We start from the raw sequence: 56,769 nt of genomic DNA on the forward strand, positions 1-56,769 counted from the left end.
GGGCTTCGCGAACCCCGACCACGTGATCGAGGCCGCGCACCGTGCCGCTGCGGTCGACCACCGCACCCGCTACTCGCCGACGCTGCGTGGCCGGCGTCTTCCTCGGCGGACGCCGGCCGGTGCTGCTGACCGAGGCGTCCGGACTGGGCCTGAGCGGGCTGATCCTGGCCCGCGCGATCGTCCGGCGCACGCCGGTGCTGATCCTGGCCGGCCACAACGAGGCGCTCGGCGAGCGGCACGATTACACCGCTGCGGTGCGGCGGGTGAGCGAGCCGGTGCTGCGCGGGCTTGACATCCCGTGCGTCGTGGTCCGCGACAAGTACGAGATCCCGACGGTGCCGCGCGAGGCCCAGCCGCCGTGCGCGGCGACCGTCGTCCGGTGGCGGGGCTTCCCGCCACCGCGGTGACGCACCTGCGCTGACCGGACCGAGCTTCGGCCGTCGGGTGCTCCACGAGCCGGCCCGAGCCGGCCACGATCTGGCACATGGAGCTTCGCCTACCCGACGGCTCTGTGCCTCGCGCTGGCGCTACCGGAGCAGCCGGTGCACGCCGTCGAGGGCGACGGTTCGATGATCGCCGGCATGGCGACGCTGACCACGGTCGCCCGCTGCGCCCCACCCGACCTCGTCGTCCTGGTCATCAACAATCGCTCGTTCGCGAGCACCAGCGCCCAGCCGATGGCCGAGGCCGACGCAGCCGACCTGGTCGCGATCGCCGGTGCGTCCGGCATCGCCGAGGCGGTTCGGGCGAGGGATGTCGCCGAGGTGGAGGCCCAGCTGAGGCGGGCGGCCACGACACCCGGTCCGCACTTCGTCGTCGCCGACACCGAGCCCGAGAAGGTGCGGACGGCCGGCAGCTCGCAGGCCTGCCCGTTCGACATCGTCGAGGCTGCGGTCGTGTTCCGCCGCGCGCTGGAGGACCGGGGTTCGGTGCCACCATTCGGGCGGTTGAAATGCGACGTACACGCTTTACCTGACGACTCCGCATTCCCGAAAAACCCGGAATTCTCGGAAGTAATTGTATCATACTGTGCATGAATCGGAGAGACCGGACTTTCCTGACGAACAGGTGGAATGGAGACCCGCGTGAACAAGCAACTCGCTGGCCGTGTTCGACTGCGCGCGGCCCTGGCCGGCGCCGTCGCCGTCCTGGTGGCCACTTCGCTGACGGGGTGCGCCTCCGGTGATGCGAAGGGCTCGACCGGCAGCCATGCGGCGAAGAACGCCGAGGCTGCCAAGCTGCTTCCCAAGGCCATCGCCGACGCCGGCGTGGTCCGCGTCGCCTCGACCTTCGGCTACCCGCCCGAGCAGTTCTACGAGGAGGACGGCAAGACCCCGACCGGCTTCTCGGTCGAGCTCGGTCACGCGCTCGGCGAGCAGCTGGGCGTCGACTTCAAGTTCGAGAACGTCAGCTTCGACGCGATCCTCCCGGGCATCGAGGCCAAGCGGTTCGACATCGCGATCTCCTCGATGAGCATCACGCCGGAGCGCTCGCAGCAGGTCAACTTCGTCAAGTACATGGACGCGGGCGGCTCGCTGCTCGTCAAGGGCGCCAACAATCAGATCTCGGGCATGCGGGACCTCTGCGGCAAGACGGCGGCCAACACCACCGGGTCCCTGCACGGCGCCTACCTCGAGGAGTACAGCAAGACCAACTGCGTCGCCCAGGGCAAGCCGCCGATCAAGGTCGTCAACTTCTCCGACGCGGCCGCGCCCAACCAGGCCGTGGCCACCGGACGCGCGGACGTCTGCTACCGCGACTTCACCGCCAACGCCTACATCGCGCAGAAATCCAACGGTCAGTTCAAGGTCGTCGGCGGCATCGTGAAGACGAGTCCCTACGGCATCGCCGTCGGCAAGCACGACCTGCAGCTCGCCGAGGCCGTCAATGCCGCGCTGAACGCCATCATCAAGGACGGCTCGTACGACAAGATCCTGTCCAAGTGGAAGGTCGACGAGGCTGCGATCACCCGGTCCGAGGTCGTGAAGGCCACCGCCTGACCGACGACCAGGTCGGCTGCCCGGGTCTCGCCGCCTCCCGACCGGAGCGCGGCGGGGCCGGGCGGACGCGTCTTTCGGGGACGACGGAAGGAGCGCTGCCGTGGCTGGCGGTAACGCATGTTCGTGGAACGACGAGGAACTCGTGTTCGCCGAGCCCTGGCAGGGCCGGGCCGCGGCGCTCGCCCGAGCGTGGGTCGAGCGGGCCGAGGACGGGGCGTTCCGGTCCGGCTTGACGGCGACACTGTCGGAGGACCCGACCGCGCGCTACTTCGAGTCGGTGGTCGGCGCCTTGGAGGCGGCAGCGCTCGGCAGCGGGCGGGTCGCGGCCGACCAGCTGGACCGGGCGCGGCTCACCGCGGCGACGTACGCCGTCACCGATCCGGAGCACGGCGCCATCGACGTCCTCTCGCTCCAGGCCGACGACGGCAACCGGGTCTGGGCGGTGCCGCTGTTCGGGCTGGTCGACTGGCGCCGAGTGCGGCACCTGGAGGCCTACTGGGCCGGCGATCCCGCGTCGCCGGTCGCAGGGATCCGCGCGTTCGGCCGCCAAGAGCGGCTGCTCACCGACGTCCCGGTCGATCGGGAGAAGCTGCAGCGGCTGCTCTCCGACGTGCTCTTCCCGCCGCTGCTCGACGACACCGGCTCAGGAGACTGAGCCCGCCCGGCCGGCGCCGATCATCGCGTCGCGCGAGACCAGGCCGGCGAGTGCCTCCTCGGTCCAGTCCTCGGTGCCGGCCGGGCGCTCCGGCAGCACCAGGTAGCGGGTCTCGGACGTGGAGTCCCACACCTTGACCTCGACCTCGGGGCCGAGCTCGACGCCGAACTCGCGCAGCACGGCTCGCGGCTCGGCGACCGCGCGGGACCGGTAGGCGAAGCTCTTGTACCAGAGCGGGGGCGCCCCCAGGAGCGACCACGGGTAGCAGGAGCACAGCGTGCAGACCACGAGGTGGTGGACGTCGCGTCCGTTCGCGACGACGCGCACCCGGGCGCCCTCGATGCCGCCGATGCCGAGCTCCGCCGCCGCGGCGGTGCCGTCGGCGAGCAGCCGGGACCGGAATTCCGGGTCGACCCAGGCTCGCGCCACGACTCGTGCTCCGTGATGCGGACCGAGGCGCTTTTCGACGTACTCGACATATTTGTCGATCGCGTCGGTCGACGCCAGGCCGCGCTCCACGAGCAGTGCCTCGAGCGCCATGGTGCGCAGCTCGAACTCGGATCGCGCCCGCCGGGAGCGGGGGCTGGCGTAGTGCTCGTGTCCGTGCTCGTCAGCCATGGTCGGCTCCTGTCAGGTAGTGCTCGGTGAGATCGACGTGCACGGTGAAGGCGGGCTCCTCGCCCGTGGCCCACAGCTCCTTGGAGCGGAAGGAGACGGTGTAGACCGTCTCTGCGGACGCACCCTTCGGCCGGTCGAGAGGGAGCTCCGGGCCGCAGATGCGCACCACCAGGCCGAGCGCGCCGCGCACGTAGCGCGGGCACCGGTTGACGCCCTCCGAGCTGTGTTCCCTCCGAACGAAAACCCTGTCCCCGACGGCGAATCGTGCCTCCGCCAGGGGCGGGAGCCGCTGCTCCGCGGACATGAGCTCGCTCATCAGCGCGGTGAGCTCGGCCGACTCCGCACGCGGTACGACGCGCACGCCGCGCGCGATCTCGTCGCGGTAGCGGACCAGCTCGTCGGGGTGGATGGCGCCGCGCCGAAGCAGCAGCTCCTCGATGGCGAGCAGCCAGCGCGCGAAGTACGGCGCGGCCAGGTAGGTCTCCGGTGGCAGGCCCTCGATCCACGGCCGCAGCGACTCGCCCGCGGCCTGCAGCGCAAGGGCGTGGGCGCGCAGCTCCCAGTCCTCCGAGGCGACCTCGTCGGAGCCCGCGGTGCGCACCGGGCCGAAGCCGGCAACGCCTCCGAGATCGTGTACGCCGTCCACAAATGCATCGTACACTGCGCAAGTTGCCGCGACGAGGAGTTCGTATGAACAAGCCCCGCATCGCCGTCTTCACCGGCCCGATGCCGACGATCGCCAACACGACGCCCCTCGTGACGGGCGCGCTGTCGCTCCGCCCGCAGCGGCTGGCCGCACCGGCGAAGGTGCTCGTGGAGGCATTCTCCGCGCATCCGCTCGAGGCGCAGGCGGCGCATCTCTACGGCCCGCCCGATGGCTGGCTGGACGCCGACGGCCGGCTGGTCGCCGAGGAGCCGGCCGCGGGGGGCACGCCGGTCTACGAGGTCGAACTCAACCCCGACGACGGCCTCTTCCTGCTGCCGTATGTCGCCCGCCGGGCCGACGGCCGGCCGTGGGAGTCGTCCGCGGACCTCGCTGCCGCAGCGGACACCCGGCAGACCTTCCTGCCCGACGCGCGCCGCCTCTATGAGGAGATCGAGCGCTTCGAGGTCGGCGGCGACGGCCGACCGGTGGCGCTCTCGGCGCTCGCCGACTTCGACTTCCTCCGGGCCGCGCCCGGCGGCGGATACCCACGGGACGGCGAGCGGCTCGGCGTCGACTACTTCCCCTACGAGCCCCCGCATCTGGTGCGCGAGCCCGACCTCGCGGCGCTCGCCCGGATCACCGACCAGGTGCAGGCGGCCGCCGCCACAGGGCGCTACGCCGGGCTGCAGTGGCTGGAGAGCAGCGCGACCGTCGAGGAGACGCTCTACTGGCTCAACCTGGTCATTGACACCACGTTGCCGATCGTCGGGCACGCCGCGCAGCGCAGCCACCGCGCCATAGGTGACGACGGTGCGAAGAACATCCTCGATGGTGTCCGATTCATCCTCTCCGGCGTCTGGGCGGACGACGGCGGTCGTGACCGGCTGGGCGCCGTCCTGATCGTCGACGAGATGGTCCTGGCCAGCCGCGAGGTCGCGAAGATCGACGCCCGGCCGGGCGGGTACGTCGCTGTCGGCGGGCACGGCGGCGTGGTCGCCGACCTCGGCGCGCACTGGGGTCCGAGGCTGACCTATGTCTCCGAGCGACGGCACACTGCGACGTCCGAGCTGAGACTGCCGCTGCTGCCGAGCGAGGTGGACGCGGTCGAGGGCGACCTCGCGACCGGCGTACGACGCACGCGTCTGGCCACCAAGGACGCCGACGGCCGGCTCGTCGGCCCGGCGATGCCGCGGGTCTCCCTCGTGCCGTTCGGCCACTTCGCCGAGACCGAGCTCGGCCCCGACGAGCAGGCGGCGGCGGACGCGGGAGTGATCGGACAGGTCGAGCGGGCGCTCGCGCGCGGGGGACTGGCCGGCCTCGTCGTGGAGGGGATGGTGCCTTACGGATCGACCGATCCTGCCGTGGACCGCGCACTCCGGATCGCCACGTGCGCGGGCATCCCGGTGATTCGGGTCGGCCGCGGCCACCCCGGCGGCATGGTGTTCCGCCGTGACCCATGGGCGATCGCCGGCGACAACCTGACCGCCAACAAGGCGCGGATGCTGCTGACAGCGGCGCTGCTCCGGCTCGGCGCGCTGCCGCCCGCGCGTGACCCGCTCGCGCCGACCGACGCCGAGTGCACGGCGATCAGGGCGCGGCTGCGGGACTTCCAGGACATCTTCGACACCCATTGACCCCGAGTATCCAGGAGCAGCCATGACCGTCGAGCACCTCAACCCGGCGTCGCTCGCGCCGCCCAAGGGCTACAGCCATGTCACCGTCGCGACCGGACGGTCGCTGGCGTTCATCGCGGGCAAGATCGCGGTCGATGCCGACGGTGCGCTGGTCGGCGCCGGTGACTACCGGACCCAGGGGCGGGTCGCGGCGCGGAACCTCTGGCTCGCACTGCAGGCGGCCGGCGGGCGGCCTGACCAGCTGGCCCGGCTGAGCATCTACATCGTCGACCACACCCCCGAGCGGGAAGACGACGTCCTCGCCGGCATGGCGGAGGCGGCGGTCGAGAGCCGCATCGGCCCCACGGCGGGCATCCTGATCGGCGTCGCCGCGGTCGGCATCCCCGGCGCACTGGTCGAGATCGAGGGCGTCGCCGTTCTCGACTGACGGTATTGCGACGTAGTCAGCGCATTTCGTAGACCCTCTCGAGGTCTTCCTCCTGCAAACAAAGGAAGAACTCTTGACGCTCCCTGGTGACTATGTCGTACTAGTCATAAGATCGGCTGAGTGAAGGGAGCGGCGAGGATGGGTGATCACACACTGGCGGCCGATTCGGTGCCGGCGGCTCCGGGGGACGCGGGCGAAGGGCCCGACGAGCTGCCCAGCCCGGTCCGGCTGCGGCATCCGTGGCGGTGGGTCGCCGTCGTCGTCCTGACCTACGTCGCCGTGCGCGTCGTCCTTGCCTTCGCGGTCAACGACAACATGCACTGGAACGTCGTCGGCCACTACCTCTTCGCGCCCGCCGTCCTGCACGGTCTGCTGCTGACGGTCGAGCTGACCGTCGCGGCGATGGGGCTGGCGATCGCGGTCGGCATCACGATCGCGCTGATGCGGCTCTCGCCCAACCCGGTGCTGTCGACCTTCGGCGCCGGTTACGTCTGGTTCGTGCGGGCCACGCCGGTCGTCGTCCAGCTGCTGTTCTGGTTCTTCCTGGCGGCAGTGTTCCCGACGATCAGCATTGGTGTGCCGTTCGGCCCGACGCTCTTCGAGCTCGACACCAACACGCTCATCGGGCAGTTCGTCGCCGGCATGCTCGGCCTCGGCATCAGCGAGAGCGCGTACGTCGCGGAGATCGTCCGGGCGGGCATCGCGTCGGTCGACCGTGGCCAGACCGAGGCGTCGCAGAGCCTGGGCATGTCCCGGATGCGGATGATGCGCTGGGTGATCCTGCCGCAGGCGATGCGAGTGATCATCCCGCCGGTGGGCAATGCGGTGATCAATATGACGAAGATGACCGCGGTGGTGCTGATCATCGGCCTGCCGGACCTGATGACCTCGGTCCAGCTCATCTACTCGCGGAACTTCTTCCAGATCCCGTTGCTCACGGTGGCGTGCTTCTGGTACGTGCTGCTGGTCTCGGCGTTGACCGTGCTCCAGCTGCGCCTCGAGCGGCTCTTCGGGCGCGGCGTCCTCGGCAACTCGGTGGCGCGACGATCTAGGCGCGGTCGCTGACGGTCCGGACCTCGGTCTCCATCCCGGTCATGAGGGACAGCATCTTCACGAAGAGCGCGTGGTACTCCGGCGGGAGGGTGGAGAACACCGCATCGCGGACGTCGTCCGTCCGCTCGATCACGGCGCGGATCAGCTCGGCGCCCTCGTCGGTGATGGTGAGCGCCTTCGCGCGACCGTCGGCGGCGGCGCGGCTCTCGACGAGGAGGCCGCGGCGGACCATCCGGGGCACCATCTCGGACGTCGTACCGCGGTCCATGCCGCCGAGCTGGACGACGTCGGTGAGGCTGGCGCCGGGGTTGTGGAGCACGACGTAGAGCAGCGTCGCCTGCCGCGGCGTGATGTCGAGCCCCTCCATGGTCTCGGCGAAGATCGCCTCGGCCCGCTGGTGCGCACGGCGCAGCAGGTGGTTGACGTTGGTGAAGAGGTCGTACTCGCGTGCGCTCTGGGCTTCTCGTTTCACACTCATGTCCATGTCAGGGCGGGGCCGGGCGATGGGGGGAAGCGTACGCGAGATTGCGATGTGAGGTGAGCCACCTTCACGACGGGCGCCTTCTGTCAAGTGCGGGTCTGTCAATCCAGCGGTGCAACTGGGGTGTTGGGGTTACTGACGGGCTGCCCGGAGTCGGTCGTCGAAGGTGATGTCGAAGGCATTCAAAGAGGTCCTCCAGCGCATGGTCCAGAGGGCCCGCCCCTTCCCGGTGGGGTCGAGCGACATGATCGCCATGAGGGCGTCGTTGACGCCGCGGTTCTTGATCCCGGTGACGAGCTGGATTCCGCAGAGGACCCAGAGCCTGTCTCCTTGATGAGTCGATCCGCTGATCGGCGCCCTCTGAGTTCTTGCGGCATCGTGCATGGAAGCCTGGCCGCATGGACACATTCGAGGACCGACTCGACGGTGGCTGGAAGTGGTGGGAGGCCGCCATCGAAGAAGCGCAGGAGGGACGCTGGGTCCGTAGCGCCGTGGAACGGCTCGTGATCGAGGACATCGCCGCCGCCACAAACCCTCTCCATGGTGGGCGGATGTCCCCGTTCACCGAGGACTCGTGGCACGTGCGCATCGGGAGGATCGCGAACTGGGCCGGGGTGCTGCGACTCGCGGCCCGGTCAGGCGGCTGGGCACTCCAGCCGGTCGCCGGACCCCACCCTCCGAGACCTGCCGGTATGGCCGAGCTGCTGTCTGGCATCTACGCCGTCGGTGAGCAAGGAGAACTGGATGCAGCAGCTTATGAAGGGTGAACTGCCGCCAGAAGACGAGATTGCGAAGGCTGAGGGCTTCTTCACTGGGCCTGGGTCCATCGAGGACCTTGAGATCTTTTTCTACGACTGAAAGGCCATCTCTTCACCGTCATCGCCTTGCCCAGATGAGGATGGCTGCGAGGTGGAGTGCGGCCTGGTAAACGATGGCGAGCTTGTCCGTTCGCCTGGCCAGGCCGCGCCACTGTTTGAGCCGGTTGATGCACCGCTCGACGGCGTAGCGCTGCTTGTACGCCTCGGCGTTGAAAGCCGGTGGACGACCGCCGGCGCGGCCCCGCCGCAGCCGGTGGCCAACCTGGTCGGACGGCTGGGGGATGACAGCGCGGATTCCGCGTCGGCGGAGGTGATTCCGGATCGCGCGGGATGAATACGCGCGGTCCGCCAGGACGGCCTCCGGCCGAGTCCTCGGTCTTCCGGGACCGTTTCGCGGAACACGGATGGTCGCCATGACGGTCTCGAAGGCCGGGGCGTCGGCCGCCTGGCCTGCGGTGACGCGAAGGGCCAGGGGGGTGCATGACTGTCGCTGGCAAGGTGGACTTTCGTGCTCAGGCCACCTCTGCGGGAGTCGGACCCAGCGCGTCCGACAGTATGGTGCTCCTCCGCCTGTGCCCTTGGGCTCGTTCACCGTTCATAGGCTTACCTCGGCGCAGTCGTACGCCCTGAGGTTCCTGGTGAGGCAAGGGGCAAGCTGACCGGCCGGGTGGGCCGCCTGTTGTGGGCGGCCCACCCGGCCGGACGATGTGGTTAGCGCACGTCGTAGGCGCGCTTGACGGTCTGGGTGACCGCGTTGCCGTTGGTGTCGGTGAAGGTTGCCTTCATCGTGACCTGCTTGCCGGAGGCGCCGGTGTGGTCGAGGACGGCCGTCCACTTGCCGTCCTGCTGTTCGGTCGGTGCCTCGGTCCAGGTGGCGCCGTCGTCGTAGGAGTAGGACAGCGAGGCCGACTTGATCGCGCCGGGGGTGTACCCGGCGTGGCCCTCGACCGACAGGCCGACCTTGATGCCGCTCTGCGCGGGCAGGGTGTTCAGGCCGTCCACCGGCAGGTCGTACGCCGGGAAGAGGATCGGCAGGCCGCGCGAGTAGACGTCCGGCTCCCGGTGGGAGCGGAAGCTCCAGGTGGTGGTGACGGCGGTGGAGCGCAGCCAGTTCCGGTCCGAGGTCGGGATCTTCTCCAGGTTCTGCGTGAGTTCGTACGCGGAGTCCTCGGCCGGCACCTTGAACACGCCGTCCGGCCAGGCGCTGGTGGCGATCTTCTCGCCGTTGCGCTTCAGCACCAGGTTGCCGAGGTCGCCGAACGACCCGCCGGAGGACCAGTGGTCACCGGAACTGTCGAGCCACAGTGCGGTCTGGATGCCGATCAGGTTGTCCTGCCGCTCGGCGGTCAGCATCAGGTTGCCGTCGGCGTCGCGCGGCGCGGCCGGCCGCAGGGGGCCGCCGTACCACTCCTCGGCACTGCGCTGTCCGGCCCGGTAGACGCGCTCGTGGTCGCTCATGAACGCGGCGAAGGGGAAGCTGGTCATCGCGCCGTGGAACCAGGCGTCGTCACCGGTCGTGTAGAAGGCGGTCCGGGTACCGGGCACATGGACCGCGCCGAACGGGCTCACGGGGACGTAGGCGTTGCCGCTCCAGGAGGGGCGGATGAACATCGCGTCGATGTAGTCCGCCTCCTTGCCCATGCCCTTCCACGTCTCGTCGACCCGGGCCAGCTCGGAGTCCTTGGGCTTGTAGACCTGGTCGGACTGCAGCGGACCCTGGGTCGGGAACGACAGGTTGTAGACGTAGGGCGAACCGTTCTCCGAGCCGGTCGCGCGCCAGGTGGGCCGGAACTCGAAGGTGCCGTCCTTGGCGCGTCCGTCGACGTCCGCGTAGAACTTCTGGACGCCACCGGTGGCCGTGAGCGATCCGCTCACCTGCCAGGTGTCGTCCCATGTGCGGGCGTAGCTGAAGGTGGTGTTGTTCACCTTCGAGGGGCGGTCGGTGTGCAGGCTCAGCTGGTGGGCCTTGCGGGCGTCGAGGACGACGGTGGTGTCATGCGTGATCCGCAGCTGCGGGCGCGCCAGGTAACTGACGGATTCGGGCTGGTTGTTCGCGTCGTACGTGCCCACGAAGCTGCTGAGGACGAAGTCGCCGGGGCGCACGTTGTACGTCTGCTCGGTCGCGCCCGAGTTGTTGCGGCGCTCGCCCTTGTTGGTGTCGAGACTGACCAGGTCCAGGGAGGTGGGCCCGGTTGCGGGCTTGCCGTTGCGGTCGATGACCTTGACCCGGAGGGTGACCGTTTCCGGCTGGACGTAGAGCGTGACCGGCACGGAGACGTGGACGTCGTCGCCCGTGGCCAGGATCCGGCCGGTGACCGCACCGTACTGGGCGGCCTTGAGCTGGACGGTGGGGTCGATCCGCAACGGGACCTGGATGGTGGCCCCGGCGGGGACGGTCACCTTGCCCTCGTCCAGCTTGACGATGCCGGAGTGGACATCGCTGCCGTCGTTGCCGTGCACATCGCCGACCCGCAGGCTCAGCTTGAGGTCGGTGCCGCTGGTGTTGGTGAAGGGCACCTGAACGGTGTTGCGGTCCGCGGCGCTCTGCGGCCAGTTGTAGCTGCCGGCCTGGACGGCGGGCGCGGAGAGCACCTTCTGGTGCACTGCGGCGAACACGTCGAGGACGCCGCCGCCGGTCTGGTCGGCACCGGCGACCTGGCCGCCGGTGCGGGCGGAGGAGACCAGGTCGGCCTTGATCTGCTGTGCGGTCCAGTCGGGGTGGGCCTGACGGACGACGGCCGCGGCGCCCGCGACATGCGGGGTGGCCATGGAGGTGCCGGACATCGTCTGGTAGGCGTAGACACCGCGGCCGCCGGCGTTGGCCGCCGATATGCCGACGCCGGGGGCGGAGATCTCGGGCTTGAGGGTGTGGGTGACGGCCACGGGACCGCGGCTGGAGAATCCGGCGGTGGTGTCGTCGCGGTCGACGGCGCCGACGGTCAGCACGCCGGGCACGCAGCCGGGCGAGGAGACGGTCTCGGTGTTCGGGCCGGCGTTGCCGGCGGCGACGACGAACAAGGTGTGTGTGTTCTGCGAGAGCTGCTTCGTGGCCTGGGCCATCGGGTCGCTGCAGTCGCCGATGCTGGGGTTGCCCAGGCTCATGGAGACGACATCGGCCTTCTGGTCGACGGCCCATTGCATGCCCGCGATGATCCAGGAGTCCTGGCCGTAGCCCTGGTCGTTGAGGACCTTGCCGATGAGCAGGGAGGTACCGGGGGCGACGCCCTTCTTGCGGCCGTCACTGGCCGCTCCGGAACCGCCGACCGTGGAGGCGGTGTGGGTGCCGTGCCCCTGCCTGTCGTCGGTGGTGCTGGAGTCCGTGAAGTTCTTGGCCTCGCCGACCCGGCCCACCAGGTCCGGGTGCTCGGCGTCCACGCCGGTGTCCAGCACGGCGACCTTGGTGCCCTTGCCGTCGTAGCCCTCCGCCCACGCCTCCGGGGCGTGCACCTGCGCGGTGGACCGGTCCAGCGTGGTCTTGACCTTGCCGTCCAGCCACAGCTTCTTCACCGTGGAGCCGGAACGTGAGCGGGGGTTGGTGACGTCCTGCCAGAAGGTGGCGGCGGTGTCCTTGCCCGCCTGGAGCGCGACGCCGTCCACGGCCGGGAGGCTCAAGCCACGCTCGGCCCCGCGAGGAGCCGCCGGCGCACTGTCGGCGACGCTCACACTCTTCTGGTAGGTGGCGATCAGCGGCAGCATGTCGGTGTGCGCGTCGTCGTAACCCTGGCGGATGAGCCCGGTGACGTTGAACAGCTGCTCGTCGACCTTGCCCTCGGCGATCGCCTGGGCGGCGTCCCCCGGGTAGACGTAGAGGTCCTTGCCCATCTGATAGGTCTGGGCCATCGGCTGCGTGCCGTCCTCGCGTGGCAGCAGGGCCGCCGAGCTGCGGCCGGAGGCGTCCGTGGTCACCACTACCTTGTCGCCGGTGACGAGCGTGACCGTCGTCTGCTTACCGCCCGCTGCCGCGGTCCGGCTCCCGACGATGGGTCTCTTCCCCGAGGCCCCGTCAGGTGGCGCGTCCGCCGCCCCTGAAGGCGTGACCGCGGTGACAGCCAGGACGGTGGCGGTCGCCGCGCCCAAGGCTATGCGGGTTATGGGGCGCATGAATCTCCTAGTTGCCGCAGTGAACATGCCGTGTTGGGGCTGCAGCCTGTCAGACATGCGGACGACGTGGGGATGTCAGGCGTGGCGGATTTCCTGCATGACGGATCTCCGTCATGCAGTCACATCACTTGACAGACGGGCTCGTTGAGGACTGGAAGACCATCGGCAGCGTCTCTCGCGGGACGGCCACCGACGGACGCGGATTCCTCGTCCCTCGGACCGAGGAGGTCAGAGCCAGCCCGCACGTGAGGCGTGCCATCCGAGTTGCAGACGCGAGTCCGCTCCGGCGAGGTCCATCAGACGACGTGTCCTGCGCTCCACCGTGCGTATGGAGACGCCGAGTTGAGACGCCGCCCGCCGGTCGGAGAAGCCCGCCAGCAGCAGGGCCAGGACTTCCAGTTCCCCCGTGGTCGGCTGCTCGTCGGCTGTCGGCTCCGCAGACACACCCGTAGCGGTGGTGTGCAGCGGCCGGGCCTGGGCCCATTCCTTCTCGAAGAGATGGACCAGGGCCGTCAGCAGACCACTGCGGTGCACCACGATCGCGCTCGGCTCGCCATCCGAGTCCGCCATGTCCAGTGGCACCATGGCGCGTTCCCGGTCCGAGATGACCATCTTCAGCGGCAGAGAGTCGACCAGGCGGAGCTCGAGTCCTGCCGTGATGGCCGCGCGTACATCCCTCGCCACATCGGGACCGTCGAGGTAGTCCTTGGCCGCCACCACCCGGAAGTCGACTCCGCGATCCAGTGCGACACTCTCCGACATGTCCGCGTCCTCGCGCGCCACCGCGACGGGCTCGCCGACGAGGAAGAGGAGCAGCTCCCGCTGGGCTCCGCGCTCCAACTGATGGAATCGGTGAGCGACTTGCTCCACGCCGACCACCACCTCCACGACACCGCCTGCGGACTGTACGGCGCTGCTGCGGTACTGCTCGATGAGAATCGAGAACGCGCTCTCGGCCTGGTGCAGCGCATTGCGCTGCTCGACCAGGAACGGGGCCAGGGCCACTGAGGGTGGTGTGAGCCGGTAGCGGACGGACTGAAGGGCAGCCCTGCCGTCGGCTGAGTCAGGTGCCCCCCTGTCGGCTTCGGTGGCGACCGACACCAACCCTCGTGTCTCCAGGCCCGCCAGGACATGGACGGTCTCGGCCGCCACGAGTCCGGCCTCCCGGGCGAGTTCCTGCGCGGAGGCCGTCGGCCGGGCCATCAGTGCCGTGTAGACGGCCTCCTCGGTCGGCCCCAGTCCCAGCGCCTGCAGCATCCGGATCCTCCTCGCGGCAACTGCGCTGTTCGGTCCTTACCGCAGGTCGCACGGACCGAGCGGACTTCCCTCGGTCGAACTCTAACTCGATGTCCTGCTGCCACCACCGACTGTTCACGACCGCAGCCGTCCCTCGCCCCGGCTGTTCTTCCGTCCGTACGGAGAATGCAGACCAGACCTGGAGAACAGGCGAATCAGCCGCCTTAATGCAGACAGTTGAGCATACTGGGGCATGACAGGCTCGTTTCCTGCACCGGTAGCGACCGAGGGGGAGGTCGACATGCCCATGTCCGGGCAGCAACGCGCACAGGTGTGGCGCGCAGCTTCGGGCCTGGGCGCTGCCGCGCCCCGGCCTGTGTGTGCCCGTGTGGCCCGGTGGCTCGACCTGACAGCGGAGGGCAGCGGACACGTGATCGCAGCAGGCGCTCGGTCCGCTTGGCCTGCCGGGCCAGCGCGCGCACCTTTGCGCTCTGGCCGCCGAACTGGCGTCGGCTCGCGATGAGTTGCTCGTGTTCCTCCAAGGTCAGGGCGACCGCCTCGCGGCCACCGAGGATGATGTGACGCGGCCACGGGTGGCTTCCTGCAGGTCCGCGAGATGAGGAGGCGTCTGCAGGAGATGGTCTGACCCGCGCGTCTTCGTTCGATCCGGCAAGTCTCAGGTTAGCTCCGCAGCTACCGGGACTTGAGCCGTGTTCGGTGGGCGCGTGTGCGGACCTGGGGCGGGTGGCGGCTGGCCTGGCTCCGGGCAACCCGACTCCGGGCCCTGGAAGAACTCGATCTTCGGCGCCGAGTAGGTCACCGCAGCGCCCCACCTGGTCCGTGGCTGGTCCGGGACGGGCGCAGCTTCATAGTGAACGGGTCCGGAAAGTTGCTGAGCGGTCACGGATAGTGGCTGCGCCCTGTGGGTGCCTGGACGGGTAAAGGTCCCTCCAGGCACCCAACTTGAGGCTCTAGAAGAACCCAAGCTTCTTCGGGCTGTAGGAAACCAGAAGGTTCTTCGTCTGCTGGTAGTGCTCCAGCATCATCTTGTGGTTCTCGCGGCCGATGCCCGACTGCTTGTAGCCGCCGAAGGCCGCGTGGGCGGGGTAGGCGTGGTAGCAGTTGGTCCAGACTCGGCCGGCCTGGATCGAGCGGCCCGCTCGGTAGGCCGTGTTGATGTCGCGGGTCCAGACGCCCGCGCCGAGGCCGTACAGGGTGTCGTTGGCGATCTTGATGGCGTCGTCGTAGTCGTCGAAGGACGCGACCGAGACGACCGGGCCGAAGATCTCCTCCTGGAAGATGCGCATCCGGTTGTTGCCCTCGAAGATCGTGGGCTGGACGTAGTAGCCGCCCGCGAGTTCACCGTCGTACTCGATGCGCTGGCCGCCGGTCAGGACCTTCGCGCCCTCCTGCTGGCCGATGTCCAGGTAGGAGAGGATCTTCTGGAGCTGGTCGTTGGACGCCTGCGCGCCGATCATCGTGTCCGTGTCGAGCGGGTTGCCCGCCTTGATGGCCTCCGTGCGGGCGACGGCCGCTTCGAGGAACTCGCTGTAGTGGCCCTGCTGGATGAGCGCGCGGGACGGGCAGGTACACACCTCGCCCTGGTTCAGCGCGAACATCGTGAAGCCTTCGAGCGCCTTGTCGCGGAAGTCGTCGTCCTTCGCCCACACGTCGTCGAAGAAGATGTTGGGCGACTTGCCGCCCAGTTCGAGCGTGACCGGCTTGATGTTCTCGGACGCGTACTGCATGATCAGCCGGCCCGTCGTCGTCTCGCCGGTGAACGCCACCTTCGCGACGCGCGCGCTGGACGCGAGCGGCTTGCCTGCCTCGACGCCGAAGCCGTTGACGATGTTGACGACGCCCGCCGGGATCAGGTCGGCGACCAGGCTCAGCCAGTAGTGGATCGACGCCGGGGTCTGCTCGGCCGGCTTGAGGACGACCGCGTTGCCCGCCGCGAGCGCCGGCGCGAGCTTCCAAGTCGCCATCAGGATCGGGAAGTTCCACGGGATGATCTGCGCCACCACACCGAGCGGCTCGTGGAAGTGGTACGCGATCGTGTCGTCGTCGATCTCGCTGAGCGAGCCTTCTTGGGCGCGCAGCGCGCCCGCGAAGTAGCGGAAGTGGTCGATGGCGAGCGGGATGTCGGCGGCGAGCGTCTCGCGGACCGGCTTGCCGTTCTCCCAGGTCTCGGCGACGGCCAGCTTCTCGAGGTTGGCCTCCATCCGGTCGGCGATCTTCAGGAGGATGTCGGCGCGCGCGGTGGGCGACGTACGGCCCCAGGCCGGTGCCGCGGCGTGGGCCGCGTCGAGGGCGCGCTCCACGTCCGCTTCGGTGCCCCGGGCGATCTCCGTGAACGGCCGCCCGTTCACCGGGCTCGGGTTCTCGAAGTACTGGCCGAGCGCCGGCGGCACGTACTCACCACCGATGAAGTGGTCGTAGCGGGCCTGGTAGGAGACGACGGAGCCGTTGGTGCCGGGCGCTGCGTAAAGGGTCATCTTGGCTGGCCTCCCGATGTGGGCCGCCCGTCCTCGGGCGGCTTTCGCTCGGAGGCTATGGGCGGGGACGTTGCAGGTACGTTGCGTACGCCGACGGGGTGCCCGGCGCGGCCTGCTCCGCGTCGAGCTCGCGCAGGCGCGCCAGCACGGGCGGCGTCGGACGCAGCGTGGCCAGGGTCCGCCACACGTCCAGATCCTCCTCGCCCCACGGCGCGTGCGCCCAGTCCGCGAGCAGGTCCGGGTCGCCCCGCGCGATGAGCGCGGCCCGCATCTCGTCGCTGAGCCTGCGCCGCACCCGTACGACGGCCGGGGCCTGCGAGCCCGGCAGCAGCGGCCCGCCGAACGCCGACGCCGCCGCCGTCACCGCGCCCGACCCCAGGCGCCGCTCGACCGTGCCGAAGTCCGTCTCGACGGGCGCGGTCAGGCGGTACGGGCGTGAGCTGAGGACGTCCGGGCCCAACACCCGGCGCAGGCGCGCCAGTTCGGCCCGCAGCGTCACCGGGGTCACCGACTCGTCCTCGTACAGCGCGCACAGCAACTCGTCGCCGGTCAGGCCCTCGGGGTGGCGGGCCAGGAGGACGAGGATCTCGCTGTGGCGGCGGCTGAGGCGGATCTTGCGTCCGGCGCAGGTGACGAGGAGTGCCTCGTCGCGGCCGAGGGCCGTGAGCCGGAGGCTGTCCGTCTCGGACGGGGGCGGTGCGAGGAGCGCGAGCTGTGACTCCGCCGCGCGGGCCACCGCCTGCACGAACGCCAGGCTGTGCGGGTGGGCGAGTCCGTCGCCGCCCGTGATGTCGACGGCGCCGAGGAGCCGTCCCGAACGCGGGTCGTGCACGGGGGCCGCCGCGCACGTCCATGGCTGGACCTCGCGGATGAAGTGCTCGGCGGCGAACACCTGGACGGGACGGTCGACGGCCACGGCTGTGCCCGGCGCGTTCGTCCCCATCGCCGTTTCCGACCAGCGGGCGCCCGGTACGAAGTTCATCCGGTCGGCCAGCCGCCGCGTCGTCGCGTCGCCCTCGACCCACAGCAGCCTGCCGTGCGCGTCGCACACCGCGAGAAGATGCTGGCCGTCCTGCGCGAACGTGCCCATGAGCTCACGGAACAGCGGCATCACCCGGGCGAGCGGATGCTCCGAGCGGTACGTTCCCAGGTCGCCGTCACTGAGCTCGACCGACGCCGACGCGTCCGGGCTGACGCGCGCTCCGGCGGAGCGCCGCCAGGAGTCGGCCACCACGGAACGCACCGGCCGGGACACGGTCCCCCCGGCGGTGAACGTCTCGTGGGCGCGGCGCAGGATCCGTACCCGCTCGGACGGATCGGTGCCCGGCTCCAGGGCCACCCATGGATCGGTCAATTCGGCCTCCCCGGCGGGCGATGCGGCGGCGCATCGCTGTGGGGACATCGTGACCCCCGCGCCGCGACCGGACAAGCGTGCCGACACCTATCGGCACGGAAGCATCACAGAGGGTGGTGTACGCGTCAGGCTTCCCCCGGCCGACGGGGTCACCGAACCCCCTACCCACCCACCCCCACCGGATCATCCAGAACCGCCCGCACCGCAGAATGCGCCGCCCCCAACAGCGGCCCGTCCGGGCCCAGTCGGGACACCATCACCCCGTCCGCCGGCGTAGCCGTCCGGCGTTTCAACTCCCGTTCCAGCGTGGGCAGAAGCCACGGCGCGAGGCGTGAAAGGGCGCCGCCGAGCACGACCGCCCGCGGATCGAGGAGATTCACCGCCCCCGTCAGTGCGACGCCCAATGCCGATCCGGCGCCCCGCAGCGCGCGTCGTACGTCCTTGTCGCCCTCGGCCGCGCGCTCCGCGAGCAGCCCCACCCGGTCCTCCCCAGGGCCGATGCCCGCCGCGCGCAGCACCGCCTCCTCGCCCGCGTACTGCTCCACGCAACCACGGCCACCGCACGGGCACACGGGCCCCTCCGGACGTACCGGTACGTGGCCCAGCTCGCCCGCGAAACCGCGTGTGCCCCGCAGCAGCCTCCCGTCGACGACGAGCGCCGCTCCGATGCCGATCTCGGCGGAGACGTGCAGGAAGTCCGCGGGGGTGTCGTTGCCGAGCCAGAGTTCGGCGAGGGCACCGAAGTTCGCCTCGTTGTCGACGGTCAGCGGGAGATCGGTCGGCAGGAGGGCCGAGATGTCGGTGTCGTGCCAGTCGAGGTTGGACGCTCGGACCACCGTGTGCGTGTCGCGTGCCACGAGGCCGGGCACCGCGACGGCGAGGCCCGAGGGGCGCAGGCCTTCTTGCTCGGCCTGGTCGGTCACCTGCCGGATCAGGACCGCGAGTTCACCGAGTACGGGGCCGGGCTCGCGGCCGCGATTGGCGACACGGACCTCGGCACGCGCGCGTATCTCCCCGCTCAGGTCGACCACGCACGCCGCGAGATGGTCGACGCCCACCTCGGCCCCGACCCCCGCGGGGCCGCGTCGGCTGGCGACGAGCGCCGAGCCGGGGCGCCCCACCCGGCCGGGCCGCTGCGGGCCGAGTTCCTCGATCAGGCCCAACCGGATCAGCTCGTCGACGAGCGTCGAGACCGCTGCTCGGGTGAGGCCGATGTGCCGCGCGACGGCAGCTCGTGACAGGGGGCCCTCGGCGGCTACGGAGTGCATGACCCGGGAGAGGTTGCGCCTCCGCATACATTGCTGGGTGTCGGGTGTGCCGGGCCGGGCCTCGTACAGCGGTGCGGTCATGCCTCCGGACGCTCCCATGAGGTTAGGGCCCACGTACGGGGCCTTCGGCCGTCCAGGAGTGCTCGGCCGGCCGGGTCGTCAGCGCGGGCCCCTGTTCAGGAGCGGGGCCGCGTCGGAGAGTACCCCGGAGATCCGCGCCAGCGCCGCCGAGTCCCGCTCAACGGGAGCGAGGACCGCTCCCCGAGCCGTGCCCCAGCGGCGCGCGACCGCCGCCGGATCCTCCCCGGTCAGCAGCCCCGCCGCCTGAGCCGCCGCACCCAGCGCGACCAGCTCACGCGCCTCGGGCACCTGCACGGCCCGCCCCGAGAGCCGCCGCACCGTCTCCTGCCAGGCCCCGCCCCGCGCCCCGCCCCCGATGAGCAACAGCGGCACCGACGGATCGGCGTCGGCATCGAGTACGAGGTCCAGCGCGCCCAGCAGCGCGTGCACGGCCCCGTCGTACGCGGCCTGCAACAACTGCCCTCCCGAGGTGTCGTGCCGCAGCCCGTGCAACACCCCTGAGGCGTGCGGCAGGTCGGGCGTGCGCTCGCCGTCCAGGTAGGGCAGCAGCGTGACGTCGCCGCCGGGTTCCACGGCCTCGCGGTCGAGGTGGAGCAGCGCGGCCAGCCGGTCTACGGCCTGGGTGCAGTTCAGGGTGCACGCGAGCGGGAGCCAGTCGCCGCGCGCGTCGGCGAAACCGGCGACGGTGCCGGTCGGGTCGGCGGGGCGGCGCCGCGACACGGCGTACACCGTGCCGGACGTGCCGAGGCTGAGGACCGGGGTGCCGGGCCGGAGCCCGAGCCCGAGGGCGGCGGCCGCGTTGTCACCGGTACCAGAAGCTACCAATGTGCCATCAATGAAAGGGAGTTGACCCGAAACCTGAACCGTGCCCGCCACCTCTCCCGGGCGAACGACCCGGGGGAGCAGCGCCGGATCGAGCCCCACGCGCGCGAGGACGTCCTCGTCGTACGCCTCTGTGGCAGATGCCCACCACCCCGTGCCGGACGCGTCGCCCCGGTCCGTCGTGCCGTCGCCGGTCAGGCGTTGCGTGAGGTAGTCGTGCGGCAGGCGTACGGCGGCGGTGGCGCGGGCGGCGTCCGGTTCGTGCTCGGTCAGCCACGCCCACTTGGCCACGGTGAACGAGGCTCCCGGCACGCTGCCCATCCGGTCGGCCCACACTTTCCCACCGCCCAACTCGTCCACGAGGCGCCGCGCCTGGGGCGCCGAACGCACGTCGTTCCAGAGCAGCGCGGGCCGCACCGGGCGCCCCCGCGCGTCCAGGGTGACCAGGCCGTGCTGCTGACCGCCGACCGACACGGCCGAGGCACGCCCGGCCGCGTCACCGCACTGCCGCAGCGCCTCGCACAGGGCCGTCCACCACTGCTCGGGGTCGCTCTCACGGCCTTGGCCCGTGCTGACCGTATGAGGCGCCTGCCCGCTCGCCACCACCGCGCCCGTCGCGACGTCGACGACCAGGACCTTGGTCGACTGCGTCGAGCTGTCCACCCCGACGACGAGTGGCCCCTCGGCTGATGACATCCGGCTCTCCCGTTCCCGAAGCACGTTCCCGAAACACGCCTTCCTGCGATGTTCCTTCCCAGTGGCACGCCCGCCCACTAATTTGTCAATCGACATGACGAAATAGCCGACGTGCTCGACGTGAACGGCGAGGGAGACGCGACATGACGTACCGGCCCACCCCTGACGACAAGTTCAGCTTCGGCCTGTGGACCGTCGGCTGGCAGGGGCGCGACCCGTTCGGTGACGCCACCCGGGCCGCGCTCGACCCCGTCGAGTCCGTGCGACGCCTCGCCGACCTCGGCGCCTACGGAGTGACGTTCCACGACGACGACCTGATCCCGTTCGGATCCTCCGACGCCGAGCGCGCATCCCACGTCAAACGCTTCCGGCGGGCCCTCGACGACACCGGCCTCATCGTCCCGATGGCCACGACGAACCTCTTCACACATCCCGTCTTCAAGGACGGCGCGTTCACCGCGAACGACCGTGACGTACGCCGGTACGCGCTGCGCAAGACCATCCGCAACATCGACCTCGCCGCCGAACTCGGCGCGCGGACCTACGTCGCCTGGGGCGGCCGCGAAGGCGCCGAGTCGGGCGCCGCAAAGGACGTACGCGCCGCGCTCGACCGCATGAAGGAAGCCTTCGACCTGCTCGGGGAGTACGTGGTCGGGCAGGGCTACGACCTGCGGTTCGCGATCGAGCCGAAGCCGAACGAGCCGCGCGGCGACATCCTCCTGCCCACCGTGGGCCACGCCCTCGCGTTCATCGAGCGTCTGGAGCGGCCCGAGCTCTACGGGGTGAACCCCGAGGTGGGGCACGAACAGATGGCCGGCCTGAACTTCCCGCACGGCATCGCGCAGGCGCTGTGGGCCGGCAAGCTGTTCCACATCGACCTCAACGGCCAGACCGGCGTCAAGTACGACCAGGATCTGCGCTTCGGCGCGGGCGATCTGCGCTCCGCGTTCTGGCTCGTGGATCTGCTGGAGAGCGCCGGTTACGAGGGGCCGCGTCACTTCGACTTCAAGCCGCCGCGTACCGAGGATTATGCGGGGGTGTGGGCGTCGGCGGAGGGCTGTATGCGTAACTATCTGATCCTGCGCGAGCGGGCCGCCGCGTTCCGGGCCGACCCGGAGGTGCGGGAGGCGCTGCGGGCGTCCCGCCTTGACGAGCTGGCCCAGCCGACCGCCGCCGGCGGCCTGGCCGAGCTGCTGGCCGACGAGGGGGCTTTCGAGACGTTCGACGTGGAAGGGGCCGCGGCGCGGGGGATGGGGTTCGAGCGGCTTGACCAGCTGGCGATGAATCACCTGCTGGCTGCGCGCGGCTGACAGGAACACGTGCTCCACGCGCGCGTAGCGACCGATTACGGCCCTCGTCAACTCTCGTGCGGGGGCCCGCCCAATACACGCGCCCGCCGCCAGGCGTTACGCCCCCACCCACACCGTCGTGATGTTGCAGAACTCGCGGATTCCGTGGGCCGCCAGCTCACGCCCGTACCCGGAGCGCTTCGCTCCGCCGAACGGGAACGCCGGGTGCGAGGCCGTCATGCCGTTCACATACACGCCGCCCGCCTCGATGTCGCGGGCGAACCGGTCGATCTCCGCCGTGTCGTGCGTCCATACGTTGGAACTCAGCCCGAACGGTGTGTCGTTGGCGAGCGCCACGGCCTCGTCCAGATCACTCACCCGGTACAGCGTGGCGACCGGGCCGAAGGTCTCCTCCAGGTGGATGCGCATGTCCTGAGTGATGTCGGTGATGACGGTCGGCTCGTAGAACCAGCCGGCCTTCGCGTACGCCTCGGGTCGCCGGCCGCCGCACAGGACCGTGGCCCCGGACTCCACCGCGTCGTCGACGAGTTCCTCCAGGTCCGTGCGGCCCTGCTCGCTCGCCAGCGGTCCCACCTGGGTGTTCTCGTCCATCGGGTCGCCGACCTTCAGGTCCCGCATCCCGGAGACGAACAGCCGGGTGAACTCGTCGTAGACGTCCGTGTGCACGATGAAGCGTTTCGCCGCGATACACGACTGCCCGTTGTTCTGCGTACGCGCCGTCACCGCGACCTGCGCGGCCTTCGCCACGTCGGCCGACGGCATCACGACGTACGGGTCGCTGCCGCCCAGTTCGAGGACGGTCTTCTTGACCTCGTCGCTCGCGATCGCCCCGACGGAACGCCCCGCCGGCTCGCTGCCCGTCAGCGTCGCCGCCGCCACCCGCCGGTCCCGCAGGATGCCCTCGACCGCCCGCGAACCGACGAGCAGTGTCTGGAAGCAGCCCTCCGGGAACCCGGCCCGGCGGAACAGGTCCTCCAGGTAGAGAGCGGTCTGCGGCACGTTCGACGCGTGCTTGAGCAGGCCCACGTTGCCCGCCATCAGGGCCGGCGCGGCGAACCGTACGACCTGCCAGAGCGGGAAGTTCCACGGCATCACGGCGAGGACGACGCCCAGCGGCCGGTAGCGGACGTGGACGCTCGCGGCGCCGGAGTCCTCGACGTCCGGCGCGGCGGGGTGCTCGTCGGAGAGCAGTTCCGCCGCGTGCTCCGCGTACCAGCGCATCGCCTTCGCGCACTTCGCGGCCTCGGCGCGGGCCGCCATGAGGGGCTTGCCCATCTCGGTCGTCATGACGCGAGCGATGTCGTCACGGTCCGCGTCGAGCAGGTCGGCGGCGGCCTGGAGCAGCCGGGCCCGTTCGAAGAACGTCGTGGTGCGGTACGTGCGGAACGTCTCGGCGGCGAGGGCGAGCCTGCGCTCGATCTCGTCGTCGGGCAGGGCATCGTAGACCCTGATCGTCTCGCCGTTCGCCGGGTTGACCGTCGCGATGGGCATGGGGGGTGACCTTTCCTCTGCGCGGTGCTTCGACCTTCCCGCGCCCCGTGCCGCCCCGCAACGCGGCGTGGACCGGGTGACCGACGCCGCGTACGTCAGACGTGCTCGGCGAGCCGGTCGAGGAAGACGGTCTGGGCCTTGACCATGACGGAGCGCGCCGCGTCGAGCCCGAGCCACGCCACCCGGTCGAGTTCGGGGAACTCCGCCGTACGCCCCGAGCCGCGTGGCCACTCCATGGTGAACGTGCCGGGCACGACGTCCGCCGGATCGAGGTCGCTCTCCACGGCCCACACGGTGACGTGCTTGCCACCGGACTGCACGACGCTGCCGAGCGGCACCGGGACTCCGTCGGGCGGCGCGAGCCCCAGCTCCTCCCGGAACTCCCGGCGCGCCGCCTCCCACGGCCCCTCGCCGTCCTCGTACTCACCCTTCGGCACGGTCCACGCGCCGGCCTCCCGGCGCGTCCAGAAGGGGCCGCCCATGTGCCCGAGCAGCACCTCCACGCCCTCGGGCGCGCGCCGGAACAGGAGCAGTCCCGCACTGCGCTTCTTGTAGGTCACGGGACCAGTGTCGGCGCGGGGCACGGAGACGGCGCCCTGCGCGCGACCCTCCGAGCACGTGCCCGGCCCGGACGGCGACCGCGAAGGTCGGTGTCCGGGCCGGGTGGCGATCACGAAGGTCGGTGTCCGGGCCGGGTGGCGATCACGAAGGTCGGTGTCCGGGCCGGGTGGCGATCACGAAGGTCGGTGTCCGGGCCGGGTGGTGACCACGAAGGTCGGTGTCCGGGCGGGGCGGTGACCACAAAGCCGGTGTCCGGGCGGGGTGGTGAAGGACTACGGCGCCGGGTTCGACGCCCGCTCGGACGTGCCGGACGCCTCCACCTCGTGCGCCTCCCGCGGCGAGGGCACCGTGCCCGTCGGCGCGGCCTGCGCGTCGCCGCGACGCAGCCAGCGGGAGACCCACAGCGCGGTGGGTTCGGTGAAGCGTGCCGTCAGCGGGCCGAGGACGACGAGGATCAGGACGTACGCCGTGGCCAGCGGGCCGAGGCGCGGCTCGATGCCGGCCGTCACCGCGAGGCCCGCGATGACGATCGAGAACTCGCCGCGGGCCACGAGGGCGCCGCCCGCGCGCCACCGTCCCTTGACGGAGATCTTCGCGCGCCGAGCCGCCCAGTAGCCGGTCGCGATCTTCGTGCAGGCCGTGACGACCGCGAGGGCGAGCGCCGGCAGCAGGACCGGGGGGATGCTCGCCGGGTCGGTGTGCAGGCCGAAGAAGACGAAGAACACGGCGGCGAACAGGTCGCGCAACGGCAGCAGCAGCGTGTGCGCGCCCTCGGCGACCTCGCCGGACAGGGCGATGCCGACCAGGAACGCGCCGACCGCGGCCGACACCTGGAGCTGCTGTGCGATCCCGGCGACCAGGATCGTCAGGCCGAGCACGACCAGGAGCAGCTTCTCCGGGTCGTCGTTGGATACGAACCGGGAGATGAGCCGCCCGTAGCGCACGGCGAGGAACAGGACGAGGCCCGCAGCCCCGAGCGCGATGGCCAGCGTGAGACCGCCCGCGGCCCAGCCGACACCGGCGAGCAGGGCCGTGATGATCGGCAGGTACACCGCCATCGCGAGGTCTTCGAGGACCAGGATGCTGAGGATCACCGGGGTCTCCCGGTTGCCGACGCGACCGAGGTCGCCGAGGACCTTGGCGATCACGCCCGACGACGAGATCCAGGTGACGCCCGCGAGGACGACGGCGGCCACCGGGCCCCAGCCCATGAGGAGCGCGGCGGCGGCGCCGGGCAGCGCGTTGAACGCGCAGTCGACGAGGCCCGCCGGGTACTGGGTCTTGAGGTTGCTGACGAGATCGCTGGCCGTGTACTCCAGGCCCAGCATCAGCAGCAGGAGGATGACGCCGATCTCGGCGCCGATGGCCACGAACTCCTCGCTCGCGCCCAGCGGGAGCAACCCGCCTTCGCCGAACGCGAGCCCCGCGAGCAGATAGAGGGGGATGGGCGAGAACCGGAGCCGTCCGGCCAGCCGGCCGAGCAGGCCGAGCGCCAGGATGATCGCCCCGAACTCGATGAGGAACACAGCGGAGTGCATCCGATCACTCCCGACCGAGTATCGTCGCGGCCGCTTCCACACCCTCGCGGGTGCCGATGACGATCACGGTGTCCCCGCCGGCGAGGCGGAAGTCGGGAGTGGGTGACGGTATCGCCTCGGCCCGCCGCAGGACGGCCACGATGGAGGCGCCGGTCTCGGTCCGCAGCTGCGTCTCGCCGAGCAGCCGGCCGTTCCAGTACGAGGTCGCGTGGATCTCGACGCGCTCGGCGACCAGGCCCAGGTCGGTGGTGTGCAGCAGGTTCGGGCTGTGGTGGGACGGCATCAGCGCGTCGATCAACGCCTCCGCCTCGCCGGAGGTCAGCTTCAGCGACAGGTCGCAGGCGTCCGGGTCGTCGGCCCGGTAGGCGCTCAGGGTGCGCCCGCCGTCGCGGTGCGCGACCACCGACACCTGACGATGGTCGCGGGTGGTCAGGTCGTACCGGAAGCCGATCCCCGGCAGTGGCGTACGGCTCAGACGTGAAGCGGCCACAGCTCTCCCCTTGTCCGTGGTTGATCCTGGGTGATACGTGGCGCCTGCATCTTCCGGGCGCCGGTTGCCACCTTATAGGCATCAATATTTGGCAAAGAAATGGTCTAGCCGGTGTGACCCTGTGCGATCGCCGGGGATCAGGCCGTCGGGTGCGCCGCGAGGACCGTCTCGACCGTGTCCGCCTGCCCGGCCGTCTTGTCCTCGCGATACCGCACGACCCGCGCGAACCGGAGGGTGACGCCGGCCGGATAGCGGGTCGACCTCTGCAGACCGTCGTACGCGATCTCCACCACCAACTCGGGCCGCACCGTGACGACATACCCGTCGTCGCTGACGGCCAGCTCCCGCAGCCGCTCGGTCTGCCACGTCAGCAGCGCGTCCGTGAGCCCCTTGAACGTCTTGCCCAGCATCGCGAACGACCCGTCCGCCCGCCGCGCCCCGAGATGCAGGTTCGACAGCTTCCCCGTACGCCGCCCATGCCCCCACTCCGCCGCGAGAACCACCAGGTCAAGCGTGTGTACGGGCTTCACCTTCAGCCAGGACGCACCCCGCCGTCCAGCGCTGTACGGAGCGTCGAGCGCCTTCACGACGACGCCCTCGTGGCCCCGGCGCAGCGTCTCGGCGAAGAACGCGTCGGCGCCCGCGCGGCCCGCCTCGCCCTCCCCGCCCGGTACGACGACCCGGCGCACCCGCAGGGCCTCCGGCACCAGCCGCGCCAGACGCGCGTGGCGTTCGACGAGCGGCAGGTCGAGCAGCTCGTCCCCGTCCGCGTACAGGGCGTCGAAGAACACGGGCGTCACCGGGACGGCCCCGGCGGCCGCCACCACGTCCACCCGCGACCCCACGCGCCCCGCGATCTCCTGGAACGGACGTGGCCGTCCCTCCCCGTCCAGCGCGATGACCTCCCCGTCGAGGATGAACCGGTCCGCGTCGAACCCGGCCGCCGCGGCCGTGACCTCGGGCAGCCGGTCGGTGATGTCGTCGAGCGTGCGCGTGTAGACCCGTACGGTGTCGCCGTCGCGGTGCACCTGGACCCGGATGCCGTCCAGCTTCTCCTCCACCGCGCACGCCCCGAGCTTGTCCACCGCCTCGCCGGGGGAGGCCGCGGTGTGCGCCAGCATCGGGAACACCGGGCGTCCGACGGTCAGCCGGAATCGGCCCAGCGCGTCCGGACCGTCGGCCAGCAGGGCCTGCGCCACCACCTGGAGCGAACCCGCCAGCATCACCGCGCGCCGCACGTCCGTCGCCGGGGCGCCGGTCGCGTGAGCGAGACCTTCGAGCGCCACCGCGTCGAGCGCACCCTGCCGGACCTCGCCGGTGAGCAGCCCGAACAGGAACCGCTGCTCGTCCTCGGTCGCCGCACCCATCAACTCCCCGACGAGCCGGGCGCGTTCGGCCTGCGAGCCCGTTCCGGAGACCTTGCCGAGAGCGGTGAGCGAGGCGTCGACGTCCTGGACGGTGAGCCGGGGTTCCGTGGCCGGTGCGACGCGCTCGCTCAGCGCCCGCCATCCGACACCGAGCCGTCCCTGGGGCAGCCGCCCCGCCAGGTAGGGGATGACGATCGGTACGTCGTCCGGCTCCGCGGCCCGGAAGAGTTCCGCGAGCAGCGCGGTCTTACGCGACCTGGCCGAGGCCGCCGCGACCTCCTGGGACACCTGCGCCAGCCGGGAGAACAGCATGGAGCCATCGTGCACCGGGCCCTGGGGCGGCGCACACGAATGCGCCGGTTGCGCCGCGATTCGCAGCCCGGTCGAGGTGGCGAATTCGCGCCGGAATTTCTGTGTGCGGCGCGGGATTTCCGCCCGAGGCGCCACTGTCCCCCGGGATTTCCGTCCGAGGCGCCGCTACTTCCCGGCAATTCTGTTCCGCTATGCGAGACCCTTCCACGGAATTCTTGACCGGCCCGCCCCGCCCCTGCTTGGATCGCTGGCATGAACACGGGACTGGACCTCACGCGGCGACGCCATGTCGACCTCGCACGCGTCTCCAGCGCGTTCTGTTGTCGCGCACGCTGACGTTCGTCGCGCACTCTGACGTTCGTCGCGCACTCTGACGTTCGTCGTACGCGCTGACGTGCCCCTCGCGCCCCGGCGCCGGAGCCGCCTACCTTGCCGCGGCCCACGCTGCCGACGTCATTCCGCCGGACGGATTTCCTCCCGCCCGGATTCCCGCACCGCCACTCCGTGAATTCGCGCTGCCCGAAATTCTCCATTCCGGCGTGCCGAATTCCGCCCTGAAGGGTCCGCCATGGCCACCGTTCTGTCCATTTCCGGAAGCCCGTCCGTCACCTCCCGTACGGCACGGCTCCTGCGCACGCTCGACGCGCGCCTCGAAGCGCAGGGCCACCACGTCCTGGCCCTCGACGTCCGCACGCTGCCCGCCGACGCGCTCCTCGGCGCCGATTTCACCCACCCGGCGATCGTCGAGGCCACCCGGCTCCTGGCCCGGGCCGACGGCGTGATCGTCGCGACGCCCGTCTACAAGGCCGCGTACTCCGGGCTGCTCAAGGCGCTGCTCGACCTGATGCCGCAGTACGGACTCGACGGGAAGACCGTGCTCCCGCTCGCCACCGGCGGCTCCACCGCACACGTCCTCGCCCTCGACTACGCCCTGCGCCCCGTCCTGAACTCCATGGGCGCCGGCCACATCGTTCAGGGCTGGTTCACCCTCGACAAGGACATCACCGTCGGCCGCGACGGCAGCGTGACGGTCGCACCTGGCTCGGCGGAGGCGCTGGAACGCGTCGTCGACCAGTTCTCCGCCGCCCTCGGCCGCCACACGGAGGCCCCCGTGCTCGCCGCCGTGGGCTGACCCTTCAAGGCCGTCTAGGGCCTGTCGTCCTCGCGTTGCCGTTCGTCCGGGGCGGGCTCCAGCGCGGGGGCGGCCACGCCCAGATGCGAGCGGCACTGCGGCTTCGGCGCCTTGTGCAGCCGCGGGCGTACGGCGGCCGGGCGGATGAACACGATGGCCGTCGCCGCCCCCAGCGCGAACAGCAGGGCACAGCCGAGCGCCGCCCGGTGGAACGAGGTGTTGACCGAACTAGGGTGCCGGTACGCGTCGCCTGACAGGCCGACGGCCAGCGGCAGCGCCGCCACCACGAGGAGCTGCGCGACACGGGCCGCCGTGTTGTTGACGCCGCTGGCGAGCCCGGCGCGGCCCGGTTCGACCGACGCCAGGACCGTGGCCGTCAGCGGCGCGACGAACACGCTCATGCCGAGGCCGAGCACCGCCACGGCGGGCAGCACGTCGGCCGCGTACGACGAGCCGGGGGAGATCCGCAGCATCAGGAGCACGCCCGCCGCCGCGATCACAGGTCCGGCCACCAGGGGCGGCGTCGGGCCCACGCGGCGGGCGAGATCGCCCGCGCGCGGGGACAGGAGCAGCATCAGGGCGGTGATCGGCAGCGTCGCCACACCCGCCTGGAACGCGCTGAAGCCGAGCGCGATCTGGAGCTGCACCGGCAGCAGGAACAGGATGCCGCCGATCCCCGCGTACAGGCACAGCGTCATCGCGTTGGTCGCGCTGAACAGGCGTGAACGGAAGAGGGACAGCGGGAGCATCGGCTCGGCGCGCCGCTGTTCCACGGCGACGAACGCGACGCCCGCCCCCACCCCGAGGACGGCGGGCAGCACCGTAGACACGAAGGACGCGCCGCCGGACGACCCGATGAGCGCGTAACTCACCCCCGCCAGACACAGGGCGGCGAGCACGGCCCCCACCATGTCGAAGCGGGTGCCCGCGAGCTCCGCCTCACGGCTCTCCGGGACGTGCCGCAGCGCGATCAGCACGACGACGACCGCCAGCGGCACATTGATCAGGAAGATCCACCGCCAGCCGGGCCCGTCGATCAGATACCCGCCGAGGAACGGCCCCAGAGCCCCCGCCACACCGGTCAGCCCCGACCAGGCGCCCACGGCACGCGACTGGTCGTCCGGATGGAACGAGGACCGTACGAGGGCCAGGGAACCGGGCGTCAGCATCGCGCCGCCGACACCTTGCAGCGCGCGGGCGGCGATCAGAACCCCTTGGTTGGGGGCGAGGCCGCAGAGGGCCGAGGCCGCCGCGAAGCCGGCCACGCCGAGGACGAGGGTGCGCCGCCGCCCGATCCGGTCGCCGAGCGCGCCGCCCCACAGGAGCAGCGCGGACAGCGTCAGCATGTAGGCGTTCACGACCCACTGCAGGGTCGACAGCGAGGCGCCGAGGTCCCGCCCGATTCTCGGCAGGGCGACGTTGACCACCGTGCCGTCGAGCATCGCCATCCCGGAGGCCAGGACGACACACGCGAGGATCCAGCGGCCCCTGTTCGAGGACAGCCGGATTCCTGGGACGGACTCGGCGGTTTCGGGCGTCATCGCAGCCATTGTCGAGGACGCGGGAGCCCGGCGCGAGAGCGCGGCCGGGCGCGCGCGTCCGGAAGTGACTGTTACTGCGGGAGCTGCGCCTCGATCACCGCGACCAGCTCGGGAGCGTCCGGCACGACCTGCGGCGAGAAGCGGGCGACGACCTCACCCTTGGGGGAGAGGACGAACTTCTCGAAGTTCCAGCGGATGTCGCCGTCGTGGCCCTCGGCGTCCGCCGTGCCGACGAGACGCTCGTACAGCGGATGCCGGCCCTCGCCGTTGACCTCGATCTTCTCGGTCATCGGGAACGTGACGCCGTACGTCGCGGAGCAGAACTCGGCGATCTCCTCGGCGGTGCCGGGCTCCTGGCCCATGAACTGGTTGCAGGGGACGCCGAGGACGGTGAAGCCGCGGTCGGCGTAGTCGGACTGGAGCTTCTCCAGGGCCGCGTACTGCGGGGTGAGCCCGCACTTCGAGGCCACGTTGACGAGGAGGACGGCCTTGCCCTCGTACTGGGAGAGGTTCGCGGGGCCGCCCTGGAGGGCGGAGAGTTCGATGTTCTCGTAGACAGACATGTTCGGATGCTAGGGCCTGTCGTGGCGAGGGGACGAGGCGGGCCGGGGATCGCGGTGCAACCGGCCGCGGGCGATCAGTTCGACCGATATCGCCACCGAGATCGCCTGCACCGCCATGAGCGCGATCAGGACGAAGAGCTGGACCGCGCCCGCCATGACCGGGGACGCGCCGCCGAGGAGCATTCCGACGAACGCGCCGGGCAGCGTGACCAGGCCGACCGTGCGGGTCTGGTCGAGCCCGGGGAGCAGGGCGTCGGACGCGGCGGGCCGGGCCACTTCGAGGCGGGCGTCGCGGTCCAGGAAGCCGAGCGCGAGGGCGGCCTCGACCTCGCCCTTGCGTGAGGTCAGTTCGTCGAGGGCCCGGCGCCCGCCGAGGACAGTGGCCGTCAGCGCGCCGCCGATCAGGATGCCGGTCACCGGGATCAGGGAGATCCCCTTGAACGGCAGCAGCCCCGTGGCGACCAGACCGGCCACCAGCGGGACGACCGGGCCCGCCACCGGCAGCGCCGCCCACACCCACGTCCCGTTCTGCGTGATGCGGCGCCCCGCGGTCCGCACGGCCACCGAGAACATGACCAGCAGGAATCCCAGCAGGGCGGTCGTGTAGTGGACCACCCAGCCGATCACCAGGGACACCACCCCGAGCTGGACGGCGGCCCGCACACCCGCCACGCAGATCTCGCGCGCCCGCCCGAACGACTCGTCCGGCGAGAGCCGGAACACGGCAGCCGTCCCGGCGGCGACCACGAGCAGAACGAACAGGGCCACGGCCAGCGCCGCATTGACGGGAAGCAGCGCTTTGGCCGCGAGTTCGCACACCTGGTCACCCTAGGTCCCGGAAAGCGCACTCATCTGTGAAGATGGCCGCGAACGACGTAACGAGTGAGTGGAGGACTGATCGTCATGGCGCAGCAGGTGAGAGGCGTGATCGCGCGGGCCAAGGGTGAGCCGGTGCAGATCGAGACGATCGTCGTGCCGGACCCCGGTCCCGGGGAGGCCGTGGTCAAGGTCCAGGCGTGCGGGGTGTGCCACACCGACCTGCACTACCGGGAGGGCGGCATCAACGACGGGTTCCCGTTCCTGCTCGGGCACGAGGCCGCCGGTGTTGTCGAGTCGGTCGGCGACGGGGTCACCGAGGTCGCCCCGGGCGACTTCGTCATCCTCAACTGGCGTGCGGTGTGCGGCCAGTGCCGCTCCTGTCTGCGCGGGCGCCCCCAGTACTGTTTCGACACGCACAACGCCAAGCAGAAGATGACGCTGCTCGACGGCACTGAGCTCTCCCCGGCGCTCGGTATCGGCGCCTTCGCGGAGAAGACCCTTGTCGCGGCCGGGCAGTGCACCAAGGTCGACCCGGAGGCGTCGCCTGCCGCGGCGGGCCTGCTCGGCTGCGGTGTCATGGCCGGCCTCGGTGCCGCGATCAACACCGGCAACGTCGGCCGTGGTGACTCCGTCGCCGTCATCGGCTGCGGCGGTGTCGGCGCCGCTGCCGTCACCGGTGCCCACCTGGCCGGTGCCGCCAAGATCATCGCGATCGACATCGACGACAAGAAGCTGGCGACGGCCAAGGAGCTCGGCGCCACGCACACCGTCAACTCCCGTGCCACGGACGCCGTCGAGGCCGTGCGCGAGCTGACCGGCGGCTTCGGCGCCGACGTCGTCATCGACGCGGTCGGCCGCCCGGAGACCTTCAAGCAGGCCTTCTACGCCCGCGACCACGCCGGCACCGCCGTCCTCGTCGGCGTGCCCACGCCCGAGATGCAGCTCGAACTGCCCCTGATCGACCTGTTCGGGCGCGGCGGCGCGCTCAAGTCGTCCTGGTACGGCGACTGCCTGCCCGCACGTGACTTCCCGATGCTGATCGACCTCTACCGTCAGGGACGCCTCGACCTCGACGCGTTCGTGACCGAGACGATCGCGCTGGAGGACGTGGAGAAGGCGTTCGACCGGATGCACACCGGCGACGTGCTGCGCTCGGTGGTGGTCTTCTGATGGCGGGCGCGCGCATCGAACACCTCGTCACGTCCGGCACGTTCTCCCTCGACGGGGGCACGTGGGACGTCGACAACAACGTGTGGATCGTCGGGGACGACAGCGAGGCCGTCGTGATCGACGCCGCGCACGACGCCGACGCGATCGCGGAGGCGCTGGGGGACCGGCGGCTCGTCGCCATCGTGTGCACCCACGCGCACGACGACCACATCGACGCGGCGCCCGCGCTCGCCGAGCGCACCGGGGCGCCGATCCTGCTGCACCCGGCCGACACGGAGCTGTGGAAGCGCAGGCACCCGGACCGCGCGCCCGACGGCGAACTGGCCGACGGGCAGCAACTGACCGTGGCAGGCGTCGAGTTGACGGTGCTTCACACGCCGGGGCACTGCCACGGCGCGGTCAGCCTGCACGCTCCGGCGCTCGGCACGGTCTTCACCGGTGACACGCTCTTCGCGGGCGGTCCCGGGGCGACCGGGCGGACGTTCAGCGACTTCCCGACCATCGTCGAGTCGATCCGGGAACGGCTGCTCACGCTGCCGGCGGAGACCGTCGTCCGTACGGGACACGGTGACAGCACCACCATCGGGGCCGAGGCGCCCCATCTCGAGGAGTGGATCGCGCGCGGCCACTGAGCCGTGAGCCGGGCCGGGCGGCGGGCATTGTGCTCTGCCGCCCGGCCCATCGATCCGTACATGGACCTGGCGTCAGGGCTGGGCCAGTACCGCCCGTACCGTCTTGCCGCCGTGCGGGCCTGCGACGATCGTCAGGTCGCGGGACAGGGCGTGCACCAGAGAGATGCCGCGGCCCGACTCGGCGTACAGGGGGACCGGCGGCGGAGTGAGGGACGGCAGGCGCGGGCTGTCGTCGTGGACCGAGACCGTCAGTTCGTCCGCGTTCAGGCACAGGCTGAAGCGGCAGTGACTGTCCTTGATCCGGGCGGCGTTGGCGACCAGCTCGGAGACGACGAGCATCGCGTCGTACGTGGCGTCGGCGCTGCGTCCCGCGAGGAACGCCCGGGTGAGCCGACGGGCCCAGAAAGCCGAGCCCGAGCCGTGCGGCAGAAGGTACTCCACGCGTGCGGGCCGCCGGTCGGCGCGCTGTGTCGCACGCATGACCATCACTCCTTCCGTTGCCGGGAGCGAGGGGTGCGCCCCGGCAACGAGCCCCATTCCCCGCCTGCTTGATCGCCAAGCAACCGCGTGGTCCGGGGTCAGTTCTCGCTCTCTGCCGGATGCGTCAACGTCTCCAGGAACCGCCGCAGCGCGGGCGGCCCCTCGCCGTAGCGTCCGCGCTCGACGTGCGGTATCGACAGCTTGCCGAGCCGGAGGTCCTGCATCTCGATGGCCTGGGCCAAGTGCAGTCGTTCCAGGGCGCGTTCAGCGGCCGTCTGTCGTACGTACTCGATCACCGTCACTCCCAGGTGGTCCGCGTGCGAGAGGACCGCGTCGTACTCGTCGGGCGTGAAGAGGTCCCGCAGAGGGGCAGTACCGTCCATGGCGGCATGATGCCGCTCCGGGCCGCCCCGCGTGGGCGTATGGCATATTCGCCGCCCGATCGCGTGGAGTGGGCCGCTTCACCGTCACTGACCTGCGGGTACTGGTGCGCTCCGGCAATCTCCTATAAGTTAGGCAAGGCTTACCTAAGGAGGTTCGGATGGGTGTCCGACAGATCAGTACCGCCCTGCCCACCACGGCGGCACGCGCGCGATCCGTGCTGGCCACCGCCTGGTCGTGCGAGGTGACGACGGACGTCGGGCGGGAGGACCTCGTCGGATCCCACCGCGTCACCGACGAGGGCGAGATACGGATCCTGCCCCCGGACGACGGCGTCCTGTCCGCCGCCGTGCTCTGCGCGCCGCACGGCGAGCCGACCGCGCTCGTCGAATTCGCGGACGCTGCACCCGTCCCGGTCAGGGACCGGATCCGCGCACGCCTCTGGATCTCCGGGACCCTCGTGCCCGACGGTGACGAGTTCGTGCTCAGGCCGGAGCGCGCCGTGCTGTGGACGCGTACCGGACACACCGGCATCCCGCTCGACGAACTCGCCCTGGCCGCGCCCGATCCGCTCACCGCGGCCGAGTCCCGCCTGCTCACCCACCTCGCCGACTCCCACCCCGAGGCCGTCGAACAGCTCACCCGCCTCGTCGACGCCGACAGCCTCCAGGGCGTCGTACGCGTCCAGCCCCTGGCCGTCGACCGGCACGGGCTCACCCTCCGGCTCGAACGCGTCCGTGGCCAGGCCGACGTACGCCTCACGTTCCACACGCCCGCCGACGACCTGACGCAGCTCAACGAGCGTATGCACGCCCTGCTGTCGTCGGCGCACGCGATCAGCCGCCGGCGCAGGTGAGGTCACCGACGCGCAGGAAACCGAGCGGCGCCGGGTTCAGCCTTCGGCCCCGGCTCCGTACGGCGGAACGCCCACGGGATGTTCGGCTCCACCACGAAGCGGAACACGCGCCGCACCGGAGACGTACACAGCAGCGTGATGACTCCAACTGCCGTGAGCGTCACGGCCAGTTCACCCGCCGGCGTGTGCAGCCACGGGTGGTCGTACCAGCCCCAGAAACGCGACGACTTGATCAGGAAGCCGTGCAGCAGATACGCGTACAGCGTCCCCGAGCCGAGTGCCGAGAACCACGTCGTGCGGCCCGGCACCCAGGCCAGGAAGCAGGCGCTGAGGACGACCGCGAGCGCGAACAGGGCTGGAGTCGTGAACAGTCCGGCCCATGCGGGAGCGCCCAGACTCGTGACGCTGCTGCGGCGGTAGAACCAGCCCGCGTCGAACCACGGCGCGACCCAGTACGCGCCCGCCAGCGTCACGGCCAGCACGGGCAGCGCCCACAGCCGGGCCCTTCGCGTCCGTAGCCGCTCGAAGTGCTCGGGCCGCAGCGTCAGGCCGAGCACGAAGAACGGCAGAAAACCCACGACCCGTTGCAGCGCCAGATCCCCGCCGGCCTCCGGCGCCATCGACATCAGCGCCGCGATCGTCAGGGCGACCGGAACCGGATGACGCAGCTGCAGCCACAGCGGAGTGGTGAGCCGCCAGATGAACAGCGCGACCAGGAACCACATCAGATACCAGGGATCGAGCAGGCTGATCGGATACCCCGGATCGTCCTGCGCCCACCGGTAGAACAGCGTGTACGCGATCTCGAACACGACGTACGGCACGACGACACCGCCGACGAGTCGCCGCAGGCGGCCCGGCGCCATGTCGAAACTCCGCGAGAAATAGCCGGAGATGATGGCGAACGCGGGCATGTGGAACGCGTACACGCCGAGATAGACCGCCGTGACGGTGCGGCTCCCGTAGGTCAGTGGCTCCCACGCGTGGCCGCACGCCACGAGCACGATCGTCAGGTATTTGGCGTTGTCGAAGTACGGGTCGCGTGCGCCCCGCCCGCCCGGTCCGTGCCGGCTGTCCATCGTTCCCCTCGCGCCCTTCGCGGTGCATTGACCCTGGGTGCCCTGCCCGATGGACGCCGTTCCATGACAGACACCCCTGCGGTCAACGGTGTGAAAGGGGTAAGAGGGTTCAGGGACCCGCGGCCCGCCCCTGGTCGGGGCGGGCGGACGGGGGCCGCATCAGCGCGCGGTGTAGGCGCCGTCCACGAGGTGGTAGCTGCCGTGCACGAACGAGGCGCGGTCGGAGAGCAGGAAGACGATCACCTCGGCGACCTCCTCCGCGTGACCGAGGCGGCCCACCGGGTGCAGCGAGGTGAGCGCGTCGTACGCCTCCTTGTCCATCTCGCGCAGCAGCGGCGTGTCGATGAAGCCGGGGCCGACCGCGTTCACGCGGATGCCCTTCGCCGCGTACTCGGTGGCGGCGGTCTTGGTCAGGCCGACGACTCCGTGCTTGGCGGCGACGTACGCGGGGGAGCCGGCGAAGCCGACCGAGCCGAGGATCGACGCGACGTTCACGATCGCGCCGCCCTTGCCGGCCGCCTCCATGGCGGGGATCTCGTGGCGCATCGAGTAGAAGACGCCGTCGAGGTTCGTCCGGACGACCCGGTTCCAGACATCGATGTCGTACTCGCCGGTGGGCGCGCTGTCGCCGCCGATACCGGCGTTGTTGACGGCCAGGTCCAGGCCGCCAAACGTGTCGACGGCGAACTTCACGGCGGCTTCGACCGATTCGGGCTTCGTGACGTCCACGGCGACGGCGGCGGCCGTGATGCCTTCGGCCTTCAGCTCGGCGGCTGCCTTCTCCGCTCCGTCGGCGTTGTAGTCGGCGATCACGATGTTCGCGCCGCCCCGGCCGAGGCGGCGGGCGGTGGCCAGGCCGATGCCGGAGGCGGAGCCGGTGACGAGTGCGGTCTTTCCGGCGAACTCGGTCGCGTAGTCGGCGCCGGTCGCGGGGGTGTTGGTGCTCATGGTGCTGTTCACTCTCTGGTTGCGGTGTGGGGGGCCGCATGGAGCGCGGCCTCCCCGGTCAGGGCGTCGTAGGCCTGCCCCACCAGGTCTGCGAGGTCGGTGCCGGGCCCGTCGCCGCCGCGTGCCCAGTGGCGCAGGGCGGCGGTGAGCACGCCGGCCGCGGCGCCGACGACGACGGCCGGGCGGATGTCCCGGTCGCGGTCGGTGCCGAGCCGGTCGGCGATGATGCGGACGGACTCCTCCTGGGCGTCCACCCGGAGGCGTTCGTACGCGGCGAAGAGCGCCGGTTCCGTGTCGAGGGCCGCGAGCAGGGCGCGCATGTGCGGCCTGCGGTGCGGGGCGGAAGGCTCCGTCAGCCACTGCTCGACGGCCCTGCGGTACGCGAGCAGCGGAGGCTCGGTCGCCGGGCGGGCGCGCAGCGCCTCGTTGATGCGGTCGGCGCCGGCCCGGGTGAAGTCGAGGGCGGCGTCCTCCTTGCCGCCGAAGTGGCGGCTGAACGTGCGGCGGGTGACGTCGGCGCGGTCGGCGATGGCCTCCACGGTGACGGCACCCAGGCCCCGCTCAAGCACGAGCCCGACGGCCGCCGCGGCGAGCGCTTCCCGGGTCTGCCGGGCCTTGCGTCGCCGCCGGTCCTCGGAGAGGTCCGCGGGTGCTGGTGCGGGGTCCTGCGCGTTCATGTCTTCGACCATACACCCGTCATGTCTCACCGGGACACGTGTCCCGGTGAGACATGACAGACCCGGGTCAGGAGTGCCAGTGACCGTGCAGCGCGGCGGTGGTGAAACCGGGCCCGTAGGCCACGGCGACCCCCTTGGCTCCGGCCGGGGGCGGGGCGGCGTGGGTGCGCTCCAGCACGCGGAGGATGCTGACGCCGCCGAGATTGCCGTCCTCGGAGAGGGTGTCGGTGGAGTGGCGGGCGTCGGCGGGGGTGAGGCCGAGGGCCGCGGCGGTGTCGGTGATGATGCGGGGGCTGCCGGGGTGAATCACGGCGAACCCCGGGGTGCGCGTGCCGACCCAGTCGAGGAGCGCGGGCAGGACGTCGTCCGTGGCCGACAGTGCTTTCTTGGTGGAGTCGAAGTGGAGTCCGTCGGCCTCGATCCGGCCGCTGTACCGGTCCAGGCTGTCCGGCAATGTGTACTCGAAGCTGTCGTCGATCACGAGACCGGGCCCGAGCGGCTCGCCGGTGACGACCGTCGCGGCGGCCGAGTCCCCGAACAGCGACTTGTAGATCATCGACTCGACGCTGGTGTCGTTGTGGTTGTACACGCTGGAGATCGTCTCCGCCGCCACGACCAGGACCTTGCTTCCGGGGCGTACCGCGATGAAGTCGGCCGCCCGGACGAGGGCTTGGGTGCCGCCCGCACAGGCCAGCGTCGTGAGGGCGGTGCGCCGTACGTTCGGGCGCAGCCCGAGGCGGGCTATGAGATGGACGTCCAGGTTGGGAACGGACCAGCCGGTCGAGTGCGCGGTGACGATGGCATCGATGTCTTCGGGCGGCACACTCGTACTGTCGAGCGCTGTCAGAGCGGCCCGTTCCGCCATGGCGAGGGCATCGCCGAAGGCGGTCTCGGCCCGCTCGCGTACGCCGGCCGAACCCGAGACGGTGGGGGAGTCCAGGGGGCGGGTGAAGTACCGGGTACGCACACCGCAGTTGGCGAGAACGCGCAGGATCACCGCCAGCCGGGGATGGTCCGGGTGGCGGTTGCGTATGTCGTCGGTTATGTCCTCAGTGCTGATCTTGTGCGCTCCGAGGATGGTGCGCGGCATCGAGACGAAAGCAGACACGGTGTCTCCCACGTGGCTGGGGGCGGGATGTGGGGGGTGCCGCCAACCTACTTCAACGCGATTCACGCGTCCCGCGAGCGCGGGGATCGGTTCAGGTCAGCCGGTGCGCAGCATCGGCGTACGCAGATGGGTGCGGCGCGCGCCGGGGTGGAAGACGAGAATGATCAGCCGCGCGCCCGGGGCGGTCATCGGCTGCGCGGCGCACATGGTCACCCAGCCGGGACCGTGCACCGAGTGCATCAGGGGGCGTTCGTCGCCGTCCGGGTGGATGGAGGCGCCGCCCGCCTCGTAGATGGGCGCGGCCTCGGGGTCCGCGAGGATGCCCTTCTCGATCTGCCGCAAGGTGTCGTCCTCCGGTCTGGAGGCGAGGGCCGCACGGAGCTGTGGCATCACCAACGGGGCCCAGGCGGTGTGCCAGTTGGTCAGGGACTTGCGGCCCGCGGGATCGAGGAGCATCCAGTGCATCGTGTTGTCCGGTACCCGACTGCCGGGGAAGAGGGCGCCGAAGGCCGCGTTCCAGGCGAGGAGATCCCAGGACGCGTCGGTCACGTACGCCATGTGCCCGATGCTGTCGACCGCCTCCTGCCATACCCCGGGCACCTCTTTCCCGGAGGAATGGTGCAGCGGCCCAGGGGGGTCCTGGAGCAGCGCGTACCGGCACAGCAGGACCCATTCCTGTTCGTTGAAACCGAAAAGTTGCGCGACGTCGTGCAGCAGATCGGTCGGTGGGTTGGAATAACTGCCCGACTCCAGCCGGTGATACGTCCCCAGGGTGCGGTGCAGGAGCTGGTCCACCTGGTGCTGGGAGAGGCCGGGGGCGCGGCGGCCCTGGCCCGTGGGGCGGGTGAAGCCGTGGGATTCGGGGGTTATCAGGGCGCGCCGTTCACGGAGCAGGGCGCGAAGCGCCGTCTTGTTCATGGTGGGTAATCCCTTGATGTGCACGCCGAGTTGAGCGTCTGCAGTCTAAATAGTCCCATCGCCTTTAGTAATAAAGATTGCCTGAAGAAAACGATCACGGACTGCGCCATGATGGAGCCTGCGGGGTTACCGACCTGCTGGTTTGACCGCCAGGAGGGGTGTGGCCACGCCGATGGGACACCTGGGCCGGGATGCTCAAAATTGGCTTGATTTCCCGGTGTCGGGTATCCGTCGAACCCTCGGGCGCGTTACGGGAACGGTGCAAGGCCAGTTGTCATATTCCGATCCAAGTGACCGGAACGTGCATTACTCGCCGCTTCAGGCACTTCCCCCGTGCGGATCCAGGGCTCACTGGCTGCGGCCGGTGCCGTCACTCGCCATTACGTAGCGGCCACGGTGCCGGCCGCCCGCGCGTTCACCCGCCCCGCGCGAGCGGCCTCCACGACTCCCTACCAGTCGCCGTCCGCCACCGGCTTGCCCGCGTCCCCGAGCGGAGTGATCTGGTGCGCGCCCGGCGCCTGCCACGGCTGGTGGTCCTCGCCGAGCCAGTCACCGGCCGGTTTCACAGACGTGAGCGTGTCCGTCGGCGCCAGATCCTCGGCGCTCTCGTCGTAGTAGTCGAACCACGGCAGGCCCGCCCGCGTGTACGCGGCCCGGTCGACCGGAGACGGCGGCGGCGCCTCGCCCGTGATCCTCCGCCAGTCCGGCGGCGTCACGAGGTGCACGAACACGCGGCCGGCAGGCGTGTCGGCCCAGTCCGACGCGGGCCGGTCGTCCCGGAACACCTGCTGCCGCATCGTGCCGCCGGCACCGAGCCCCATCGCACGCGCCGCGTGCGCACCCCCGGCCCGCGGAGCAGCGCCCGGCGCCTGCGGAGCCGCGGCCGCCATGGGTGGCGGTGGCCCACCGTACCCACCGGCCGGCGCGGATCCGGGCGCGAGCGGCGCCCCGATCCGCGCCTCAGCCAGCCGACGGGCCTCCGCCTCACGCCACTCCCGCCGCGCCCGCTCGCCCAGCGTGAAGGACTGGAGCTGGATCCCGCCCCACGTCTCCTCGCCGGTGACCTGGCCCTCGACCGTGGCCCCGAGCCCCAGGGGCAGCGCGACGAACTGCCGCACCTTGCCCTTACCGGACTTGACGCCGTCCAGCCAGGGCTGGCGTGGGATCACCACGTAGTTCTGCGGATCGCGGGACAGCCGGTCGCTCCACGGCAGTCCGGAGATCGCGCACACCTTGCCCACGCCGACCTGGAGCACCGCCGGTTCGGCCGAGCCGGCGAAGCTCAGCCACATGGCCTCGCGCAGATACATCGGCAGCATCACGCCACCACGCGCCCGCCACTGGGCCGGCACCGAGTCCGCGTAGTCGGCGACCCGGCGTACCGGGAACTCGCCGAGCCCGGGCGGCAACGGATGCGTTCCGGTCTCCGGCAGGCGCAGGGTGCGGACGAACCGCACCCGCACCCCGCCCGGCAGCAGCAGACTGTTCCGCTCGATCTGCACGCTCGTGGCCATGGCCTTCTCCCCTCGTCGTGGCTCGCTCGGTGGTACCACGACGGACTGACAGGGCCGGTTCCGTGCCCGGCGGCCCTCGCCGGAGCGCGGGCTGGCGGGAGTGGTCAAAGGCCTTTCGCAGCAGCCGAGTTGAAGGGAAGCGCCGAGTTGAAGGGAAGCGCCGAGTTGAAGGGAAGCGCCGAGTTGAAGGGAAGCGCGGGGGGATCAGTCCTTGAGATGTTCCAGGATCCGGTGCATCCCGCTGTTCCAGTTCTCCTTGAGCGCCACGACCGCCGCGTCCATGTCCCCGCGCAGCAGGCACTCGGCGATCCGCTCGTGCTCCACGGCGGAACGCTCCAGGACGTCCTCGTCGCCGAGGGCCATCTGCTCGTAGCGGTGCATCGTCACCTTGAGGGAGGTGATCAGCTTCATCAGCCGGTCGTTCGTGCAGCCCGACAGGAGCAGGTCGTGCCACGCGTCGTCGTACCGCTCTATGACGTCGTGCGGCGCCTGCGGTGCCGAGAACGCGCGTGCCTCCTCGAGAAGACGGGGAGCCGTGGCCGCGAGATGCCCGGGGTCGCTGGACTCCAGGGCCAGCGCCTCCAGCGTCGCGACGATCGCGGACAGGTCGCGGAACTCCTGCGCGCTGAGCGGGGTGAAGCGGAAGCCCTTGCCGCGCTCGCTCGTGATGACGCCCTCGCGCTCCAGCGTGATCAGGGCCTCCCGCAGAGGGGTGCGGCTGACGCCCAGCTCGGTCGCGAGCTGCCCCTCGTTGATCGGCTCGCTGGTCGCGATCGTGCCGCTCCCGAGGCGCTTGATCAGTTCCTCCTTGACCTGTTCGCGCAGCGGGCGGTTTTCGATTGGCATGTGAGGCGGCCTCCCCTTCGTCCGGTCGATTATCCGCTACCGGCGGGTCACGCGGTACCGGCGCCATCCACCGGGATGATCGCCCCGCTCAGGAACGCCGACGCGTCCGACGCGAGGAACGCCACGGTCTGGGCGATGTCACGGGGCTGCCCGATGCGCCCGAGCGGCCGGTCCGCCGCGTCGGCGTAGAACGCGTCGGAGCTCTCGCCGAGCTGGCGCGCCTCCTCGGCGAGCATTCCGGTCGCGGTGTCGCCGGGGCAGACACAGTTCACGCGGATGTTGTCGGGGCCGTGGTCGATGGCCATCGCCCGGGTCATGTTGACGACGGCACCCTTCGACGCGCAGTACGAGACGGCCCGGCCGCCGCCCCGGATGCCCCAGCCGGAACCGGTGTTGACGATCGAGCCGCCGCCCCGCGCCGCCATCCCGGGGATGACCAGGCGACTCATCAGCATCACCGAGCGGATGTTCACGGCCATCACCAGGTCCCAGTCGTCCTCCGTGATCTCGCAGACGGTGGAACGGCGGATGATGCCGGCGTTGTTGAAGAGGACGTCCACGCCGCCGAACCGCTCCTGCGCCGTGTTCACCACGGCCTCGCAGTCCTCGCGCCGGGACACGTCGCACCGCACGAACGTGCCGCCGGTGTCCTTCGCCGTCTGCTCGCCGCCTTCCGTGTCGATGTCGGCGATCACCACGCGGGCGCCGAGTTCGGCGAGCACCTGGGCGGTGGCACGGCCGATTCCGGCTCCGCCGCCGGTGACGAGGGCGCGCTTGCCGTCGAGGGAGATCATCCTGGGCTCCTTCTGTCGGGTGCTTCGTTGCGTTCGGGGTACGTCGGCGTGTTCGGGGTACGTCGGGTCACATGGCCAGGCGGTACAGGGACGTGCGGCATCTGCCGGTGATGACCGGGAGGTGGCCGCAGAGTTCGGCGTCGAGGGCTTCGTCGCCGGAGTCGACGAGGAGGGGACGGCCGCCGAGCGCGGCCAGTTTCTGTTCGGTGCATACAACGAGCAGGCGTTCGAGGCCGCCCGCGGCGCGCAGGACCCGCGGCGAGACCTGCTGGTTGCCCCGGCCGAGGAGAAAGCCCTGACCGCCGATGGGGGAGAGCGCGATCCAGGCCGGGCCGAGCGCGAGGAGCGTGTCCTCCGTGGCCTCACAGGCGACGACACGCGGCGGGTGGCCGGCGCGCAGGCGCAAAACGTCGACTCCGGTGAGGGAGACGTCCGCGCCGAGTGCGGCGGCGACGGCGCGGGTGGTGCTGCCGGGGCCGAGGACGAGCAGGTCGTCTCCGACCCGTTCGGCGACCTCGGCCGCGATCCCGCCGACCGCCCCGGGCGCGGTGGCGGTGCTTCCGGTCTTACGTTGCTGGACGCGGACCGGCAGGTCGGGGACGGGGAGCCAGCCGAAGAGCCGGGACGTGACGCGGCCCTTGCTCAGGGCGTCCTCGTCGCGGTCCATCACTTCGGCGTCCCGCAGGCGCACGGCACCCTTACGGGTCAGCCACGCGGCGGCCACCTCGCCCGCCGCACGCGGACTGACGGCGAACACGGCGGAGTGCATCTTCACCCCGGTCGGCACGCCGAGCACGGGGCACGCCATGTCCCCGAGAGCGGTGAGCACGTCGCGTGCGGTGCCGTCGCCTCCGGCGAAGAGCAGGAGGTCGATGCCCTCGGCGACGATGGCGCGTACGGCGGCGGCGGTGTCGGCGGCTGAGGTGTCCCGGGCGCCCCGGGCCGCGTACACGATGCGTGCGGGCAGCCCCGAGGCAGCGACGGAGTCGGCCCCTAGGGGACCGGCGGCGGTGATTACGAGGAGGCCGGGGGCGAAGGCTTGCGCGACGGCCGGACCAGTGGCCGTGGCATCGGCGGACGAGGGTGCGCCGGTGCTGGCGGGTGCGAAGGCTGCTTCCGCCGTCACCGCACCCGAGGCCGCCGCCGAAGCCACCACCCCGGACCGCGCACCCGCCCCGGGCCGCTCCCGCGTAACCAGGCCCGGACCCGCCAACTCACCGCCAGCCAGCCCAACTTCACCCACCCGAACCCCCAACTCCCCGAGCGCCGCCCCCGCCCGTACCCCCGCCAACGGCCGCGCCCCGAGCGAGACCGCCAGACGGGCCCGCTCCGGCCCGTCCGTGCCGCCGAGGCCGACCCGGCCGCCGAGTCCGGCGACCGGGTTGACCACGAGACCGATTCTGAATGGCCCGGTCAACGGGATGCCCGGCCCAGGACCTTGCGACGGTAGGCGCGCCACGACACCGCCCACGTGGCCGGGTCGTCAAGCGCCTCCGGACGTACCCGGTGGATCGTCGACCGGTGCGGAGCCGTCCGTACCGTCTCCGGGTCCTCGTACGCCTCGCGGGCGATCTCCGCGAGGATCGCCGCGTACTCGTCGAGGTCGGCGCGTGTGTAGGACTCGGTCGGCTCCAGTGTCATGGGTTCGGGCACGAGGTACGGGTGGTGGCTGGTCCAGTAGTGCGTGCCGAAGTCGGCGGCGCGCAGGCCGATGTCCTCGGAGTGCAGGCCCGTGTCGTCGTGGAGCTTCTCCCAGCTGTAGCGGACCTGTTCGACGCGTGGACGCCCCTCGGCGTAGGGGACGGAGACGCCGGGGATCTGCCGGACCTTGTGGAGCAGGTAGTTGTTGTTGAGGACTGCCGTCTCGGCGGCGGCGCGCAGGCCCTCCGCGCCGAGCGACATGATCCACGCGTAGGCGCGGACGAGGTTCGGCACGACCCCGTAGAACGGTCGCATCTTGCCGACCGACTCGGGGCGGTTGTCGTCGAGGCGGTACAGCCCCGTCTCCAGGTCCAACTCGACTGTCGGGCGCGGGAGATAGGGGGCCAGCTCGTCCGTGACCGCGCACGCGCCGGCCGCCGGGCCGCCGCACGCGTGGGGCGTCGAGAACGTCTTGTGCAAGTTGAAGTGGCACAGGTCGAAGCCCGCGTCGCGGGCGCGCGTGATGCCGAGGATGCCGTTCGCGTTGGCCTGGTCGTACGAGCACAGGCCGCCCGCCTCGTGCACGATCCGCACGAACTCCTCGATACGCGGGTTGTAGATGCCCGTGTCCTCGGGGTTGGTGATGAGGAGCGCGGCCGTGCGCGGGCCGACCGCCGCCTCGAGGGCGTCGATGTCGGGGTAGCCGTCGGCGTCCGGGTGGAGGGTGATGACCTTGAAGCCGGCCGTCTTCGCGCAGGCCGCGTTCGACGGGTGGGAGAAGATGGTCGTGATCACCTCGTCGCGCTGCTCAAGCTCGCCGCGCGCCGCGAAGTAGGCGCGGATCATGGCGACGTTCGTATAGATCGCGGCGGAACCCGCGCCAGGCTGGAGCGAGACCCGGTCCATGCCGGAGATCTCCTTCAGCAGCTGCTCCAGGCTGTGGATGATGCCGAGGACGCCCTGCACGGTGTCCTCGTCCTGGAGCGGGTGCAGCGCGGCGATCCGGGGGTCGCGCACGAACTGGTCGTTGACCTTGGGGCTGTACTTCATGGTGCAGGTGCCCTGGCCGACGTCGATGTTGAGATCGGCGCCCAGATTCTCCTGCGACAGCCTCAAGTAGTGCCGCAGGACCTGCTGTTGGGACATCTCCGGCAGCGCGGGCGGCGCCTCGCGGCGCAGCGCGGCGGGTATCTCGACCCGGTCGATCGAGGGGTCGGCGGCCGGTACGAGGACTCCGCGCTCGCCCGGCGAACCCAGCTCGAAGATCAGCTGCTCGTCCCAGGACGCCTGGTGGAAACGGCGCAGGCGCGGCTTGTCGGCGATGCGCGCCTCCTCGGGGGAGACGGACACGGGCGTGTGCGGGGCACTCACTTGACGATCTCCTGGAGGGTCTCGGCGAGCCGGTCGATGTCGGCCTTGGTGTGCACTTCGGTGACGCAGTACGTGGCCTCGCCCGGGCCTGTCGGAGTGCCGCCGAAGATGCCGCGCTCCTTGAGGTCGGCGCGGATCTCGGCGGCGGACCTGCCGCCCGTGTAGCGGACGGTGAAGTCGGCGAAGTGCAGGGCGTCCCCGAACGGGACCTCGATGCCGGGCACTTGGGCGAGGCGACTGCGGGCGTACGCGGTGAGGTTCAGGATCGTCTCGCCGATCTCCTTCATGCCCTGCGGGCCCATGAGCGCGAGGTAGACCCCGGCGCCGATGCCGTGCAGCGCGGCGGCGGTGCCGACCCACTCCTTGCCTTCCTCGCGCAGGGCGAACGAGGTCCGCTCGTAGGCGACGTCACCGAACCCGTACTCGCCCTCGACACTCGTCGGCGCGAGGCCGAACAGGCGCGACGGGTACTCGGCTACCAGCGTCTCGTCGTCGTGTGTGGCGATGAAGCCGGCGTTGCCGCCGCCGAAGCTCTGGTGCAGGCCGAGCGGCTGGATGTCGCCGCACGCGATGTCCGCCCCGTACGCGGAGGGCGGCGCGAGCACGCCGAGCGTGAGCGGGTTGCAGCCCACTACGTACAACGCGCCTGCCTCGTGGGCGAGTTCGGTGAGGCGGGGGAGTGCTTCGTCGACGATGCCGAGGGCGGAGGGCGAGTCGGCGTACACGGCGGCCGTGTCACCGGCGGCGAGTGCCGCGCGCACCGCGTCGAGGTCGGCGCATCCGGTGTCCGGGTCGACCGGGACCACCGTCACGTCGTGATCGGGCCGTACATAGTCGCGGATCCGGGAGAGTTTGTCGGCGTCGATCGCGGTGGCGACGACCAGGCGGCGGCGCCCTGTGATGCGGCCTGCCATGCGCAGGGCGGTGCCCGCGGCCTGGAAGCCGTCGTACACCGGGACGTTGACCACCTCGACGTCGAGCAGCTCGGCCATCATCGACTGGTACTCCCACAGCGCCTGGAAGCGGCCGTGGTCCTCGTAGGGCTCGCCCGCGTAGGCGGTCAGGAACTCGCTGCGGTTGACCACCTCGTCGACGACGGCGGGCACATGGTGCTGGTAGCAGCCGGAGCCGAGGAAGCTGAGCGCCTGCCGTGTCGAAGTATTGCGGCTGAGCAGCTGTTCCATGTGCCGGACGAGTTCAGCTTCCGAACGGAGCGGGTCCGGTAGGTCCAGGGGCCGGTGCAGCCGGACGGCGTCGGGAATGTCGGCGTAGAAGTCCTCGACGCTTGCCGCGCCGATCTCTTCGAGCATCGCCTGCCGGACGGCGGGGACCGCGTTCGGTATGTAGGGGTGGACGTAAGAGGGGGCGGAGTCCTGGGGTGACGTCATGCCAGCGCCTTTCGCGTGGGCCGACTCAGTCATGCCCGCGATGCCGGCCGGCTCGGTCGGCTCGGCCGTGCGGGTCATGGACCACAGCAGCAAAAGTCTTTGTGTGTACACCTCTTGACGGCAACCTTCGTCATTCAGTGTTCTGAATACAGCATTAGGCATTCACGCTCCAGGAGGCAAGAGTGTCAACCAGACCCACCCGACGGGTTGTTCTGTCCACAGGTCTCGCGGCCGCCGCATCGTCCCTGGTCGGCGGATGCGCCATGGGAGGCACGGGCGGTGGCGGCGCCCGCGACATCGGCGGCAAGCGGGAGAAGGGCAAAGGCAAGGTCAGTGGAAAGATCACCGTCTGGTCGTGGGACGTCGCCGCCAAGGCCATGAAGCGCCTCGCCCACGCCTTCGAGCAGCGCCACCCCGGCACCACCGTCGACGTCGTCGACATCGGCTACGACAACGCCTACGACAAGATCACCGTCGGCCTGCGCGGCGGCTCGGGCCTCGCCGACGTCCTCACGGTCGAGGGCGACCACATGCCCCGCTTCACGGGTGAATTCCCCAGCGGCTTCTACGACTTGACCAACCTCGGCGGCCGCTACGGCGGCGACTTCGACCGCGCCGCCTGGGGCACCGTCACCGGCAAGAAGGGCGCCGTCCTCGCCCTGCCCTGGGACATCGGCCCCTGCGCGCTCTACTACCGCACGGACCACTTCCGCGCCGCCGGAGTCGACCCCAAGACCCTGCTGACCTGGGACGACTACGTCACGGCCGGAGTGCGGATCAAGAAGGCCACCGGCCACAAGATGCTCATCATGGACACCATCGACACAGGCATCCTGCCGATGCTGCTCCAGCAGCAGGGCCAGTTCTACTTCAAGGGCGGCCGCGTCGCTGTCGACACCCCCGAGGCCGTACGGGCCATGACGCTGATGAAGACCCTGCACGACAAAGGACTCGTCGACTACGAGAAGGGCTGGGACGGGCTCGTCACCGGCACCAAGGAAGGCAAGGTCTCCACCACCCCCACCGCCGCCTGGTGGACCGGCACCCTCACCGAGGAAATGCCCGAGCTGAAAGGGAAGTTCGGCGTCGCGCCCCTGCCCGCCTTCACCGCCGACGGCGTCCGCACGTCGAACGTCGGCGGCTCCACCCTCACCGTGCCGGCCCAGAGCAAGAACCCGCGCCTGGCCTGGGCGTTCATCGAGTTCCTGCTCACCAGCAAGACGAACCAGGTCTCCATGCTCAAGCGCGAGGGCCTGTTCCCCGCCTATCTGCCCGCGCTCGACGACCCGTATCTCGGCGCGAAACAGGAGTACTTCGGCGGACAGGCCACCCTCGACACGTTCGCCCGCCTCGCCCGCACCATCCCGCCCGTCGAATACGAGAAGGACGACGCGAAGGCCTCCGACATCATGGTCTCGGCTGTCAACGGCGTGATGCTCCACGGCAAGGACCCGAGCGCCGAACTCGCTTCTGCGGCACGGCAGATCGCCTCGGCCACCGGACGCGAGAGGGTGAAATAGTTCGATGGCCGTCGACACCGCCTACGACCGGCCGGCCGCACCGGCCCGCGCACCCGCCGCACCCGGACGACGGCGTCGTGGCCCGCGCCGCGTCGCCTGGGTCTTCGCCGGACCGGCCGCCGTCCTCTTCGTCGTCTTCTTCGCCTATCCGCTCGGCGCGAGCCTCCTGCAGAGCTTCACCACCGAGGACGCGGGCGCCTCCCGCTGGGTCGGCCTCGGCCAGTACCAGCGCCTGATCCACGATCCCGCCTTCGTCGAGTCCCTGGTCAACACCGGGATCATCCTCGTCGTCCAGGTCCCGGTGATGATCGCCCTCGCCCTCGTCCTCGCCGTCCTCCTCAACCAGTCATGGCTGCGGCTGCGCGGCACCTGGCGCGCCGTCCACTTCCTGCCCGCCGTCACCACGCTCGTCGCCTACGCCGTCGTCTTCCAGGTTCTCCTCAAGACCGACGGCGGCCTGGTCAACCAGCTCCTCGGCGCCGTCGGCATCGGCCCGGTCGACTGGCTCAACAGCCCCACCTGGGCCCGCGTCTCTCTCATCGCCTCGCTGACCTGGCGCTGGACCGGCTACAACGCCGTCATCCTGCTCGCCGGACTCCAGGCCATCGGCAAGGAGCAGTACGAGGCCGCCGCCATCGACGGCTCCGGCACCCTGTCCACGTACGCGCGCGTCATAGTGCCGCAGCTGCGCCCCGTCGTGCTGTTCTGCGTGGTCACCTCCACCATCGGCACGCTCCAGCTCTTCGACGAGAACTACGTCCTCACCCGCGGCGGCCCCGACGACGCCACCCTCACCCCGGTCGTCTACCTCTACAAAGTCGGCTTCCAGCAGCTCGACTTCGGGTACGCAGCTGCCATCGCCTGGGTCGTGGTGGTCCTCATCGCCGCGATCTCCGCCCTCCAGTACGTGGCCTTCGGAAGGGAGCGCCGCCGATGACCGCCCTCACACAGCGGGCACCCACGCGCGTCCACCCGGGACGGCGGCTCGCGCGGCTCGCGGTGCGGCTGTTCCTCGCGTGCGGCGCCGTCGTCAGCCTCGTACCCTTCCTCTGGATGGCGATCGCCGCGACGCACTCCACGTCCGACCTGTTCCACTCGCCGCCCCCGTTCCTGCCCGGCGGCCGGCTGCTCGACAACCTGGCGCGGCTCCAGGACACCATCGGCTTCGGCCGCGTCCTCCTCAACAGCCTCGGCATCGCCGTCGTCCACACCGCGCTCAGCTCGCTCATCTCCGCCATGTGCGGCTACGGACTCGCCAAGTACCGCTTCCGCGGCCGGGGTCTGCTGCTCGGCGTCGTGCTCGCCACGATGATGATCCCGTTCCAGGTGCTGCTCGTCCCGCTGTTCCAGATGATGGCGAGCGCCGGCTGGATCGACTCCTACCAGGCCGTCATCCTGCCCTTTCTGGCCAACTCCTTCGGCATCCTGCTCATGCGGCAGGGCTTCGTCGACTTCCCCGACGAGCTCCTCGAATCGGCCCGCATCGACGGCTCCGGCGAACTGCGCACCTTCTACCAGGTCGTCCTGCCGTGCGTACGCCCCCAGCTCGGCGCCCTCGTCATCTTCACGTTCATGACCCAGTGGAACAGCTTCATCTGGCCGCTGCTCATGCTGAACTCGGAGGACAAGTACACCGTGCCCGTCGCGCTCAACACCCTCACAGGGCTCTCCCACATCGACTACTCCGGCCTGATGCTCGGCTCGCTGCTCGCGACGCTGCCCCTCATGGTCATCTTCCTGCTGTTCCAGCGGCAGTTCGTCGCCGGACTGCTCGGCGGGGCGGTGAAGGGATGACGCCGGCAGAGCAGGTAGGCAGTCGTCTGACGCGGGTCCCGGGCGTCCTCTACGGCGGTGACTACAACCCCGAACAGTGGCCCGAGGAAGTGTGGGCCGAGGACGCGAAACTGATGCGCGAGGCAGGCGTCACCATGGTGACCGTCGGCGTCTTCTCCTGGGCCAGACTCCAACCCGGCCCGGACACCTGGGAGTTCGACTGGTTCGACCGGCTCCTCGACCTCCTGCACGCCCACGGCATCGCCGTCGACCTCGCCACCGCGACCGCGTCACCCCCCGCCTGGCTCGTACGCGCCCACCCCGGGATCCTCCCCGTCACCGCCGACGGCGTCCGCCTCGAATTCGGCTCGCGCCAGCACTACTGCCCCTCCTCGCCCGAGTACCGTGCCGCCGCCCTGCGCCTGACCCGCACCCTCGCCGAACGCTACGCACACCACCCCGCCCTCGCCCTGTGGCACATCCACAACGAGTACGGCGACCACGTCACCGAGTGCTTCTGCGCCCGCTCCGCCGACCACTTCCGCACCTGGCTCACCGACCGGTACGAAACGATCGACGGCCTCAACCACGCCTGGGGCACAGCCTTTTGGTCCCAGCGCTACGGCCGCTTCGACGAGATCGAACCACCCCGCACCGCGCCAGGACCCGTCAACCCGACCCAGCTCCTCGACTGGCGGCGCTTCTGCTCCGACGCCCTCCTGGAGTGCCACCGCGCCGAACGCGACGCACTGCGCGAACTGAGCCCGCACATCCCGGCCACCACCAACTTCATGTCGATGTTCAAGGCCCTCGACTACTGGAAGTGGGCCGCCCACGAGGACCTGGTCTCCGACGACGCCTACCCCGACCCCGCCGACCCCAAGGCCCACGTCAACGCCGCCCTCAACTACGACCTGATGCGCTCCCTCAAGGGCGGCCGGCCCTGGCTGCTCCTCGAACAGGCCCCGTCCGCCGTGAGCTGGCGCCCGGTCAACGTCCCCAAGAAGCCCGGCCTGCAACGTCTTTGGTCCCTCCAGGCACTCGCCCGCGGAGCCGACGGCATCATGTACTTCCAGTGGCGCGCCTCCCGCGCGGGCGCCGAGAAGTACCACAGCGCGCTGCTCCCGCACCGAGGCACAGCCTCCCGAGGCTGGCGCGAGACCGTACGCTTCGGCGCCGAACTCTCCCGCCTCGCCGAGGTCACCGGCGCCACCACCCCGGCCGACGTCGCGATCGTCCTCGACTGGGACTCCTGGTGGGCCCTCGAAGCCGACGACCACCCCTCGGCCCGGATGCGCTGGCGCGGCCTCCTGCACCCCTGGTACGCGGCTCTCCACGCCAGAGGCGTCACCACCGAGTTCGTACCCCCCGACGCCGAACTCGCTTGCTACCGAGCGGTGTTGGCACCCAACCTCCACCTCCTGCGCCCCGAACACGCCGCCCGCATCACCGCGTACGTCCATGACGGCGGCCACCTCGTGTGCGGCCCCTTCAGCGGTGTCGTCGACGGCCACGACCACATCCACGACGGGGGCGCGCCGGGCCCGCTGCGGGACGTACTCGGTGTGAGCGTCGACGAGTTCTGGCCTGTCCCGGACGGCGAGACCGTACGTCTCACCTCCGGCGCCGAGGCAACCCTGTGGAGCGAGTGGATCGAGACGAACGGCCCGGCCACCGAGGTCGTCGACACGTACGCGTCCGGCGAGCTCACCGGCCTCCCCGCCGTCACCCGCCACCCCTGCGGCACCGGCACCGCGTGGTACGTGAGCGCCCACCTCGGCGAAGGCATCGGCCAGGTCCTCGACGACGCGCTGCGCGCCGCAGGCGTACGGCCCTTGCTCGACGTCCCCGACGGGGTCGAGGTGACCGTCCGCACCGGCGAGCAGGGCACGTACCTCTTCGTGCTCAACCACAACGACCACGACACCCGCACGCCCCTGAGCGGCGCCTTCGCCGCGGGCGGCACCGATCTGCTCACCGGCACGACCGTCCACGGCCACGTCGCGCTCGGCCCCTTGGGCGCCGCCGTCCTGCGCATCGCCACCGACTCCCCGGGAGAGAACCAGCAGTGACCAGACACCGGCGCCTGAGCGCGCTGACCGCCCTCCTTCTCGCCGCCGGCGCCCTCGCCGTACCACCGACGGCGTCGGCCCACGAGCCCCCGGCGCCGCAGTCCCCGTACGCCGACGTCCTCGACCTGCACGGCACCCCGGCCGCCGCCGAGCCCGGGGACGACGAGGACAACAACCCGATCACGGTCTTCGCCGACCGAGGGGCCTGGCACGCGTACGCCCTGCCGAAGGCCGGTGACACGGACGCGTACGGCGGTTTCTCCGGGCCGCTCTACATCGCGCAGGAATACCCCTGGTGGCTCAGCAAGTCCTTCAGCCGCATCCGCCTCACCGAAGACGGCCGCACCCTCGACCTTGCGGCCGGCGGCACACCCCGCTTCACCTCGCTCCCGGGCCGCCTCCTCCAGTCGTACGACCTCGGCCACGGCCTGAGCCTGACCCTCGAACTGCGCTTCGCCACCGACCGCAGCGCCCTGGTTCGCGCCGAGGTCCGCAACACCGGCCCCGCGCGCCGCACGCTCGGCGCCGACTGGACCGGCAGTCTGCTGCGGCCCGCCGGGCAGCCGATGCACGACGCTCCCTCGCTGACGGCGACCGGTTCGGGCGTCGGTGTCGACTTCGCCAAGGTCCGCAAGACCTGGGACTACCTCACCGACGGCACGGAACGCTTCGAGGTCACCCACAAGGACCCCGTCCGCACCACGGTGGACGGTGACAGCTATCGCACCGAGGCCACCGCACTGGTGACCCTCGCGCCGGGCGCCTCGCACAGCTTCGACTGGACCGAGTCCTACACGTTCACGGATGCCGAGCGGACCCGAGAGCAGGCGCAGGTCCGTGACGTGCTTAACCACCCGGCGCATGTCGTCTCGGCCGGGGACGACCGCTGGCGCGGCTACGTAGCCGGGGTGACCCGGGGCGTCCCCGCCGACCGGCGCCGCACCGCCGTGAAGTCCCTGGAGACGCTGGTCACCAACTGGCGTGGCGCGGCAGGGCAGATCAAGCACGACGGCATCACCCCGTCGATCTCCTACAAATGGTTCACCGGCGGCATCTGGGCCTGGGACACCTGGAAACAGGCCGTCGGCACCGCCCGCTTCGCGCCCGACCTGGCCGAGTCGCAGATCCGCTCCATGTTCGACTGGCAGATACGCCCCGACTCCACGACCCGGCCGCAGGACGCCGGAATGATCCCCGACGTCATCTTCTACAACGACCCGGCACGCGGCGGCGGCAACTGGAACGAGCGCAACTCCAAGCCCCCGCTGGCCGGTTGGGCCGTCTGGGAGGTGTACGAGAAGTCGGGCGACAAGGCGTTCCTGCGCGAGATGTACCCGAAGCTCGCGGCGTACCAGGCCTGGTGGTACCGGAACCGGGACCACGATCACAACGGCCTCGCCGAGTACGGCGCCACGGTCGACCCCGCCAACGACTCGCCCGAGGAGCAGCGCCAGGCCGCCGCGTGGGAGAGCGGCATGGACAACGCGCCGCGTTTTGACGCGTCGCTGGGTACGTCGGTGGTAGCGAATCACGCGGCCGACGGGACGCTTCTCGGCTACTCCCTCAACCAGGAGTCCGTCGACCTGAACGCGTATCTCGCCGCTGACCAGGGGTACTTGGCGCGGATTGCGGACGCGCTCGGGCGCGGTGCTGATGCTGATAAGTGGAAGAAGCGGTCCGCCGACACCGCCTCCGCCGTGCGTAGGACGATGTTCGACCCGGCGGACGGGTGGTTCCATGACACCGGGCTCGGGACGGGGGCGCTGCTTACGGCGCGTGGTCGTGGCATCGAGGGTGCGGTCCCGCTCTGGACCGGCACGGCCTCGAAGGCGCAGGCCCGCGCCGTGCGGGACAAGCTGACGGACCCGGCGGAGTTCGCGACGACGGTCCCCTTCCCGACCGTGTCGAAGAGCTCCCCGTACTTCGCGCCGACGCGGTACTGGCGCGGGCCCGTCTGGTTCGACCAGGCCTACTTCGCCCTCGGCGGCCTGCGCCGCTACGGCTACGGCAAGGAGGCGAACGCCCTCACGGACCAGCTCCTCACCCACGCGTCGGGCCTCAGCGGCAATGGCCCGATCATGGAGAACTACGACCCGACGACGGGCGCTCCGCTCAACTCGCCCAACTTCAGCTGGTCGGCGGCGCTGTTGCTGCCGATGCTGACTCGGGACAAGTAAGGGGTACGTACGGCTGGGGCCGGGCTCGTCTCACTCGCCGGTGGGTGGGGCGAGGCCGGCCTCCGCCGACGCGAGTATCTCCGTGACCCGCAGCGCGAACCGGGCGTCACACGGATGCGGCCGGCCCGACCGGACCGACTCCAGCAGCGCGCCGATCGCCTCGCCGTACGCGTCGACGGGCGCGCCGCCAGACGGGATCGAGGCGATGCCCGACTCGCCCCGCAGTTCCACGGTGATGCCCGCAGTCCGCGCCGGGGCGGTCAGACTCAGCGTCGCCGTGGCGGACGCGCCCGACGTGTGCGTGAGGACCAGGTGCACGGTGTCCGCCGGTCCGCGCGCGGCCGTCACGGAAGTGACATCACCGAGTACCGGTATGAGTACGGAGAGCGCGTGCGGGCCGACGTCCCACAGGGCTCCGCGCCCGACCCTCCAGTCCGACGTGGCCTGGGCTGAGGTGTCGCAGGGGGAGTAGAGCGCTCCGTACCAGTCGGCCCGGCCCGTGAACCAGCCTCCCTCGGCGGCCTGTCGGGCGAGCCATCCGGCGGTGGCGGTGGCGAAGCGCAGGGTGAAGAAGACGACGGACGCGACCCCGGCGTCCCGTACCGCCTCGGCGACCTCGCGGGCCCCCGCGACGGTCGTGGCCAGGGGCTTTTCGAGCAGCAGATGGCAGCCCGCGGCGGCGGCCCGCGCGGCGAGCGGCGCCTGCACGTCGGGCGGCACCGCGAACGCGACGGCGTCGCACGCGGCGAACAGGTCGTCCACGTCCTCGTACGCCCGCGCCCCGTGCGCTGCGGCGACCTCGGCAGCGGCCTCGGGCCTGCGCCCCCAGACCCCGACGAGGTCGGTCCCGGAGTGAGCGCGGAGCGCGGCGGCATGAGTGTCGGACGCCCATGCGCCGGTCCCGACGAGCCCGACACGGAGGGGGCTGGTGGCAGGAGTCATGGTGGGCAGTATGGCCGGGGGAGTGGCGGGGCGGGGAGGGAATGGGGCGAGTGGGAGCCCTGCACCCGCGCAGCCCCGCACCCGCACAGGCCGCGCACCCGCCTGCCACTGCCCGCGCCCGCCACAGCCCCGCCCGCCACGGCCCCGCCTGTCCATATGCCGGTCACATCTCATAGCGCTCTGGTCACCGATACCACCCGTGGTGAATACTGATTCACCACCTAGGTGAATGGAAATTCACCCCGACTCCCGACCTCGTCCGCGAGGCGTCCACCGGAGTGTTCATGGAGCCCGCGATACACCCCGACATACGTCCCGAAGCCAGTCCCCAGCCTGGTCTGCGCGGCCGGCTGACGATCCCGGTTCTCGCCTTCGGCGGCATTCTCATGGCCGTCATGCAGACCGTCGTCGTCCCGCTGCTGCCCGACCTGCCCCGGCTGACCGGGGCCTCGCCCGGCGCCGTCTCGTGGACGGTCACCGCCACGCTCCTCTCCGGCGCCGTGCTCACCCCCGTGCTCGGCAGGGCGGGCGACATGTACGGCAAGCGCCGCGTCCTCCTGCTCGCGCTCGGCCTGATGACCGGCGGATCGGTGCTGTGCGCGCTGACTTCCGACATCCGCGTCCTGATCGCGGCCCGGGCGCTCCAGGGCGCAGCCGCCGCGGTCGTGCCGCTCTCCATCAGCATCCTGCGTGACGAACTCCCGCCCCACCGCACGGGATCCGCGGTCGCCCTCATGAGCTCGACCGTCGGGATCGGTGCCGCGCTCGGCCTGCCGCTCGCGGCCCTGATCGTCCAGTACGCGAACTGGCACGTCATGTTCTGGGCGACCAGCGCCCTCGGCGCGGTCGGCCTCGCGCTCGCGTGGTGGGCGGTGCGCGAGTCGCCCGTGCGCGCGCCCGGCCGGTTCGACACGCGCGGTGCCGTGGGACTGGCCGGCGGCCTCGTCTGTCTGCTGCTCGCCGTGTCGCAGGG

50 protein-coding genes and 2 pseudogenes (1 of these 52 only partly in view) are annotated in these 56,769 nt (G+C 70.9%); 20 read left to right on the forward strand and 32 right to left on the reverse strand.

The genetic code is table 11. The features are described from left to right. The first annotated feature begins 119 nt into the window (after positions 1-119). The 4 genes and pseudogenes from ABZ893_RS07830 to ABZ893_RS07845 all read left to right on the forward strand — a co-directional run bounded on the left by ABZ893_RS07830 (position 120) and on the right by ABZ893_RS07845 (position 2,655). Positions 120-407: a hypothetical protein gene (locus tag ABZ893_RS07830; RefSeq protein ID WP_361398480.1), complete on the forward strand. Its 288-nt coding sequence runs from the start codon at positions 120-122 to the stop codon at positions 405-407. An 84-nt stretch (positions 408-491) separates the two neighbouring features. Continuing rightward, positions 492-1,037, forward strand: a pseudogene (locus tag ABZ893_RS07835) (thiamine pyrophosphate-dependent enzyme); the annotation flags it as partial. Between the two features lie 48 nt (positions 1,038-1,085). After that, entirely contained in the window at positions 1,086-2,000 is a 915-nt protein-coding gene (locus tag ABZ893_RS07840) for an ABC transporter substrate-binding protein (protein ID WP_361398482.1), read from the forward strand. 100 nt (positions 2,001-2,100) lie between these two features. Continuing rightward, positions 2,101-2,655 carry a hypothetical protein gene (locus ABZ893_RS07845; protein ID WP_361398485.1) on the forward strand — a complete coding sequence of 185 codons (555 nt, stop codon included), beginning with the start codon at positions 2,101-2,103 and terminating at the stop codon, positions 2,653-2,655. Here the strand turns inward: ABZ893_RS07845 and nthA are convergent. Both nthA and ABZ893_RS07855 read right to left on the reverse strand, forming a co-directional pair. Then, the gene (gene nthA / locus ABZ893_RS07850) at positions 2,644-3,273 is read right to left on the reverse strand and encodes a nitrile hydratase subunit alpha (RefSeq protein WP_361398488.1); all 630 of its coding nucleotides are present in this window, start codon (positions 3,271-3,273) and stop codon (positions 2,644-2,646) included. The two genes, ABZ893_RS07845 and nthA, sit on opposite strands and share 12 nt — an antisense overlap. After that, entirely contained in the window at positions 3,266-3,919 is a 654-nt protein-coding gene (locus tag ABZ893_RS07855; protein WP_361398490.1) for an SH3-like domain-containing protein, read from the reverse strand. The genes nthA and ABZ893_RS07855 overlap by 8 nt, the downstream gene beginning before the upstream one ends. A gap of 44 nt (positions 3,920-3,963) precedes the next feature. On the opposite strand from ABZ893_RS07855, the gene ABZ893_RS07860 reads away from it, so the two are divergent. From ABZ893_RS07860 to ABZ893_RS07870, 3 genes are all read left to right on the forward strand, one after another. Further along, positions 3,964-5,553 carry an asparaginase domain-containing protein gene (locus ABZ893_RS07860; RefSeq protein WP_361398492.1) on the forward strand — a complete coding sequence of 530 codons (1,590 nt, stop codon included), beginning with the start codon at positions 3,964-3,966 and terminating at the stop codon, positions 5,551-5,553. Positions 5,554-5,575: 22 nt separating this feature from the next. Further along, positions 5,576-5,980 (forward strand): RidA family protein, encoded by a 405-nt coding sequence (locus tag ABZ893_RS07865; protein ID WP_361398495.1) that lies wholly within the window; start codon positions 5,576-5,578, stop codon positions 5,978-5,980. Between the two features lie 138 nt (positions 5,981-6,118). Next, positions 6,119-7,045 carry an amino acid ABC transporter permease gene (locus ABZ893_RS07870; RefSeq protein WP_361398498.1) on the forward strand — a complete coding sequence of 309 codons (927 nt, stop codon included), beginning with the start codon at positions 6,119-6,121 and terminating at the stop codon, positions 7,043-7,045. Here the strand turns inward: ABZ893_RS07870 and ABZ893_RS07875 are convergent. Then, positions 7,029-7,505 (reverse strand): MarR family winged helix-turn-helix transcriptional regulator, encoded by a 477-nt coding sequence (locus ABZ893_RS07875; protein WP_361398501.1) that lies wholly within the window; start codon positions 7,503-7,505, stop codon positions 7,029-7,031. The genes ABZ893_RS07870 and ABZ893_RS07875 overlap by 17 nt on opposite strands. 407 nt (positions 7,506-7,912) lie before the next feature. On the opposite strand from ABZ893_RS07875, the gene ABZ893_RS07880 reads away from it, so the two are divergent. Continuing rightward, positions 7,913-8,281 carry a hypothetical protein gene (locus ABZ893_RS07880; protein ID WP_361398503.1) on the forward strand — a complete coding sequence of 123 codons (369 nt, stop codon included), beginning with the start codon at positions 7,913-7,915 and terminating at the stop codon, positions 8,279-8,281. A 109-nt stretch (positions 8,282-8,390) separates the two neighbouring features. Here ABZ893_RS07880 and ABZ893_RS07885 read toward each other — a convergent pair. The 7 genes and pseudogenes from ABZ893_RS07885 to xylB all read right to left on the reverse strand — a co-directional run. Continuing rightward, positions 8,391-8,857: pseudogene (locus ABZ893_RS07885) on the reverse strand (IS5 family transposase); the annotation flags it as partial. Between the two features lie 186 nt (positions 8,858-9,043). After that, on the reverse strand, positions 9,044-12,433 hold the full coding sequence (locus ABZ893_RS07890; RefSeq protein ID WP_361398506.1) for a S8 family serine peptidase: 3,390 nt from the start codon (positions 12,431-12,433) through the stop codon (positions 9,044-9,046). 228 nt (positions 12,434-12,661) lie between these two features. Continuing rightward, the gene (locus tag ABZ893_RS07895) at positions 12,662-13,690 is read right to left on the reverse strand and encodes a helix-turn-helix domain-containing protein (RefSeq protein ID WP_361398509.1); all 1,029 of its coding nucleotides are present in this window, start codon (positions 13,688-13,690) and stop codon (positions 12,662-12,664) included. Between the two features lie 950 nt (positions 13,691-14,640). After that, complete coding sequence (locus tag ABZ893_RS07900) at positions 14,641-16,164, reverse strand: aldehyde dehydrogenase family protein (RefSeq protein WP_361398511.1); 1,524 nt, start codon at positions 16,162-16,164, stop codon at positions 14,641-14,643. Positions 16,165-16,219: 55 nt separating this feature from the next. Beyond that, complete coding sequence (locus ABZ893_RS07905; protein WP_361398514.1) at positions 16,220-17,518, reverse strand: GAF domain-containing protein; 1,299 nt, start codon at positions 17,516-17,518, stop codon at positions 16,220-16,222. A 161-nt stretch (positions 17,519-17,679) separates the two neighbouring features. Continuing rightward, entirely contained in the window at positions 17,680-18,867 is a 1,188-nt protein-coding gene (locus tag ABZ893_RS07910) for an ROK family transcriptional regulator (RefSeq protein ID WP_361398517.1), read from the reverse strand. Positions 18,868-18,945: 78 nt separating this feature from the next. Then, positions 18,946-20,385, reverse strand: a complete 1,440-nt coding sequence (xylB, locus tag ABZ893_RS07915; protein WP_361398520.1) for a xylulokinase — start codon at positions 20,383-20,385, stop codon at positions 18,946-18,948. Between the two features lie 143 nt (positions 20,386-20,528). Here xylB and xylA point away from each other — a divergent pair, with 143 nt between their 5' ends. Then, positions 20,529-21,695, forward strand: a complete 1,167-nt coding sequence (xylA, locus tag ABZ893_RS07920) for a xylose isomerase (RefSeq protein ID WP_361398523.1) — start codon at positions 20,529-20,531, stop codon at positions 21,693-21,695. 96 nt (positions 21,696-21,791) lie between these two features. Here the strand turns inward: xylA and ABZ893_RS07925 are convergent, their stop codons facing one another. The 5 genes from ABZ893_RS07925 to ABZ893_RS07945 form a co-directional block, all read right to left on the reverse strand. Beyond that, entirely contained in the window at positions 21,792-23,186 is a 1,395-nt protein-coding gene (locus ABZ893_RS07925; protein WP_361398526.1) for an NADP-dependent succinic semialdehyde dehydrogenase, read from the reverse strand. Between the two features lie 95 nt (positions 23,187-23,281). Beyond that, the gene (locus ABZ893_RS07930; protein WP_361398529.1) at positions 23,282-23,746 is read right to left on the reverse strand and encodes an NUDIX domain-containing protein; all 465 of its coding nucleotides are present in this window, start codon (positions 23,744-23,746) and stop codon (positions 23,282-23,284) included. 273 nt (positions 23,747-24,019) lie between these two features. Beyond that, on the reverse strand, positions 24,020-25,285 hold the full coding sequence (locus tag ABZ893_RS07935; protein WP_361398532.1) for a cation:proton antiporter: 1,266 nt from the start codon (positions 25,283-25,285) through the stop codon (positions 24,020-24,022). 4 nt (positions 25,286-25,289) lie between these two features. Further along, the gene (locus ABZ893_RS07940) at positions 25,290-25,775 is read right to left on the reverse strand and encodes a TrkA C-terminal domain-containing protein (protein WP_361398535.1); all 486 of its coding nucleotides are present in this window, start codon (positions 25,773-25,775) and stop codon (positions 25,290-25,292) included. A gap of 137 nt (positions 25,776-25,912) precedes the next feature. Next, positions 25,913-27,454 (reverse strand): ATP-dependent DNA ligase, encoded by a 1,542-nt coding sequence (locus ABZ893_RS07945; RefSeq protein WP_361398538.1) that lies wholly within the window; start codon positions 27,452-27,454, stop codon positions 25,913-25,915. A 252-nt stretch (positions 27,455-27,706) separates the two neighbouring features. Here ABZ893_RS07945 and ABZ893_RS07950 point away from each other — a divergent pair, with 252 nt between their 5' ends. Both ABZ893_RS07950 and ssuE read left to right on the forward strand, forming a co-directional pair. After that, positions 27,707-27,790 (forward strand): putative leader peptide, encoded by an 84-nt coding sequence (locus ABZ893_RS07950; RefSeq protein ID WP_361399006.1) that lies wholly within the window; start codon positions 27,707-27,709, stop codon positions 27,788-27,790. A 232-nt stretch (positions 27,791-28,022) separates the two neighbouring features. Beyond that, on the forward strand, positions 28,023-28,586 hold the full coding sequence (ssuE, locus tag ABZ893_RS07955) for an NADPH-dependent FMN reductase (protein ID WP_361398540.1): 564 nt from the start codon (positions 28,023-28,025) through the stop codon (positions 28,584-28,586). Positions 28,587-28,600: 14 nt separating this feature from the next. On the opposite strand, the gene ABZ893_RS07960 is transcribed toward ssuE, so the two are convergent. From ABZ893_RS07960 to ABZ893_RS07970, 3 genes are all read right to left on the reverse strand, one after another. Further along, positions 28,601-30,127, reverse strand: coding sequence for an MFS transporter (locus ABZ893_RS07960; RefSeq protein WP_361398543.1), 1,527 nt, complete (start codon positions 30,125-30,127; stop codon positions 28,601-28,603). A 71-nt stretch (positions 30,128-30,198) separates the two neighbouring features. After that, positions 30,199-30,690 carry a glutathione peroxidase gene (locus ABZ893_RS07965; RefSeq protein ID WP_361398546.1) on the reverse strand — a complete coding sequence of 164 codons (492 nt, stop codon included), beginning with the start codon at positions 30,688-30,690 and terminating at the stop codon, positions 30,199-30,201. A gap of 9 nt (positions 30,691-30,699) precedes the next feature. Beyond that, positions 30,700-31,509, reverse strand: coding sequence for an ABC transporter permease (locus tag ABZ893_RS07970; protein ID WP_361398549.1), 810 nt, complete (start codon positions 31,507-31,509; stop codon positions 30,700-30,702). A gap of 84 nt (positions 31,510-31,593) precedes the next feature. Between ABZ893_RS07970 and ABZ893_RS07975 the strand changes: the two genes are divergently transcribed. Together ABZ893_RS07975 and ABZ893_RS07980 are read left to right on the forward strand one after the other, a co-directional pair. Then, the gene (locus ABZ893_RS07975) at positions 31,594-32,679 is read left to right on the forward strand and encodes an S-(hydroxymethyl)mycothiol dehydrogenase (protein ID WP_361398552.1); all 1,086 of its coding nucleotides are present in this window, start codon (positions 31,594-31,596) and stop codon (positions 32,677-32,679) included. Then, positions 32,679-33,311 (forward strand): MBL fold metallo-hydrolase, encoded by a 633-nt coding sequence (locus tag ABZ893_RS07980; protein ID WP_361398554.1) that lies wholly within the window; start codon positions 32,679-32,681, stop codon positions 33,309-33,311. Before ABZ893_RS07975 ends, ABZ893_RS07980 begins: the two co-directional genes overlap by 1 nt. Before the next feature lie 72 nt (positions 33,312-33,383). On the opposite strand, the gene ABZ893_RS07985 is transcribed toward ABZ893_RS07980, so the two are convergent. Both ABZ893_RS07985 and ABZ893_RS07990 read right to left on the reverse strand, forming a co-directional pair. Then, a complete protein-coding gene (locus ABZ893_RS07985) occupies positions 33,384-33,791 on the reverse strand; it encodes an ATP-binding protein (RefSeq protein WP_361398557.1) in 408 nt (135 codons plus the stop codon). A gap of 98 nt (positions 33,792-33,889) precedes the next feature. Next, positions 33,890-34,174, reverse strand: a complete 285-nt coding sequence (locus ABZ893_RS07990; RefSeq protein WP_361398560.1) for a hypothetical protein — start codon at positions 34,172-34,174, stop codon at positions 33,890-33,892. 158 nt (positions 34,175-34,332) lie between these two features. On the opposite strand from ABZ893_RS07990, the gene ABZ893_RS07995 reads away from it, so the two are divergent. After that, the gene (locus tag ABZ893_RS07995) at positions 34,333-35,028 is read left to right on the forward strand and encodes a DUF2470 domain-containing protein (protein ID WP_361398563.1); all 696 of its coding nucleotides are present in this window, start codon (positions 34,333-34,335) and stop codon (positions 35,026-35,028) included. Between the two features lie 2 nt (positions 35,029-35,030). Here ABZ893_RS07995 and ABZ893_RS08000 read toward each other — a convergent pair whose 3' ends face one another. The 11 genes from ABZ893_RS08000 to gcvPA all read right to left on the reverse strand — a co-directional run bounded on the left by ABZ893_RS08000 (position 35,031) and on the right by gcvPA (position 47,312). Then, positions 35,031-36,107 carry an acyltransferase family protein gene (locus ABZ893_RS08000; protein WP_361398566.1) on the reverse strand — a complete coding sequence of 359 codons (1,077 nt, stop codon included), beginning with the start codon at positions 36,105-36,107 and terminating at the stop codon, positions 35,031-35,033. A 159-nt stretch (positions 36,108-36,266) separates the two neighbouring features. Beyond that, positions 36,267-37,055 carry an SDR family NAD(P)-dependent oxidoreductase gene (locus ABZ893_RS08005; protein WP_361398569.1) on the reverse strand — a complete coding sequence of 263 codons (789 nt, stop codon included), beginning with the start codon at positions 37,053-37,055 and terminating at the stop codon, positions 36,267-36,269. An 8-nt stretch (positions 37,056-37,063) separates the two neighbouring features. Beyond that, on the reverse strand, positions 37,064-37,732 hold the full coding sequence (locus ABZ893_RS08010) for a helix-turn-helix domain-containing protein (RefSeq protein WP_361398572.1): 669 nt from the start codon (positions 37,730-37,732) through the stop codon (positions 37,064-37,066). Positions 37,733-37,799: 67 nt separating this feature from the next. After that, positions 37,800-38,840 (reverse strand): PhlD, encoded by a 1,041-nt coding sequence (locus ABZ893_RS08015; protein ID WP_361398575.1) that lies wholly within the window; start codon positions 38,838-38,840, stop codon positions 37,800-37,802. A gap of 96 nt (positions 38,841-38,936) precedes the next feature. After that, complete coding sequence (locus tag ABZ893_RS08020) at positions 38,937-39,758, reverse strand: helix-turn-helix domain-containing protein (RefSeq protein ID WP_361398578.1); 822 nt, start codon at positions 39,756-39,758, stop codon at positions 38,937-38,939. Between the two features lie 449 nt (positions 39,759-40,207). Continuing rightward, a complete protein-coding gene (locus ABZ893_RS08025; RefSeq protein WP_361398581.1) occupies positions 40,208-41,272 on the reverse strand; it encodes a hypothetical protein in 1,065 nt (354 codons plus the stop codon). Between the two features lie 204 nt (positions 41,273-41,476). After that, on the reverse strand, positions 41,477-42,118 hold the full coding sequence (locus tag ABZ893_RS08030; RefSeq protein ID WP_361398584.1) for a GntR family transcriptional regulator: 642 nt from the start codon (positions 42,116-42,118) through the stop codon (positions 41,477-41,479). Between the two features lie 47 nt (positions 42,119-42,165). Beyond that, positions 42,166-42,912, reverse strand: coding sequence for an SDR family oxidoreductase (locus tag ABZ893_RS08035; protein WP_361398587.1), 747 nt, complete (start codon positions 42,910-42,912; stop codon positions 42,166-42,168). 67 nt (positions 42,913-42,979) lie between these two features. Next, positions 42,980-44,302, reverse strand: coding sequence for an NAD(+)/NADH kinase (locus ABZ893_RS08040; RefSeq protein WP_361398590.1), 1,323 nt, complete (start codon positions 44,300-44,302; stop codon positions 42,980-42,982). A 23-nt stretch (positions 44,303-44,325) separates the two neighbouring features. Continuing rightward, positions 44,326-45,924 (reverse strand): aminomethyl-transferring glycine dehydrogenase subunit GcvPB, encoded by a 1,599-nt coding sequence (gcvPB, locus tag ABZ893_RS08045; RefSeq protein ID WP_361398594.1) that lies wholly within the window; start codon positions 45,922-45,924, stop codon positions 44,326-44,328. Continuing rightward, complete coding sequence (gene gcvPA, locus ABZ893_RS08050; RefSeq protein WP_361398597.1) at positions 45,921-47,312, reverse strand: aminomethyl-transferring glycine dehydrogenase subunit GcvPA; 1,392 nt, start codon at positions 47,310-47,312, stop codon at positions 45,921-45,923. The genes gcvPB and gcvPA overlap by 4 nt, the downstream gene beginning before the upstream one ends. Positions 47,313-47,494: 182 nt before the next feature. Here gcvPA and ABZ893_RS08055 point away from each other — a divergent pair, with 182 nt between their 5' ends. From ABZ893_RS08055 to ABZ893_RS08075, 5 genes are read left to right on the forward strand one after another with little or no spacing between them, the layout of a single operon-like run. Beyond that, entirely contained in the window at positions 47,495-48,832 is a 1,338-nt protein-coding gene (locus tag ABZ893_RS08055; protein ID WP_361398600.1) for a sugar ABC transporter substrate-binding protein, read from the forward strand. Positions 48,833-48,836: 4 nt separating this feature from the next. Then, positions 48,837-49,769, forward strand: a complete 933-nt coding sequence (locus ABZ893_RS08060) for a sugar ABC transporter permease (RefSeq protein WP_361398603.1) — start codon at positions 48,837-48,839, stop codon at positions 49,767-49,769. Next, complete coding sequence (locus ABZ893_RS08065; RefSeq protein ID WP_361398605.1) at positions 49,766-50,626, forward strand: carbohydrate ABC transporter permease; 861 nt, start codon at positions 49,766-49,768, stop codon at positions 50,624-50,626. The genes ABZ893_RS08060 and ABZ893_RS08065 overlap by 4 nt, the downstream gene beginning before the upstream one ends. Next, entirely contained in the window at positions 50,623-52,677 is a 2,055-nt protein-coding gene (locus ABZ893_RS08070; RefSeq protein WP_361398608.1) for a beta-galactosidase, read from the forward strand. Before ABZ893_RS08065 ends, ABZ893_RS08070 begins: the two co-directional genes overlap by 4 nt. Next, positions 52,674-54,854 (forward strand): trehalase family glycosidase, encoded by a 2,181-nt coding sequence (locus tag ABZ893_RS08075; protein WP_361398610.1) that lies wholly within the window; start codon positions 52,674-52,676, stop codon positions 54,852-54,854. The genes ABZ893_RS08070 and ABZ893_RS08075 overlap by 4 nt, the downstream gene beginning before the upstream one ends. A 30-nt stretch (positions 54,855-54,884) precedes the next feature. On the opposite strand, the gene ABZ893_RS08080 is transcribed toward ABZ893_RS08075, so the two are convergent. Next, a complete protein-coding gene (locus ABZ893_RS08080) occupies positions 54,885-55,796 on the reverse strand; it encodes a Gfo/Idh/MocA family oxidoreductase (RefSeq protein ID WP_361398613.1) in 912 nt (303 codons plus the stop codon). Positions 55,797-56,080: 284 nt separating this feature from the next. On the opposite strand from ABZ893_RS08080, the gene ABZ893_RS08085 reads away from it, so the two are divergent. Continuing rightward, positions 56,081-56,769, forward strand: partial view of an MFS transporter gene (locus ABZ893_RS08085; RefSeq protein ID WP_361398617.1) — the 5' end (the start) only. Its footprint extends 793 nt past the window's final position; 689 of the gene's 1,482 nt are visible here — the first part of the coding sequence; its start codon is at positions 56,081-56,083; its stop codon lies off the right edge, out of view.

Source organism: Streptomyces sp. NPDC046821, from assembly GCF_040645335.1.
GTDB lineage: Bacteria > Actinomycetota > Actinomycetes > Streptomycetales > Streptomycetaceae > Streptomyces.

Bases quoted from the DNA above. Each gene is read 5' to 3' on its own strand.
- ABZ893_RS07995 (WP_361398563.1), top strand. From the start codon at position 34,333: ATGGGTGTCCGACAGATCAGTACCGCCCTGCCCACCACGGCGGCACGC.
- ABZ893_RS08020 (WP_361398578.1), bottom strand. From the start codon at position 39,758: ATGAACAAGACGGCGCTTCGCGCCCTGCTCCGTGAACGGCGCGCCCTG.
- ssuE (WP_361398540.1), top strand. From the start codon at position 28,023: ATGGCCACCGTTCTGTCCATTTCCGGAAGCCCGTCCGTCACCTCCCGT.
- gcvPA (WP_361398597.1), bottom strand. From the start codon at position 47,312: ATGACGTCACCCCAGGACTCCGCCCCCTCTTACGTCCACCCCTACATA.
- ABZ893_RS07870 (WP_361398498.1), top strand. From the start codon at position 6,119: ATGGGTGATCACACACTGGCGGCCGATTCGGTGCCGGCGGCTCCGGGG.
- ABZ893_RS07980 (WP_361398554.1), top strand. From the start codon at position 32,679: ATGGCGGGCGCGCGCATCGAACACCTCGTCACGTCCGGCACGTTCTCC.
- ABZ893_RS07880 (WP_361398503.1), top strand. From the start codon at position 7,913: ATGGACACATTCGAGGACCGACTCGACGGTGGCTGGAAGTGGTGGGAG.
- ABZ893_RS08025 (WP_361398581.1), bottom strand. From the start codon at position 41,272: ATGGCCACGAGCGTGCAGATCGAGCGGAACAGTCTGCTGCTGCCGGGC.
- ABZ893_RS07860 (WP_361398492.1), top strand. From the start codon at position 3,964: ATGAACAAGCCCCGCATCGCCGTCTTCACCGGCCCGATGCCGACGATC.
- ABZ893_RS07895 (WP_361398509.1), bottom strand. From the start codon at position 13,690: ATGCTGCAGGCGCTGGGACTGGGGCCGACCGAGGAGGCCGTCTACACG.
- ABZ893_RS07890 (WP_361398506.1), bottom strand. From the start codon at position 12,433: ATGCGCCCCATAACCCGCATAGCCTTGGGCGCGGCGACCGCCACCGTC.
- ABZ893_RS08080 (WP_361398613.1), bottom strand. From the start codon at position 55,796: ATGACTCCTGCCACCAGCCCCCTCCGTGTCGGGCTCGTCGGGACCGGC.
- ABZ893_RS07990 (WP_361398560.1), bottom strand. From the start codon at position 34,174: ATGGACGGTACTGCCCCTCTGCGGGACCTCTTCACGCCCGACGAGTAC.
- ABZ893_RS08035 (WP_361398587.1), bottom strand. From the start codon at position 42,912: ATGATCTCCCTCGACGGCAAGCGCGCCCTCGTCACCGGCGGCGGAGCC.
- ABZ893_RS08065 (WP_361398605.1), top strand. From the start codon at position 49,766: ATGACCGCCCTCACACAGCGGGCACCCACGCGCGTCCACCCGGGACGG.
- nthA (WP_361398488.1), bottom strand. From the start codon at position 3,273: ATGGCTGACGAGCACGGACACGAGCACTACGCCAGCCCCCGCTCCCGG.
- ABZ893_RS08070 (WP_361398608.1), top strand. From the start codon at position 50,623: ATGACGCCGGCAGAGCAGGTAGGCAGTCGTCTGACGCGGGTCCCGGGC.
- ABZ893_RS07900 (WP_361398511.1), bottom strand. From the start codon at position 16,164: ATGACCCTTTACGCAGCGCCCGGCACCAACGGCTCCGTCGTCTCCTAC.
- ABZ893_RS08005 (WP_361398569.1), bottom strand. From the start codon at position 37,055: ATGAGCACCAACACCCCCGCGACCGGCGCCGACTACGCGACCGAGTTC.
- ABZ893_RS07985 (WP_361398557.1), bottom strand. From the start codon at position 33,791: ATGCGTGCGACACAGCGCGCCGACCGGCGGCCCGCACGCGTGGAGTAC.
- ABZ893_RS07865 (WP_361398495.1), top strand. From the start codon at position 5,576: ATGACCGTCGAGCACCTCAACCCGGCGTCGCTCGCGCCGCCCAAGGGC.
- ABZ893_RS08010 (WP_361398572.1), bottom strand. From the start codon at position 37,732: ATGAACGCGCAGGACCCCGCACCAGCACCCGCGGACCTCTCCGAGGAC.
- ABZ893_RS07975 (WP_361398552.1), top strand. From the start codon at position 31,594: ATGGCGCAGCAGGTGAGAGGCGTGATCGCGCGGGCCAAGGGTGAGCCG.
- ABZ893_RS08060 (WP_361398603.1), top strand. From the start codon at position 48,837: ATGGCCGTCGACACCGCCTACGACCGGCCGGCCGCACCGGCCCGCGCA.
- ABZ893_RS07965 (WP_361398546.1), bottom strand. From the start codon at position 30,690: ATGTCTGTCTACGAGAACATCGAACTCTCCGCCCTCCAGGGCGGCCCC.
- ABZ893_RS08000 (WP_361398566.1), bottom strand. From the start codon at position 36,107: ATGGACAGCCGGCACGGACCGGGCGGGCGGGGCGCACGCGACCCGTAC.
- xylB (WP_361398520.1), bottom strand. From the start codon at position 20,385: ATGTCATCAGCCGAGGGGCCACTCGTCGTCGGGGTGGACAGCTCGACG.
- ABZ893_RS08030 (WP_361398584.1), bottom strand. From the start codon at position 42,118: ATGCCAATCGAAAACCGCCCGCTGCGCGAACAGGTCAAGGAGGAACTG.
- ABZ893_RS07910 (WP_361398517.1), bottom strand. From the start codon at position 18,867: ATGACCGCACCGCTGTACGAGGCCCGGCCCGGCACACCCGACACCCAG.
- ABZ893_RS07960 (WP_361398543.1), bottom strand. From the start codon at position 30,127: ATGACGCCCGAAACCGCCGAGTCCGTCCCAGGAATCCGGCTGTCCTCG.
- xylA (WP_361398523.1), top strand. From the start codon at position 20,529: ATGACGTACCGGCCCACCCCTGACGACAAGTTCAGCTTCGGCCTGTGG.
- ABZ893_RS07935 (WP_361398532.1), bottom strand. From the start codon at position 25,285: ATGCACTCCGCTGTGTTCCTCATCGAGTTCGGGGCGATCATCCTGGCG.
- ABZ893_RS07925 (WP_361398526.1), bottom strand. From the start codon at position 23,186: ATGCCCATCGCGACGGTCAACCCGGCGAACGGCGAGACGATCAGGGTC.
- ABZ893_RS07950 (WP_361399006.1), top strand. From the start codon at position 27,707: ATGAACACGGGACTGGACCTCACGCGGCGACGCCATGTCGACCTCGCA.
- ABZ893_RS07945 (WP_361398538.1), bottom strand. From the start codon at position 27,454: ATGCTGTTCTCCCGGCTGGCGCAGGTGTCCCAGGAGGTCGCGGCGGCC.